The organism is Frigidibacter oleivorans, from assembly GCF_003993775.1.
Taxonomy (GTDB): domain Bacteria; phylum Pseudomonadota; class Alphaproteobacteria; order Rhodobacterales; family Rhodobacteraceae; genus Frigidibacter; species Frigidibacter oleivorans.
Genome location: NZ_RJRZ01000024.1, coordinates 1 through 45,766 on the forward strand (window position 1 = coordinate 1; position 45,766 = coordinate 45,766).

43 protein-coding genes are annotated in these 45,766 nt (G+C 71.2%); 29 read left to right on the forward strand and 14 right to left on the reverse strand.

The features are described from left to right. The coding region (locus tag EEY80_RS18830) for a TRAP transporter large permease subunit (protein ID WP_126979282.1) at nucleotides 1–853 on the forward strand (853 nt) is incomplete at its 5' end. Then, entirely contained in the window at nucleotides 850–1,227 is a 378-nt protein-coding gene (locus tag EEY80_RS18835) for a DUF1850 domain-containing protein (protein WP_126979284.1), read from the forward strand. The genes EEY80_RS18830 and EEY80_RS18835, both read left to right, overlap by 4 nt. Nucleotides 1,228–1,242: 15 nt before the next feature. Here the strand turns inward: EEY80_RS18835 and EEY80_RS18840 are convergent, their stop codons facing one another. The 3 genes from EEY80_RS18840 to pcaD (EEY80_RS18850) all read right to left on the reverse strand — a co-directional run bounded on the left by EEY80_RS18840 (nucleotide 1,243) and on the right by pcaD (EEY80_RS18850) (nucleotide 5,348). Continuing rightward, nucleotides 1,243–3,117, reverse strand: a complete 1,875-nt coding sequence (locus EEY80_RS18840) for an autotransporter outer membrane beta-barrel domain-containing protein (protein WP_126979286.1) — start codon at nucleotides 3,115–3,117, stop codon at nucleotides 1,243–1,245. A gap of 98 nt (nucleotides 3,118–3,215) precedes the next feature. Continuing rightward, on the reverse strand, nucleotides 3,216–4,529 hold the full coding sequence (locus EEY80_RS18845; RefSeq protein ID WP_126979288.1) for a lyase family protein: 1,314 nt from the start codon (nucleotides 4,527–4,529) through the stop codon (nucleotides 3,216–3,218). A gap of 39 nt (nucleotides 4,530–4,568) precedes the next feature. Beyond that, nucleotides 4,569–5,348: a 3-oxoadipate enol-lactonase gene (pcaD, locus tag EEY80_RS18850; protein ID WP_235829914.1), complete on the reverse strand. Its 780-nt coding sequence runs from the start codon at nucleotides 5,346–5,348 to the stop codon at nucleotides 4,569–4,571. Between the two features lie 64 nt (nucleotides 5,349–5,412). Between pcaD (EEY80_RS18850) and EEY80_RS18855 the strand changes: the two genes are divergently transcribed. Then, the gene (locus EEY80_RS18855; protein WP_164738323.1) at nucleotides 5,413–6,351 is read left to right on the forward strand and encodes a LysR substrate-binding domain-containing protein; all 939 of its coding nucleotides are present in this window, start codon (nucleotides 5,413–5,415) and stop codon (nucleotides 6,349–6,351) included. On the opposite strand, the gene EEY80_RS18860 is transcribed toward EEY80_RS18855, so the two are convergent. Together EEY80_RS18860 and EEY80_RS18865 are read right to left on the reverse strand one after the other, a co-directional pair. Further along, a complete protein-coding gene (locus EEY80_RS18860; RefSeq protein ID WP_126979294.1) occupies nucleotides 6,348–7,094 on the reverse strand; it encodes a FadR/GntR family transcriptional regulator in 747 nt (248 codons plus the stop codon). The genes EEY80_RS18855 and EEY80_RS18860 overlap by 4 nt on opposite strands. Nucleotides 7,095–7,169: 75 nt before the next feature. Beyond that, nucleotides 7,170–8,684: an aldehyde dehydrogenase (NADP(+)) gene (locus EEY80_RS18865; RefSeq protein ID WP_126979296.1), complete on the reverse strand. Its 1,515-nt coding sequence runs from the start codon at nucleotides 8,682–8,684 to the stop codon at nucleotides 7,170–7,172. 285 nt (nucleotides 8,685–8,969) lie between these two features. Between EEY80_RS18865 and kdgD the strand changes: the two genes are divergently transcribed. The 7 genes from kdgD to EEY80_RS18900 all read left to right on the forward strand — a co-directional run bounded on the left by kdgD (nucleotide 8,970) and on the right by EEY80_RS18900 (nucleotide 15,318). After that, nucleotides 8,970–9,887, forward strand: a complete 918-nt coding sequence (gene kdgD, locus EEY80_RS18870) for a 5-dehydro-4-deoxyglucarate dehydratase (RefSeq protein ID WP_126979298.1) — start codon at nucleotides 8,970–8,972, stop codon at nucleotides 9,885–9,887. Nucleotides 9,888–9,889: 2 nt separating this feature from the next. Then, nucleotides 9,890–11,026 carry a mandelate racemase/muconate lactonizing enzyme family protein gene (locus EEY80_RS18875; protein ID WP_126979300.1) on the forward strand — a complete coding sequence of 379 codons (1,137 nt, stop codon included), beginning with the start codon at nucleotides 9,890–9,892 and terminating at the stop codon, nucleotides 11,024–11,026. After that, nucleotides 11,023–11,892, forward strand: a complete 870-nt coding sequence (locus EEY80_RS18880; protein ID WP_126979302.1) for an amidohydrolase family protein — start codon at nucleotides 11,023–11,025, stop codon at nucleotides 11,890–11,892. Before EEY80_RS18875 ends, EEY80_RS18880 begins: the two co-directional genes overlap by 4 nt. A 44-nt stretch (nucleotides 11,893–11,936) precedes the next feature. Continuing rightward, nucleotides 11,937–12,911: a TRAP transporter substrate-binding protein gene (locus EEY80_RS18885; RefSeq protein WP_126979304.1), complete on the forward strand. Its 975-nt coding sequence runs from the start codon at nucleotides 11,937–11,939 to the stop codon at nucleotides 12,909–12,911. A gap of 72 nt (nucleotides 12,912–12,983) precedes the next feature. Next, nucleotides 12,984–13,502, forward strand: coding sequence for a TRAP transporter small permease (locus EEY80_RS18890; protein WP_126979306.1), 519 nt, complete (start codon nucleotides 12,984–12,986; stop codon nucleotides 13,500–13,502). 3 nt (nucleotides 13,503–13,505) lie between these two features. Then, a complete protein-coding gene (locus EEY80_RS18895; protein ID WP_126979308.1) occupies nucleotides 13,506–14,786 on the forward strand; it encodes a TRAP transporter large permease in 1,281 nt (426 codons plus the stop codon). A gap of 109 nt (nucleotides 14,787–14,895) precedes the next feature. Beyond that, nucleotides 14,896–15,318: a DUF1489 family protein gene (locus EEY80_RS18900; protein WP_126979310.1), complete on the forward strand. Its 423-nt coding sequence runs from the start codon at nucleotides 14,896–14,898 to the stop codon at nucleotides 15,316–15,318. 91 nt (nucleotides 15,319–15,409) lie between these two features. Here the strand turns inward: EEY80_RS18900 and hisG are convergent, their stop codons facing one another. From hisG to hisS, 3 genes are read right to left on the reverse strand one after another with little or no spacing between them, the layout of a single operon-like run. Next, the gene (gene hisG, locus EEY80_RS18905; RefSeq protein ID WP_126979312.1) at nucleotides 15,410–16,120 is read right to left on the reverse strand and encodes an ATP phosphoribosyltransferase; all 711 of its coding nucleotides are present in this window, start codon (nucleotides 16,118–16,120) and stop codon (nucleotides 15,410–15,412) included. Then, nucleotides 16,117–17,169: an ATP phosphoribosyltransferase regulatory subunit gene (locus tag EEY80_RS18910; protein ID WP_126979314.1), complete on the reverse strand. Its 1,053-nt coding sequence runs from the start codon at nucleotides 17,167–17,169 to the stop codon at nucleotides 16,117–16,119. The genes hisG and EEY80_RS18910 overlap by 4 nt, the downstream gene beginning before the upstream one ends. Then, nucleotides 17,169–18,659 carry a histidine--tRNA ligase gene (hisS, locus tag EEY80_RS18915; RefSeq protein ID WP_126979316.1) on the reverse strand — a complete coding sequence of 497 codons (1,491 nt, stop codon included), beginning with the start codon at nucleotides 18,657–18,659 and terminating at the stop codon, nucleotides 17,169–17,171. The genes EEY80_RS18910 and hisS overlap by 1 nt, the downstream gene beginning before the upstream one ends. An 81-nt stretch (nucleotides 18,660–18,740) precedes the next feature. On the opposite strand from hisS, the gene EEY80_RS18920 reads away from it, so the two are divergent. Beyond that, a complete protein-coding gene (locus EEY80_RS18920) occupies nucleotides 18,741–18,947 on the forward strand; it encodes a SlyX family protein (protein WP_126979318.1) in 207 nt (68 codons plus the stop codon). 3 nt (nucleotides 18,948–18,950) lie between these two features. Here EEY80_RS18920 and hrpB read toward each other — a convergent pair whose 3' ends face one another. Continuing rightward, nucleotides 18,951–21,416, reverse strand: coding sequence for an ATP-dependent helicase HrpB (gene hrpB, locus EEY80_RS18925; RefSeq protein WP_268885665.1), 2,466 nt, complete (start codon nucleotides 21,414–21,416; stop codon nucleotides 18,951–18,953). 8 nt (nucleotides 21,417–21,424) lie between these two features. After that, nucleotides 21,425–22,204, reverse strand: coding sequence for a DUF3108 domain-containing protein (locus EEY80_RS18930; RefSeq protein ID WP_126979320.1), 780 nt, complete (start codon nucleotides 22,202–22,204; stop codon nucleotides 21,425–21,427). 170 nt (nucleotides 22,205–22,374) lie between these two features. Here EEY80_RS18930 and meaB point away from each other — a divergent pair, with 170 nt between their 5' ends. Further along, nucleotides 22,375–23,394, forward strand: coding sequence for a methylmalonyl Co-A mutase-associated GTPase MeaB (gene meaB / locus EEY80_RS18935; RefSeq protein WP_235829915.1), 1,020 nt, complete (start codon nucleotides 22,375–22,377; stop codon nucleotides 23,392–23,394). A gap of 90 nt (nucleotides 23,395–23,484) precedes the next feature. On the opposite strand, the gene epmA is transcribed toward meaB, so the two are convergent. Then, a complete protein-coding gene (epmA, locus tag EEY80_RS18940) occupies nucleotides 23,485–24,567 on the reverse strand; it encodes an EF-P lysine aminoacylase EpmA (protein ID WP_407920747.1) in 1,083 nt (360 codons plus the stop codon). 102 nt (nucleotides 24,568–24,669) lie between these two features. Here epmA and efp point away from each other — a divergent pair, with 102 nt between their 5' ends. After that, entirely contained in the window at nucleotides 24,670–25,236 is a 567-nt protein-coding gene (efp, locus tag EEY80_RS18945; protein WP_126979324.1) for an elongation factor P, read from the forward strand. Nucleotides 25,237–25,241: 5 nt separating this feature from the next. Beyond that, complete coding sequence (locus EEY80_RS18950; protein ID WP_126979326.1) at nucleotides 25,242–25,697, forward strand: PaaI family thioesterase; 456 nt, start codon at nucleotides 25,242–25,244, stop codon at nucleotides 25,695–25,697. A 39-nt stretch (nucleotides 25,698–25,736) separates the two neighbouring features. On the opposite strand, the gene irrA is transcribed toward EEY80_RS18950, so the two are convergent. Further along, on the reverse strand, nucleotides 25,737–26,165 hold the full coding sequence (gene irrA / locus EEY80_RS18955; protein ID WP_126979328.1) for an iron response transcriptional regulator IrrA: 429 nt from the start codon (nucleotides 26,163–26,165) through the stop codon (nucleotides 25,737–25,739). A 238-nt stretch (nucleotides 26,166–26,403) separates the two neighbouring features. On the opposite strand from irrA, the gene fabA reads away from it, so the two are divergent. The 11 genes from fabA to EEY80_RS19010 all read left to right on the forward strand — a co-directional run bounded on the left by fabA (nucleotide 26,404) and on the right by EEY80_RS19010 (nucleotide 37,226). Beyond that, complete coding sequence (gene fabA, locus EEY80_RS18960) at nucleotides 26,404–26,916, forward strand: bifunctional 3-hydroxydecanoyl-ACP dehydratase/trans-2-decenoyl-ACP isomerase (RefSeq protein WP_126979366.1); 513 nt, start codon at nucleotides 26,404–26,406, stop codon at nucleotides 26,914–26,916. 22 nt (nucleotides 26,917–26,938) lie between these two features. After that, nucleotides 26,939–28,168 (forward strand): beta-ketoacyl-ACP synthase I, encoded by a 1,230-nt coding sequence (gene fabB / locus EEY80_RS18965; protein ID WP_126979330.1) that lies wholly within the window; start codon nucleotides 26,939–26,941, stop codon nucleotides 28,166–28,168. Between the two features lie 6 nt (nucleotides 28,169–28,174). Further along, nucleotides 28,175–28,963, forward strand: coding sequence for an enoyl-ACP reductase FabI (locus EEY80_RS18970; protein WP_126979332.1), 789 nt, complete (start codon nucleotides 28,175–28,177; stop codon nucleotides 28,961–28,963). Between the two features lie 216 nt (nucleotides 28,964–29,179). Beyond that, the gene (locus tag EEY80_RS18975; RefSeq protein WP_126979334.1) at nucleotides 29,180–30,184 is read left to right on the forward strand and encodes a serine hydrolase domain-containing protein; all 1,005 of its coding nucleotides are present in this window, start codon (nucleotides 29,180–29,182) and stop codon (nucleotides 30,182–30,184) included. Nucleotides 30,185–30,284: 100 nt separating this feature from the next. Further along, the gene (locus EEY80_RS18980; RefSeq protein WP_126979336.1) at nucleotides 30,285–31,148 is read left to right on the forward strand and encodes an alpha/beta fold hydrolase; all 864 of its coding nucleotides are present in this window, start codon (nucleotides 30,285–30,287) and stop codon (nucleotides 31,146–31,148) included. After that, on the forward strand, nucleotides 31,145–32,131 hold the full coding sequence (locus EEY80_RS18985) for a threonine ammonia-lyase (RefSeq protein ID WP_126979338.1): 987 nt from the start codon (nucleotides 31,145–31,147) through the stop codon (nucleotides 32,129–32,131). The genes EEY80_RS18980 and EEY80_RS18985 overlap by 4 nt, the downstream gene beginning before the upstream one ends. Nucleotides 32,132–32,133: 2 nt before the next feature. Next, nucleotides 32,134–32,922, forward strand: a complete 789-nt coding sequence (gene pcaD, locus EEY80_RS18990) for a 3-oxoadipate enol-lactonase (protein WP_126979340.1) — start codon at nucleotides 32,134–32,136, stop codon at nucleotides 32,920–32,922. After that, nucleotides 32,915–33,637, forward strand: coding sequence for an alpha/beta fold hydrolase (locus EEY80_RS18995; RefSeq protein WP_126979342.1), 723 nt, complete (start codon nucleotides 32,915–32,917; stop codon nucleotides 33,635–33,637). Before pcaD (EEY80_RS18990) ends, EEY80_RS18995 begins: the two co-directional genes overlap by 8 nt. Nucleotides 33,638–33,760: 123 nt before the next feature. After that, nucleotides 33,761–34,975 (forward strand): TCR/Tet family MFS transporter, encoded by a 1,215-nt coding sequence (locus EEY80_RS19000; protein ID WP_126979344.1) that lies wholly within the window; start codon nucleotides 33,761–33,763, stop codon nucleotides 34,973–34,975. Nucleotides 34,976–35,058: 83 nt separating this feature from the next. Continuing rightward, nucleotides 35,059–36,315: a mandelate racemase/muconate lactonizing enzyme family protein gene (locus tag EEY80_RS19005; RefSeq protein WP_126979346.1), complete on the forward strand. Its 1,257-nt coding sequence runs from the start codon at nucleotides 35,059–35,061 to the stop codon at nucleotides 36,313–36,315. Nucleotides 36,316–36,524: 209 nt separating this feature from the next. Beyond that, entirely contained in the window at nucleotides 36,525–37,226 is a 702-nt protein-coding gene (locus tag EEY80_RS19010) for an outer membrane protein (RefSeq protein ID WP_126979348.1), read from the forward strand. Between the two features lie 63 nt (nucleotides 37,227–37,289). On the opposite strand, the gene EEY80_RS19015 is transcribed toward EEY80_RS19010, so the two are convergent. Next, nucleotides 37,290–37,577, reverse strand: coding sequence for a hypothetical protein (locus EEY80_RS19015; RefSeq protein WP_126979350.1), 288 nt, complete (start codon nucleotides 37,575–37,577; stop codon nucleotides 37,290–37,292). A gap of 196 nt (nucleotides 37,578–37,773) precedes the next feature. Here EEY80_RS19015 and metH point away from each other — a divergent pair, with 196 nt between their 5' ends. Beyond that, nucleotides 37,774–41,556, forward strand: coding sequence for a methionine synthase (metH, locus tag EEY80_RS19020; protein WP_126979352.1), 3,783 nt, complete (start codon nucleotides 37,774–37,776; stop codon nucleotides 41,554–41,556). 55 nt (nucleotides 41,557–41,611) lie between these two features. On the opposite strand, the gene tal is transcribed toward metH, so the two are convergent. After that, nucleotides 41,612–42,556, reverse strand: coding sequence for a transaldolase (gene tal, locus EEY80_RS19025; RefSeq protein ID WP_126979354.1), 945 nt, complete (start codon nucleotides 42,554–42,556; stop codon nucleotides 41,612–41,614). Between the two features lie 258 nt (nucleotides 42,557–42,814). Between tal and EEY80_RS19030 the strand changes: the two genes are divergently transcribed. The 3 genes from EEY80_RS19030 to EEY80_RS19040 all read left to right on the forward strand — a co-directional run. Then, nucleotides 42,815–44,638, forward strand: coding sequence for a type VI secretion system Vgr family protein (locus EEY80_RS19030; protein WP_126979356.1), 1,824 nt, complete (start codon nucleotides 42,815–42,817; stop codon nucleotides 44,636–44,638). Nucleotide 44,639: 1 nt separating this feature from the next. Further along, the gene (locus tag EEY80_RS19035) at nucleotides 44,640–45,236 is read left to right on the forward strand and encodes a DUF6931 family protein (RefSeq protein ID WP_126979358.1); all 597 of its coding nucleotides are present in this window, start codon (nucleotides 44,640–44,642) and stop codon (nucleotides 45,234–45,236) included. A gap of 114 nt (nucleotides 45,237–45,350) precedes the next feature. Then, nucleotides 45,351–45,766, forward strand: a 416-nt coding sequence (locus EEY80_RS19040) for a type VI secretion system-associated FHA domain protein (protein ID WP_164738324.1), incomplete at its 3' end; no start/stop codon positions are given.

A 45,766-nucleotide genomic window follows, 5' to 3' on the forward strand; every position in this document is an offset into this window, starting at 1 on the left:
CGCCTCGGCGGCCTTCCTCGAATACGGTGTCAACCTGCTGGTGCTGGTGATCGGCCTGCTGGTGGCGGCCTGCGCGCTCCTGAAGGGCGCGCGCCCGACGCTGGGCATCCTGCGCGACGCGCTGGCGCAGGGCGCGCGCAACGCGCTGCCGGTGGGCATCGCCTGCGCCATCGTCGGCATCGTCATCGGCACGCTGACCCTGACCGGCATCGCCTCGACCTTCATCGGCGCGATCATCGCGGTGGGCGAGAACAACCTGTTCCTGTCGCTGGTGCTGACGATGCTGACCTGCCTCGTCCTCGGCATGGGCATCCCCACCATCCCCAACTACATCATCACCTCCTCGCTGGCCGGACCCGCGCTGCTAGAACTGGGCGTGCCGCTCCTCGTCAGCCACATGTTCGTCTTCTACTTCGGCATCATGGCCGACCTGACCCCGCCGGTGGCGCTGGCCTGCTTCGCCGCCGGGCCCATCGCCAAGGCTTCGGGGCTGAAGATCGCGCTGCAGGCGGTGCGGCTGGCGGTGGCGGGCTTCGTGATCCCGTTCATGGCGGTCTACACGCCGGCGCTGATGCTGCAGGATGGCGGGCCGCTCGCCGCGAGCCTCGGCTATCCGGTGGAGGTGGCCTATATCCTGCTGAAGGCGGTGCTGGGGGTCGGGCTCTGGGGCGTCGCCGTGGTGGGCCAGTTCCTGGGCCGCGCCACCCTGCCCGAACGGCTGGTCGCCTTTGCCGGCGGCGTGTCGCTGATCGTGGCGCTGCCGGTATCGGACGAGATCGGCTTCGCGCTCGCCGCGCTGTTCGGGGTCCTGCACTGGCTGCGGCTGCGCCGGCAGGGACAGGCCCCGGCATGAGCCTCTGCATCGCCGCCGGCGGCCTGCTGCTGGCGCTGGCGGCGGAGCGCTTCACGCTCGACTGGACCCATTCGGTGGAGAAGATCCGCTGGCACGAGGTCTGGACCGTTTCGGAGGCGGGCCTGCGCCCGGTCGAGGCGGTGATGACCGGCAGCGGCGCGGGGATGGAGCCGCCCGCCGGCGCGGTGTTCCGCGACGGCGGCTGGCACGCGACGCCCGACCTGCCGCCGCAACGCCTGGTCCGGCTCGCCGCCTCGGGCAAAACCGGCGCCGGATGGACCCTCTGCGCCGCCGGAACCTGCCACGAACTGGGCGCCGAACCCGGCCCCCCCGTCCTGCTCTGGAGCGCCGAGGACTGCGCCGACCCGCCCTGAGGCGTCAGGCAAGGGTCAGAGCGGCAGGCGCAGCCCGAACCCCGCCGTCAGCCCCGTCTCGTCCTCGTCGTCCACGCTGGCTTCCAGCCGGGCATCGAGGATCATCCCCGAGGCGAGCCGCGTGCTCCAGCTGCCGCCGAGGCTGAAGGCGGTGCGGTCGAGGTCGTCCTCGGCGTCGAAGCTGGCCGAGGCGCCGCCGAAGCTGGCGGTGATCGCGTCGGCATCGCCCTGCTGGCCGGTGACGGCGACGAAGCCGCGCAGGCGGGTGTCGGCGTCCAGCATCATCGGCACGCCCAGTTCCAGCCGCAGGTAGCTCGATTCCACGTCGCGCCCGTCGATGCGGGTCGCGAGCGTGTCGAGGTCGTAGCCGTCGATCTCGTGCCGGCTGAAGCCGCCTTCCAGCGCGAGGTCGAGCCCCGCCCCCGCCTCGGCCGGGCGCATGACCCAGTCGAGCCGGCCGGCCACGCCGGTCAGGGTGCCGTCGGCGCCGTCCGATCCGGCGATGTCGTCGCCCCCGGTCTCGCCGGTGAAGACGGTCGCGGCATAGCCGAAGACCGGCGTGCCGCCCGACAGGCGCAGGCCGACCAGCGTCGCCTCCAGATCGCCCGCGCCGGTCCGCGACAGGAAGCCGCCGACCTGCACGCCGCCCAGGGCGTGGTCATAGCCGATCGCGCCCGACAGCACGTCCTCGTCATCGGCGCTGCTGCCGATGCCGAAGCCCGAGGCCCAGACCCCCGCCCCCGCCGCCGCCACCAGCACCTGCCGCGACAGGCCGAAGGCGAGGTCCCGCCCCGCCCGGTCCTCGGCCGACAGCACCGCGTCATCGAGCAGCACCACCCCGGTCGCGGCCACCACCGCCGGGCCGGCCGTGGTCACCGTCTCGATCGCCGAACCGAAGGTCAGCACCTCCATGCCGGTATAGGCGATCTCCAGCGTGTCAGCGCCGTCGCCCATCTCGATCGCGCCCTCGACGACCGACCCCTGCTGCAGGACCAGCACGTCATCGCCCGCGCCCAGATTGACCGCAGTGCCCCCGAGGCCGATCAGGCTGCCCGAGTTCACCACCGTCTGCGCGCCGGTATCGGCGGGATCGGTGTTGATCGCGATGGTGCCGCGGATCGTGCCGCTGTTGGTGACGGTGGAGGCTTCGGTGCTGGGGTCGAAGTCGATGCCGTCCTCGGAGCCCAGCGATTCGATCAGGCCGGAATTGGTGACGGTGCCGAAGTCGAGGTCGACGCCGTCCTGATCGCCGGTCGAGGTGATGCGGCCGGTATTGGTGATGGTGGCGTTGGTGCCGGCGTTGATCGCGTCGTCCACCGCCTCGATGATCCCGTCATTGATGACCACGGCATCGGGCTGGTTGACGTTCACGCCCTCACCCGCGGCGGTGATCACGCCGGTCGCGGTATTGATGACGGTACCGCCGATTTCGGTCTGCACGCCGTCGTCGCCGCCGGTGATCGTGCCGCTGTTGATGATCGTGCCGTTGTCGTCGATGTTGACGCCGTCGCCATCGCCGCCGGTGATCGTGCCGGTATTGGTGACGGTCACGTCATTGTCGCCCTGCACCGCATGGTCGTCGGTCGAGGACAGGGTGCCCGCATTGGTGAAGGTCACGCCATCGTCGAATTCGAAGGCCTGGGTCGCGCCGCCGTCGATGACCGCCCCGGCCAGCACCTCGATCGTCGCGTCGTCGAGCCCGTCATCGACGATGCCGGTCCCGGTGCCGGAACAGACCACGGCATCGCCATCCGCCGGGGCGTCGGGCACGCAGGCGGATTGCGCGGCAGCCACGCCCGGCAGGGCGGCGACGGCAAACAGCGCCAGCAGCGAGGTGGTGGAGGCCAAGACGGCGGCGCGGGCGGCGGCGCGGGCAGGGAACAGGGTCAACGGATCGTCCTTCGCGAGAGTCTGGGATGGGACCCCGGTTAAGGACATCATGTCAACGAAATGTGACAAATCCCGGCCAAGTGCCGGATTTGCTGGTCTTATCCGGTTCGCGCAGCCGAGGCGAAGGCCCGCGCCTCGGCCGGTGCCGTGCCCGTCGACGCCGCCGGCAGCCGCAGCGACGGAAAGTCCCGCTGCACCAGCACCGGCAGGGGCTGCCCGACGGCCAGCGCCTCGGCACAGAGGGCCTTGATCCGCGCCTGCGCCTCGGGCCGCGGCATCTGGCGGGCCAGCGCGAAGCTCATCGCCTCGGCATGGATCAGCCCGCTGCCGTCATCCAGATTGCGCGCCATCGCCTCGGGCACCGGCGCGATCCGCCCGGCGAGGTCCACCGCCAGGGCCAGCGCCCGCCCGGTGGAGATGCAGAGCTGCGGCAGCACCAGCCATTCGGTGAACCAGGCCGCGCCGTCGCGTTGCTGCCGGTGCAGCCCCGCCCCCTGCATCGCGGCGGCCAGCGCCCCGACCTGCCGCGCCAGCGCCACCAGCGCCGAGGGGCCGACGGGGTTCTGCTTCTGCGGCATGGTCGAGGATCCCCCGGCCCCGGCGATCCGGATCTCGCCGATCCCGGATTGCGCCATCAGGATCAGGTCCTCGCCCAGCTTGCCCAGACTGGCGCAGAGCCCCGCCATCCAGCCGGCGAAGGCGCCGATCCGGTCGCGTTCGGCATGCCACGAGGCGCCGGGATCGGTCAGGTCCAGCGCCTCGGCCAGCGCGGCGCGGACGGCCGGCCCCTCGGGCCCCATCGCCGACAGCGTGCCGGCGGCCCCGCCCAGCGACACCACCGCCAGATCGGGCGACAGCGCCGCCAGCCGCGCCCGGTGCCGCAGGACCGGCGCTCCCCAGCCCGCCACGACCGCGCCGAAGCTGGTGGGCGTCGCCGCCTGCCCGTAGGTGCGCGCCGCCATCGGCAGGTCGGCATGGGCCTCGGCCAGATCCGCCAGCGCCGCCAGCAGCGCGGCCAGCCGCCCGTCCCACAGCATCGCCACCCGCCGCAGCCGCAGCGCCAGCGCCGTGTCGACGATGTCCTGGCTGGTCGCGCCCCAATGCAGGTATTGCGCATGGTCCGGCGCCTGCATCGCCGCGCGGAAGGCCGCGACCAGCCCCGGCACCGGCACGCCATCCGTGGCCGTGGCCCCGGCCAGCGCCGCGGGGTCGATCTGCACCTCGCGCGCGGCACGGTCGATGAAGGCCGCCGCCGTGTCGGGGATCAGCCCCAGCCGGCCCTGCACCCGCGCCAGCGCGCCCTCGACCAGCAGCATCGCCCGGATCTCGGCGCTGTCGGTGAACAGCGCCGCCGTCTCGTCATCGCCGAGAAGCCGGCGGTAAAGGGCGCTGTCGGCGGGGGCTGCGGGCATGTCGGTCCTGCGATGCGGAAGGAAGGTGGCGCGGGCCGGTCAGCCCGCATGGTCGGTCAGGAAGGGCCGCAGCAGCGCAGCCATGGCCTCGGGCGTCTCGACCGGCGGCAGATGGCCCGCGCCGGGGATGACGTGGAAGGACGCGCCCCCGATCAGCGCCGCCAGCGCCGCCACCTGATCCGGCGGCGCCGCGCCATCCTCGGCCCCGGCGATCACCATCACCGGCAGGTCGATGGCCCGCGCGGCCGCGGTCAGGTCGGCCCCGGCAATGGCCGCGCAGGCGGCGGCATAGCCCGCGGCCGGGGTGCGGGTCAGCATCGCCCGCCACAGCGGCAACTCCGGCCGGGCGCGGAAGCCGGGCGCGAACCAGCGATCCAGCACCGCATCGGCGATGCGGTCGATCCCCCCGGCCTCCACCGCCGCGATCCGGTCGCGCCAGCCCTCCGCCGTGCCCATCCGGGTGGCGGTGCAGGCCAGCACCAGCCCGCGCAGCAGATCGGGCCGCGCCGCCGCCAGCGCCTGCCCGATCATCCCGCCGATGGAGAGGCCGACGAAGACGACCGGCCCCGCGGCCACCGCTTCGATCAGGCGGGCGGCGTCGCGGGCCAGATCCTCGATGGCGAAGGGGGCTGCGCAATCCGACAGCCCGTGCCCGCGCAGGTCGAAGCGGATGGCACGGTGACCCGGCAGCAGCGGCAGCACCGCGTCCCACAGGCGCAGGTCGGTTCCCAGCGAATTGGCGAAGACGATGGCGGGCGCGGCCTCCGGCCCGTCGACCCGGACATGCATCGCCCCCCAGTCCAGCGTCAGAACTTGCACGGTGATCCTCCCGCCCATAATCTGGCACATCGAAAACCGCGGAGACAATGCCGAATGCTGCAGGATGGATAACCGCCCGATCATGCATCCGGCGGTGAAGCTGCGCCATATCCGTGCCTTCCTCGACATCGCGGCCGAGGGCGGGCTGACTGCCGTCGCCCGGCGGCAGGGGATCAGCCAGCCCGCCCTGTCGCGCACGCTGGCGGAACTGGAGGATCTGCTGGGCCAGCCGCTGTTCCTGCGGCAGGGCCGCCGGCTGGTCCTGACCGAGGCGGGGCAGCTGTTCCGCCGCCATGCCGCCGCCGCGATCGGCACGCTGGAGGCCGGGGCCGCCGCGCTGCAACCCGGGCAGGCGGGCAGCCTGCGCATGGGCGTGCTGCCGACCGTGGCGACGCGGTTCTTTCCACAGGTGATGCTGCGCTTTCGCGACCTGCGGCCGCAGGTCGTGCTCGCGGTCGAGACGGGGCCGCATTTCCACCTGATGCAGATGCTGCGCGACGGCGCCATCGACCTGATGGTGGGCCGCCTTCCCGGCGCACAGGAAATGGCGGGCCTGACCTTCGACCATCTCTACGAGGAAGACGTGGTGCTGGCGGCGCGGGCCGGGCATCCGCTGGCCCATCGCCCGCTGGCCGAGGCGCTGGCCCGCGTGCCGCTGATCCTGCCGCCCGCCACCGCGCTGATCCGCCCCGCGGTCGATGCCTGCCTCGCCTCGCTGGGCCTTGCCGGGCAGCGGCCCGCGGTCGAGACGGTGTCGCTGGCGCTCGGCCGCGGGCTGTGCCTCGGCTCGGACATGCTGTGGTTCATCTCGCGCGGGGTGATCGTCGACGAACTCGACCGCGGCCTGCTGGTGGAGCTGCCGCTGGGGGCGCGGTCGCTGGCCGGTGCGGTCGGGCTGACGATGCGGCAGACGGCGACCGGCCCCGACCTGGCGACGCTGGCCGATGTCGCCCGGGCCGTCGCGCGCGAACGGGCGGGCGCGCCGGGTCCGCCGGCCCCCTAGCCCCGCCGCGCCCGCAGCACGGCGCGATAGCGGGCCTGGCTGTTCTTCAGATGCCGGCGCATCGCGTCCCGCGCCCGGTCCTCGTCGCCATCCAGGATCGCCGCCACGATGGCCTCGTGTTCGTCGTTCAGCAGCGCGTGGTAATCGGCGGGCACCGGGCTGTCATCGCCCTCGACCACGGCCCGGCGCGGGATCACGTTCGACCCCATGAAGGCCAGAAAGTCGCGGAAGCGGGGATTGTTGCTGGCATCGGCGATGGCGAGGTGCAGCGCGAAATCGGCATCCGCGGTGGGTTCGCCGGCCCGCGCCCGGCGCATCAGGTCGCGGTGGCATTCCACGATCCGTTCCTCCTGCGCGGGCGAGCGGCGCAGCGCCGCCAGCCCCGCCGCATCGCCCTCGACGGCGGTGCGCAGTTCCAGCATCTCGACCAGTGAGGAGACGCGGTCCAGATCGAGGTTGCGGAACGGCGCCTCGGCGGCGGGCGGCGGGTCGAGCACGAAGACCCCCGCGCCCTGCCGCGCCTCGACCAGCCCTTCGGAACGCAACGCCGCCACCGCCTCGCGGACGACGGTGCGGCTGACGCCGAACTCCTGCGTCATCTGCGCCTCGCTCGGCAGGCGGTCGCCGGGGCGGTAGCGGCCCTTCTCGATCTCGCCGCGGATGGCGTCGCGCAGGCGGATCACCAGCGTTCCGCCGGCCGGGGCCGGGCCGCGATGTAGGTCGGTGGGTGCCGTGCGCGCCATGCCTGCCTCTTGAACACGTCTTCGCTAGGTATCTCTGCCCCGCCCGGGCCGCAATGGGCCGGGCGGGCGGGCGCATCAGCGCAGGTCTTCGGGAAGCAGCGCCGCGGGCAGGTTCTGATAGCAGACCGGGCGCAGGAAGCGGCGGATCGAAAGCGTGCCGACGCTGGTGGCGCCAAAATTGGTCGAGGCGGGATAGGGCCCGCCATGGACCATCGCATCGGCGACCTCGACCCCGGTGGGAAAGCCGTTGGCCAGCACCCGCCCGGCCCTGGTCTCCAGGATCGGCAGCAGCGCCCGCGCCAGCGGCAGGTCGGCATCTTCCATCTGCAGCGTCGCGGTCAGCTGGCCCTGCAGCCCCTGCGCGAGGCCGATCATGTCGGCCTCGGACCCGGTGCGCACCACCAGGCCCAGCGGGCCGAAGACCTCTTCCCCCAGCGTGTGATCGGCGAGGAAGGCCTCGGCCCCGATCTCGTAAAGATTGGGGCTGGCCGTGCGCCCGGCGCTGTCGGTGACATGGACGGGGCGCACCGCATTGCGGCTGTCGAAACGGTCCTTGCCCGCGCGATAGGCTTGGGCGATGCCGTCGGTCAGCATGGTCTGCGCCGGCACCGCCCGCAGCGCCGCGGCGGTTGCCTCGACGAAGGCGTCGCCATCGGCCCCTGCCGGCACCGCGGCGATGCCGGGATTGGTGCAGAACTGGCCCGCGCCCATGGTCAGCGACCCGGCCCAGCCCTGCCCCAGCGCCGCCGGCCGCGCCGCCAGCGCCCCCGGCAGCACGAACATCGGGTTGACCGAGCCCAGCTCGCCGAAGAAGGGGATCGGTTCCGGCCGTGCGGCGCAGAGGTCGAAGAGCGCCCGCCCCCCGGCCAGCGACCCGGTGAAGCCCACCGCCCTGATGCGGGGGTCGGTCACCAGCGCCTCGCCCACCCGGCGGTCGCCGCCCTGGATCAGGCCGAAGACGCCGGCGGGCATCCCCGTGCGGCCGACGGCGGCGCGGATCGCCTCGGCCACGATCTTGCCGGTCCCGGGATGGGCGGAATGCCCCTTCACCACCACCGGGCAGCCCGCGGCCAGCGCCGCCGCGGTGTCGCCCCCCGCGGTGGAGAAGGCGAGCGGGAAGTTCGAGGCGCCGAATACCGCCACCGGCCCGATCGGGCGCTGCATCATCCGCAAGTCCGGCCGGGGCAGCGGCTGGCGGTCCGGCAGCGCCGGATCGTGGCGACGGTCGAGATAGGCGCCGTCGCGGATGTGGCTCGCGAACAGCCGCAGCTGCCCGATGGTGCGGCCGCGCTCGCCCTCCAGCCGTGCGGCGGGCAGGCCGGTCTCCTGCGTTCCGATCCCGGTGATGGCCTCGGCGCGGGCCTCGATCTCCTCGGCGATGGCGTCGAGGAACGCCGCGCGCGCGGCCCGGCTGGTGGCGGCGAAGGCGGGAAAGGCCGCCTCGGCCGCCGCGCAGGCCCGGGCAACGAGCGCGGGTGTGCCTGCGGAAAACGCGTGCGACGGCCCTTCGGCGGGGGAGGAGTCGAAGGTCGCCTCGCCCGCGATCCAGCCGCCGGCGATCAGGTGCCGGCCATGGGGGGTGAAGGTCATCTCTGCTGCTCCTTCGCTGGGGTCGGGACCGCGCCGCCCGGCACCTCGACAGCCCCCGGACGCAGGGTCAGTCTGAAACACATCATGCAAGTTACGTCAACCTTGTGCGGCGGCAATGGCCACTAATATCTCATATTTTTCTTGTAAGTACGGAGTATCTACAGCAGACCACGAGAGTCTCGACCGACATATGATGCGCGATTCCGATCCACTTGTACTATGACTTGTTGACAGACTCTCGGGCGGCCGTTAGCACCTCTGCAACACGACCCGGAAAGGCGCCCCATGACCCCCGACCAGCTGAAGACGACGCTCGGCTCCGGCCTCCTGTCCTTCCCCGTGACCCATTTCGACGCCGAGGGCCGCTTTGCCGCCGACAGCTACCGCGCGCATGTGGAGTGGCTGGCGGGCTTTCCCGCGCCGGTGCTGTTCGCCGCCGGCGGCACGGGCGAGTTCTTCTCGCTCGCGCCCGAGGAAATCCCGGCCATCGTTGCGGCGGCCAAGGACGTGGCCGGCGATACCGCCATCGTCTCGGGCTGCGGCTATGGCACCGAAATGGCGGTCGAGATCGCCCGCTCGGCCGAGAAGGCCGGGGCCGACGGCATCCTGCTGCTGCCGCACTACCTGATCGACGCGCCGCAAGAAGGGCTTTATGCCCATGTGAAGGCGGTGTGCCGCTCGGTGGGCTTCGGCGTCATGGTCTACAACCGCGACAATGCGGTGCTGCAGCCCGACACGCTGGCCCGGCTGTGCGACGACTGCCCGAACCTCGTCGGCTTCAAGGACGGCACAGGGGATATCGGGCTGGTGCGGCAGGTGACGGCGAAGATGGGCGACCGGCTGACCTATCTGGGCGGCATGCCCACCGCGGAACTGTTCGCCGAGGCCTATCTCGGCGCGGGCTTCACCACCTATTCCTCGGCCGTGTTCAACTTCGTCCCGGCGCTGGCGGTGGATTTCTACCGGGCCTTGCGGGCCGGCGAGCGCGCCACCTGCGAGCGGATCCTGAACGAGTTCTTCTATCCGTTCATGGCGATCCGCAACCGGGCCAAGGGCTATGCCGTCTCGGCCATCAAGGCGGGCGTGCGGCTGCAGGGCTTCGCCGCCGGCGCCGTCCGCCCGCCGCTGACCGACCTGACCGGGGAAGAGACGGAGATGCTGGCGGCGCTGATCGCGCCGTGGCAGCGCAAGGCGGCCGCCTGATCATGAAGATCGCCGCCATCCGCACCCATCTGCTGGAACACCGGCTGGACGTGCCCTTCGAAAGCGCCTCGATGCGCTTCGACCGCCGGGCGCATGTGCTGGTCGAGGTGGAATGCGACGACGGCACCGTCGGCTGGGGCGAATGCCTCGGCCCCGCACGGCCCAACGCGGCCGTGGTCGCGGCCTATGCGCCTTGGCTGATCGGGCAGGACCCGCTCGCGACGGAACGGCTGTGGGCCGTGCTCTACAACGCGCTGCGCGATCAGGGGCAGCGCGGGCTGGCCGTCACCGCGCTGTCGGGCATCGACATTGCGCTGTGGGACATCAAGGGCCGGCATCTGGGGCAGCCCGTCTCGGTCCTGCTGGGCGGGCGCTGGCGCGACAGCCTGCGCGCCTATGCCACCGGCAGCTTCCGGCGCGACGGGGTGGACCGCGTCGCCGACAATGCGGCCGAGATGGCCGAACGGCGGGCCGAGGGCTTCCATGCCTGCAAGATCAAGATCGGCTTCGGCCTGACCGAGGACCTCGCCGTGATCCGCGCCGTGCGCGAGGCGATCGGCCCGGACATGCGGCTGATGATCGACGCGAACCACGGCTATACGGTGGCCGAGGCGATCCGTCTGGGCCGCGCCGCCGCGGAGTTCGACATCGACTGGTTCGAGGAGCCCGTGGTCCCCGAACAGCTGTCCGCCTATGCCGAGGTGCGGGCGGGTCAGCCGATCCCCGTCGCGGGCGGCGAGACATGGCACGGACGCTGGGGCCACTGGCAGGCGCTGCAGGCGCGGGCGGTGGACATCCTGCAACCCGACATCGCCGGCTGCGGCGGCCTGTCGGAGGCCGCGAAGATCGCCACGCTGGCCAGCCTGCAGGGCATCCGCGTCGTGCCGCATGTCTGGGGAACGGGCGTGCATATCGCCGCGGCGCTGCAGTTCATGGCGGCAATGGTGCCCGACCCGGTGCGGGTAAACCCGGTGGAGCCGATCCTCGAATTCGACCGCACCCACAACCCGTTCCGGCAGGCGGTGCTGACCCGCCCGATCGAGCCGGCGGGCGGGGTCGTCGCCATCCCCGACGGCCCCGGCCTGGGGATCGAGATCGACCGCGACGCGCTGGCCGAATTCAGGATGCCGGAGGCATGACGATGATCGAGCGCAGGCTGACCGGCCGCCCGCCGGCCCCGCCCCTGCCCCGCGGCACGGTGGACACGCAGATGCACATGTATCTGCCGGGCTTCCCGGCGCAGCCCGGCGGGCCGGGCCTGCCGCCCGATCCCTTGCCCGGCGCGGACGCCTACCGGCAGGTGATGGGCTGGCTCGGCATCGACCGGGTGGTCATCACCCAGGGCAATGCGCATCAGCGCGACAACGGCAACCTGCTGGCCTGCCTGGCCGAGATGGGCGAGCGCGCCCGCGGCGTCGCGGCCATCGGCGCCAAAACGACCGAGGCCGAGATGGCGCGGCTGGAGGCGGCGGGGGTGGTCGGCGCCCGGATCATGGATCTGCCGGGCGGCGCGGTGGGCCTGGCCGAGCTGGAGGCGGTGGACGACCGCGCCCATGCCGCAGGCTGGATGCTGGCGGTGCAGTTCGACGGCAGCGACCTGCTGGCCCATCTGCCCCGGCTGGAACGGCTGCGCAGCCGCTGGGTGCTGGACCATCACGGCAAGTTCCTGCGCGGCGCCGCCGCCGATGCGCCGGAAATCGACGCGCTGCTGCGGCTGATCGACCGGGGCAATGTCTGGTTCAAGTTCGCGGGCGTCTACGAATCCAGCCGCGACGGCGCCCCCTACGAGGATGTCGCCGGCTTCTCGCGCCGGATCGCCGCCCATGCGCCCGACCGGATCGTCTGGGGCACGAACTGGCCGCACAACATGGCGCGGACGACAACGGACTATCCCGACGATGCCGATCTGGCCGACCGGGTGCTGGGCTGGCTGCCCGAGGGCGCGCGCGACCGGGTGCTGGTGAGCAATCCCGAAGAGCTGTTCCGTTTCCCGCCCCTCCGCTGAGAGGGGCTGCATGGGCTGGGGAGGCCCGAAGAGTGGAGGACAAGATGAAACTGACCAAGACCTTCCTGATCTGCGGCACGATCCTCGCCGGATCGGCGGCGGGGGCCTGCGAGATCACGCTGCGGTCGGCCGATACCCATCCCGACGGCTATCCGACCGTCGAGGCGGTGAAGCGGATGGGCGAGATGGTGTCCGAACGCTCGGGCGGGCGGCTCTGCATCGAGGTGTTCCCGGCCTCGACCCTCGGCGAGGAGAAGGACGCGATCGAACAGACCCAGTTCGGCGTCATCGACATGGTCCGCGCCTCCTTCGGCCCGTTCAACAACCTCGTGCCGGAAACGCAGATCGTGTCGCTGCCCTACATCTTCCGGTCCAGCGAGCACATGCGCAAGGTGATGGACGGCCCCATCGGCGAAGAGATCGCCAAGGGCTTCGAGGCGCATGACCTGAAGGTGCTGGCCTTCTACGACGGCGGGGCGCGGTCCTTCTACAACTCGCAAAAGCCGATCCAGTCCATCGACGACCTCGAAGGCATGAAGTTCCGCGTCATGCAGTCCGACGTCTTCGTGGACATGATGGCCGCGCTCGGCGCCAACGCGACGCCCATGCCCTATGGCGAGGTCTATTCCTCGATCCAGACCGGCGTCATCGACGGGGCCGAGAACAACCCGCCCTCCTATGACACCTCGGGCCATTTCGAGGTGGCGAAATACTACACGCTCGACGAACACCTGATCATGCCCGAGGCGCTGGCGATCTCGACCATGAGCTGGGACAAGCTGAGCCCCGAGGATCAGGAGATCGTGGCGCAGGCGGCGAAGGACTCGGTTCCGGTGATGCGCGAGCTGTGGGATGCCAAGGTGACGGAATCCGAGGCGAAGGTCGAAGAGGCCGGTGTCGAGATCGTCCGCGACATCGACAAGACCCCGTTCATCGAGGCCATGGGTCCGGTCTACGACAAGTATGTGACGACGCCGGAACTGAAGGACCTCGTCGCCCGCATTCAGGCGACGGAATAACCGGCCCCGGCCGATATTGCCGCCGCGGCGCCCGATGGTGCCGCGGCCCGATCCGCCCATACGGAGTCCGCCATGCGCGACCTGATGCTCGCCGTGGAACGCGCCACCAGCCTTCTGGCACGCGCCGCCCTCTATACCGCCGGGGCCGGTCTGGTCCTGATGACGGCCTTCGTCTTCGCGCAGGTCTTCGTGCGCTACCTGCTGAACGACAGCCTCTACTGGGCGGAACCCGCCGCGATCCTGGTGATGGGCTGGTTCATCTTCCTCGGCGCCGCCGTCGGCATCCGCGAAGGCTCGCACCTGTCCTTCGACGTGCTGCTCTACATCGTACCCGACTGGCTGAAGCCGGTCTTCCACACGATCTCCGACCTCGCCATCGCCGCCTTCGGCATCGGCATGGTCTGGTATGGCTGGGCGCTGGCCGCCAAGGCCGCAAGCAACGTGATCCCCGGCCTCGGCCTGTCGCGCGCCTTCGACTTCGCGCCGGTCATCGGCGGCGGCCTGCTGCTGGTGATCTTCACCGCCGAACGGATCGCCCGGCGGATGGCGGGGCTGCGCACCCTGCGCTTCGGCGATGTGGTGGAGGACTAGGCCATGGAACTGCTGATCCTGTTCGGAACCTTCGTAGGCCTGCTGCTGATCGGCACCCCGGTCGCCTTCTGCCTCGGCATCGCCAGCTTCGCCACGGTGCTCTATCTCGGGCTGCCGCCGGTGGTCGTGTTCCAGCGGCTGAATTCCGGCGTCTCGGTCTTCGCGCTGATGGCGATCCCCTTCTTCATCTACGCGGGCGACCTGATGGTGCGGGGCGACATCGCCCGGCGGCTGGTGGCGCTGGCGGGCGGGCTGGTCGGGCATCTGCGCGGGGGGCTGGGGCAGGTCAACATCCTGACCTCGGTGATGTTCGGCGGCGTCTCGGGCTCGGCCACCGCCGATGCCTCGGCGGTGGGCGGGCTGATGGTCCCGCAGATGAAGGCGCGCGGCTATGACGTGGACTATGCGGTGAACATCACCGTCGTCGGCTCGATCATCGCGCTGATGATCCCGCCCTCGCACAACATGATCATCTATTCGATCTCGGCCGGCGGGCGGCTGTCCATCGCCGACCTGTTCACCGCCGGGATCGTCCCGGGCCTGCTGCTGGCGCTGTCGCTGATGGTGGCGGCCTGGACCGTCGCCCGCCGCCGCGGCTATCCGACCGAGCCCTTCCCCGGCTTCGCGGTGCTGGGCCAGCTCTTCGTCAGCGCGGTGCCGGGGCTTCTGCTGGTGGCGCTGATCTTCGGCGGCGTCCGGTCGGGGATCTTCACCGCCTCGGAAAGCTCCAACATCGCGGTGGTCTATGCGCTGTTCGTGACGCTGTTCGTCTTCCGCACCCTGACCTGGCCGGAATTCGTCGAGGCGACCTTCGGCGCCGTCCGCACCACGGCGATGGTGCTGCTGGTCATCGGCTCGGCCGCCTGCTTCGGCTGGCTTCTCGCCTATCTGCGGGTGCCGGCCGCGATGATCGCCTTCCTGCAGGACATCTCGCAGAACCCGCTGGTGATCCTGCTGCTGATCAACGTCACGCTGCTGATCCTCGGCACCTTCATGGACATGTCGCCGCTGATCGTGATCACCACCCCGATCTTCCTGCCGGTGGCCGAGGCCTTCGGCGTGGACCCGATTCATTTCGGCGTGATCCTGATCCTGAACCTCGGCATCGGCCTCTGCACCCCGCCGGTGGGCTCGGTGCTGTTCGTCGGCTGCGCGGTGGGCCGCATCGGCATCGGCCAGGCGATGCGGACGATCTGGCCCTTCTACCTCGCCGCCTTCTCGACGCTGATGCTGGTCACCTACATCCCGGCGCTGTCGCTGTGGCTGCCTGCAATGTTCCGCTGACAGCGGGCGACAGGCAGATGGCGGTGAGGCGCCGGCGCGGTTGCCTCGCCGCCCGCCCGCGCCTAGATAGGGCGGACCCGTTCCACCCTTCCGTCGGACCGCATCGCCCTTGGCCGGACATGTCAACCTCATCAAGCTCTGCGTCGGCGCCGACGGGGTCGAGGATCTGGCCCGCTGGCAGGCGCAGCGGTTCAGCGACGAGCCGCCCTTCCACATCACCCGGATGTGGCCGAAGCGCGCGCCCGAGGTGCTGGCCGGCGGCTCGCTCTACTGGGTGTTCCGCGGCGTGGTGCTGGCCCGGCAGCGGATCCTCGACCTGCGCGAGGTGACGGGCGTCGACGGCATCCCCCGCTGCGCCATCGTCATGGACCCGGCCCTGGTCCGGACCGAGCCGCTGCCCCGCCGCCCCTTCCAGGGCTGGCGCTACCTGACCCCGGCCGACAGCCCCCGCGACCTTCCGGCCGGGCGCGAGCGCGAGGAGCCGCTGCCCGAGGCGCTGATGCAGGAACTGGCGCGGATGGGGCTGCGCTAGGCGGCCCCATCTTCTGTTCGAAAATATCCTCGGGGGTGAATTGCCGCGTCCGCGGCAAGAGGGGGCAGAAGGCCCCCTCCCTCCTTCCGCCTCAGATCCCCGCCGGCCGCGCGGCGCCCAGCATCGGCAGCAGCCGCTCCAGCACCTCGCCCGTCTCTGGCGACCAGTCTGCGGCCCGGGCAGCGAAAAGCGTCGCCTGGCTCTGGTGGATCAGCCCGTCGGACAGGATCTTCAGGTGGTTGGCGCGCAGGGTCTCGCCCGACGAGGTGATGTCGGCGATGGCCTCGGCGGTCAGGTTCTTCACCGTTCCCTCGGTCGCGCCCTGGCTGTCGACCAGCTGGTAATCGGCCACGCCATTGTCGCGCAGGAAGTCGCGCACCAGCCGGTGATACTTCGTCGCGATCCGCAGGCGGAAGCCGTGGCGGCGGCGGAAGGCGGCGGCGGCGGCGTCGAGGTCGTCCAGCGTCTCGACATCCGTCCAGCAGGCGGGCACCGCGACGATCAGGTCGGCATGGCCAAAGCCCATCGCCGCCAGTTCCGCCACCTGATCCTGCCAGTCGGCCAGCCGGTCGCGGACGAGGTCCGACCCCGTCACACCCAGATGGATGCGCCCGGCGGACAGTTCGCGCGGGATCTCGCCCGCCGACAGCAGCACCAGCTCGATCCCCGCGCACCCCTCGACGGCGCCCGCATATTCCCGGTCCGACCCGGTGCGCGCCAGCGTCAGCCCGCGCGCCGCGAACCAGTCGAAGCACTGGTCCATCAGCCGGCCCTTCGAGGGCACGCCCAGTTTCAGCGTCATGGCCGCCCCCCGAGGTCGAAGACCACGCCCGGCCGGATCACCCCGCCCACAGCCGGGATCGAGCGGCCGGCGCCCAGCATCGCCGTCATCGCGTCATAGCGCCCGCCCGAGGCTACGGGCGGCAGGCCCGGGTCGCGGCTGGCGAAGCTGAAGACGAAGCCGTCGTAATATTCCAGCGTGGTGCGGCCGTGGCTCGCCTCGAACCGGATCGCGTCCAGATCGACGCCCCGCGCCGCCATCGCCTGCATCCGTCGCGTCAGCCGGTCCACCGCACCGGCGATGGCGGGCATCTGTTCGGCGAGGTCCCCCAGCCGGGCCAGTGCCTCGGGCGCAGGTCCGGCAAGGTCGAACAGGTCGTCGAGCAGCGCCACCTCGGCCTCGGCGATGGGCGGGGCGGCGGCATCCTCGGCCAGCGCCGCCAGCCGGGCCGCGATCTCGTCCTCGCCCCTGAGGCCGATCCAGGGCGCGGCGACGGGCGAGGGCGCGCGCGGCACCCCGGCTGCGCCGAAGCGCGACAGCAGTGCATGGAACCGCCGGGGCCGCCAGATATGCCGCAGCAGCGCCGCCTTGCGCGCGGGCAGCGTGTCGAGCCCCTTCACCGCGTCGATCAGGATGCCGATGTCGCCCATGGTCGCGGTCAGGTCCAGCGGCGCCAGCACCTGCGCGAACAGGGCGAAGACCTCGGCATCCGCGGTCTCGGGCGCCTCGCGGGCGAAGATCTCGAACCCCGCCTGGAAATATTCGGCGCTGCGGGGGCCGCGATGCTCCTGCTTGCGGAACACCTCGCCCAGATAGCAATAGCGCGCCGGATCGGCGCCCCCGGCCATGTGCATCTGCACCACCGGCACGGTGAAATCCGGGCGCAGCATCATCTCGCCCTGCAGCGGGTCCTGCGTCACATAGGCCCGCGCCCGGATATCCTCGCCATAAAGGTCAAGGAGCGTACCGGCCGGCAGCAGCACCGGCGCCTCCACCTCGGCGGCGCCCGCGGCGCGGAACCCGGCCAGCAGCGCCTGCCCGGTCGCGCGGGCCTCGGCCTTGGTCGCCATCAGCCCTGCCCCAGCATCTTCCGGACCTCGGCCACCAAATCGGCGCGCGGCACCTCGACCTGCGCGGGCCGCTGCGCCCATTCCTCGCGGCTGGCATCCTCGGCAATGGCCGCGCCCAGCACCAGATCCTTCAGCACCACCGCGCCCCGCGCCGCCTCGTCGCCGCCCTGGATCACCGCGACGGGGGCGGCGCGCTTGTCGGCGTATTTCAGCTGGTTGCCGAAGTTCTTCGGGTTGCCCAGATAGACCTCGGCCCGGATGCCGGCGCGGCGCAGGTCGGCCGCCATCGCCAGATAGTCGGCCATCCGATCGCGATCCATCACCGTCACGACCACCGGGCCGGGGGCGGTGGCGCCCATCCGGCCCTTGGCGCGCAGCGCGGCCAGCAGCCGGTCCACGCCGATGGAGACGCCCGTGGCCGGCACCGCCTGCCCGGTGAAGCGCTTGACCAGATCGTCATAGCGCCCGCCCCCGGCGACCGAGCCGAAATTGCGCGGACGGCCCTTTTCGTCGGTGATCTGGAAGGTCAGTTCCGCCTCGAAGACCGGGCCGGTGTAGTAGCCGAGGCCACGCACCACCGAGGGGTCGATCTCGATCCGGTCCGGGCCATAGCCCTGCGCGTCGAGCAGCGCCGCGATGGTTTCGAGTTCGTCCGCACCCTCGGCGCCGGTGGCGGACCCCGCCACCAGGTCCCGAAGCCGCGCGACCGTGGCCGCGCCGTCGCCGCGCTTGGCGGACATGAAACCCATCACCGTATCCGCCTGTGCGTCCGACAGCCCTGCGCCCTTCGTGAAGTCGCCGCTCTCGTCCTTGCGGCCCTCGCCCATCAGCGCGCGCACCCCGGCCTCGCCGAACTTGTCGAACTTGTCGATGGCGCGCAGCACGATGCCGCGTTCCTCGGCGAAGCGGCCGGGGTCGGCGGGGTCGAGCACGCCCGCCACCTCCATCACCCCGTTCAGCACCTTGCGGTTGTTGACCCGGATCAGATAGTCGCCGCGCGGGATGCCCACTGCCTCCAGCGTGTCGGCCAGCATGGCGCAGATTTCCGCATCCGCCGCGACGGAGGGCGCGCCCACCGTATCGGCATCGCATTGGTAGAACTGGCGAAACCGCCCCGGCCCCGGCTTTTCGTTGCGCCAGACCGGCCCCATCGCATAGCGGCGGTAGGGCGCGGGCAGGTCGTTGCGATATTGCGCGGCGACGCGGGCCAGCGGCGCCGTCAGGTCATAGCGCAGCGCCAGCCAGTCGCTGTCCTCCTCCTGCCAGGCGAAGACGCCCTCGTTCGGGCGATCCACATCGGGCAGGAACTTGCCCAGCGCCTCCACCGTCTCGACGGCCGAGGTTTCCAGCGGGTCGAAGCCATGGCGATGATAGACCTCGGCGATGGTGTCGAGCATCGCCTTGCGTTCCGTCACTTCCGTCCCGAAATAGTCGCGAAAGCCCTTGGGCGTTTCCGCGCGCGGCCTGCGGGGGGCTTTGTCCTTGGCCATGTCTCGCCTCGACTGCTGTCGGGCGCGGGTGTAGCGGAAGGCTCGCGCGGGAACAAGCGCGGCAGGACGGAGGATCGGACGATGGAAGAGCGGCTGCATCAGGCCGAAGAGGCGCTGGCCCATCTGGCCCGCACGGTGGAGGACCTGTCCGAGGTCGTGACCCGGCAGGCGCGCGAGATCGACCTGCTCACCCGCCGCGTCGCGCTGCTGCTGGAACGCGAGGCGGAACGCGAGGCCGATGCCGGCGGCACGGTGCCGCTGGCCGACCAGCGCCCGCCCCACTGGTGACGGTCAGGTCCCGCGCGGCTTGGCCCGCAGCGTCGGCTCCGCCACCGTCGGGTCCTCGGGCCAGGGGTGGCGCGGATAGCGGCCGCGCATGTCGCGCCGCACATCGGCATAGCTGCTGGCCCAGAAGCCCGGCAGGTCCATCGTCACCTGCACGGGCTTGCCCCCGGGCGACAGCAGCGTGATCCGCAGCGGCCGCCGCTTCGGCCCCACGGTCGGATGGACGGTGACGCCGAACATCTCCTGCAGGCGGACCTCGATGCCGGGCGCCTCGCCGTCATAGTCGATGGGCACCCGCCGCCCCAGCGGCGTCTCGAACTGCTCCGGCGCGAGCCGGTCGACCAGTTGCTGCTGGTCCCATGTCAGCGCCGATTTCAGCGGCTCGGTCAGGTCCATGCCGCGCAGGTCGGCCTCCGTCCGCCGGCCCGCGAGATGGGGCAGCAACCAGTCTTCGGCGCTGTCCAGCAGCGCCGCCTCGCCCATGTCCGGCAGGTCCGCGCCTTCCTCGCGCAGCAGCGCGATCCGGGCGCGCAGCCGGGCGGCGCGAGGGGTGAAGGTCAGGCCGACCTGCCGCATCCCGTCCAGCGCCGCCCGGGCCAGCGCCTCGGTCGGCGCGTCGGGCCAGGTCCGGTCGTCCAGAACCAGCGGCCCCAGCCGTTCCTGCCGCCGCGCCACCACCCGCCCGTCGCGTCGGGACCATTCGCACTGGTCGTGCCAGCCGATCCGGTCCGCGAACAGCCGCCGCAACTGTGCCTCGGCGATCTCCACCGCCTGCCGGATGCCCGCCTCGCGCGCATCGCCGTCGAGGTCCGTCGCCACGATCAGCCGCGCCTTCGCCAGCGGGTCCGTTTCGGCCAGCGCGGCCCCCTTGCCGCCCGACAGCAGCCAGCGCGGCGCCTCGCCCTTGCGGCGCAGCCCGATCCGGTCGGGATAGGCCAGCGCCGCCATCTCGGGCAGGGCGAAGGTCCCGGCCACCGGCTTCACCAGCCGCGCCAGCCGCTTCGCCTCGGCCCGCACCCGCTCCACCGTGCCGCGATGCACCGGCCAGACGTGATCCGCCTCGAAGCCGCGCGGGTCGCGGATCGCGGCCAGCCGCAGCGACAGATCGGCGGGCGCGCCCTTCAGCGGGTCGCGCTCGGCCAGCAGCGCCGCCAGCGGCGCCGCGTCCGGCCCCGCCACCGCCAGCATGTGCCCCAGCCGCGGATGCAGCGGCAGCGCCGCCAGCGCCCGACCATGCGCGGTGATCCGCCCCTGCCCGTCCAATGCCCCCAGCCCCGCCAGCAGCGCCCGCGCCTCGGCCAGCGCCGGGGCGGGGGGCGGGGTCAGGAAGGCCAGATCGCCCGCATCCGCCCCCCAGACCGCCAGTTCCAGCGCCAGGCCCGACAGGTCCGCCGTCTCGATCTCGGCCGGGGGAAAGGCGGCCAGCGCCCCCTCCTCGCCCCTGGTCCACAGCCGGTAGCAGATGCCCGGCGCCACCCGGCCCGCCCGGCCGCGCCGCTGTTCCGCCTCGGCCCGCGTCACCCGTTCCGTCACCAGCCGCGACATGCCCGACCCGGGATCGAAGCGCGCCCGCCGCGCCCGCCCGGCATCGACCACCACGCGCACATCCTCGATGGTCAGCGAGGTTTCGGCGATCGAGGTCGCCAGCACCAGCTTGCGCCCGGTCGCCGCCGGCCGGATCGCCGCGCGCTGTGCGGCGAATTCCATCGCGCCGAACAGCGGATGCACCGCGCATTCCGCCGGCAGCCGCCCCTTCAGCGCCGCCTCCACCCGCCGGATCTCGCCCTCGCCCGGCAGGAAGACCAGCACGCCCCCCACCGTCTCGGCCACCGCCTGTTCGACCAGCCCCGCCACCGCCGCCTCGAAGCGCAAGGACCGGTCCGGCGCCCGCGCCAGCCAGCGCGTCTCGACCGGGAAGGCGCGGCCCTCGGAGGCCACGACCGGCGCGTCGTCCAGCAGCGCGGCCACGGGCGCCGCATCCAGCGTGGCCGACATCACCACGACCAGCAGGTCGGGCCGCAGCGCGCCGCGCACCTCCCATGTCAGGGCAAGGCCCAGATCGGCATTCAGGCTGCGTTCGTGGAATTCGTCGAAGATCACCGCGCCGATGCCGGGCAGGTCCGGGTCGGATTGCAGCATCCGGGTCAGGATACCTTCGGTCACCACCTCGATCCGGGTCGCGGCCGAGGTCTTCGCCTCGCCCCGGATCCGATAGCCGACCGTGCCCCCGACCTCTTGGCCAAGCGTCGCGGCCATCCGTTCCGCCGCCGCCCGCGCCGCCAGGCGCCGCGGTTCCAGCATCACGATGCGGCCGACGGTCAGCCCCGCCTGCAGCAGCGCCAGGGGCACCCGCGTGGTCTTGCCCGCCCCCGGCGGCGCCATCAGCACCGCGCGCCCCTGCATCCGCAGCGCATCCAGCAGCGCCGGAAGGGCCGCGTCGATGGGCAGCGGGGAAAGGTCGGTCTGGCTCACGCCCCGGCTTATCGCCGTTTCAGCGCGCCTTTGCCATAGATCGTGTCCATCGTGACCTGCGTCACCCGCAGCATCCCCTCGCCCGCCGGGGCCAGATGCAGGGTGAAGGGAAAGCGGGTCTTCTCGGCCATGTCGTCTGCGGAAAAGCCCGCGACCCGGCGATATTCGCCCGCGCAGGTGACACCGCCGCCCGGCGCGGCCTTCGGGGTCGCCAGCGACACGGCGGTGCGGCGCTGGCCGTCGAACAGCGCGAGGCTGCGGTTGCAGGCCTGATCCGCCGGCACGTCGCGCAGCACCGCGAAGGCCGCCGTCATCGGATCGACGGTGCCGGCCTGTGTCGCCGGGTCCAGCGCCTTGTCGTCGGGCTTGCGCGGGGGCTGGTATTCCTTCACCTGCGGCACGCCGCGGACATAGTCCATCACCGCGTTGGACTGGCGCCTGCCGGTATCCGCCGCCTCGACATAGCGGGAGGGCACCAGCCGCCCGCCCGCGACCTGCCCGCGCACCTCGGCGTCGTAGCGGATCTTGCGCAGCATTGCCAGCAGCCCGCTGCTTTGCAGCCGGCCCGTCGCCTGATAGCGCCCCCCGGCGGTGCGGCCGTCGATGGTCAGGGTGCCGGCGGTGATGCCCCGCAACTGCAGGTCGTAGACCGCGCTGTCGCGCTGCTCCTGCGCGGCCAGCGGAAGGGCCAGCGGCAGGGCCGACACCGCGAGGACCGCGCCCGCCAGCAGCAGGCGGCGCAGGGACGGGCCTTTCGCGCCCGAGGCAGGAAGGATCGGCAGGGTCATGGCCATCGGTCTTTCGCTGTTTCGTTCCCTCGGCCCCGACATAGCCCGGCCGGCGCGGACAGGACATCCCCCGGATCGTCACCGCCGATGACAACTCCGCCAGCGGCGGCAAAGATTGCATGGCCCTGCCTGCCATGGTCAGGTGTCGTCGCGATGACAGGAGAGCATGGATGACCGCGCCCGAGCCCCGACCGCTGCGCCCCACCGACGAGGGAACGGCGCCCATGGCCGACCGCATCGCCGCGGGCGACCGGCGCGCGCTGGCCCGGGCGATCACCCTGATCGAAAGCGGGCGCGAGGATCACCGCGCGCAGGCGGTGGCGCTGCTGGACCGGCTGGCGCCGCTGGGGCGGCAGGCGCTGCGCATCGGCCTGTCGGGCACGCCCGGCGTCGGGAAATCCACCTTCATCGAAAGCTTCGGCCTGATGCTGACCGGGCGGGGGCTGAAGGTGGCGGTGCTGGCCGTCGACCCGTCCTCGACCCGCTCGGGCGGGTCGATCCTCGGCGACAAGACAAGGATGGAGCGGCTGAGCCGCGACCCCCTCGCCTTCATCCGGCCTTCGCCCAGCCAGGCCCGGCTGGGCGGCGTCGCCCGCCGCACGCGCGAGGCGGTGGCGCTGTGCGAGGCGGCGGGCTTCGACGTGGTATTGATCGAGACGGTGGGCGTCGGCCAGTCGGAAACCTTGGTGGCGGGGATGGCCGACCTCTTCGTGCTGCTGCTCGCACCGGCGGGCGGGGACGAGCTGCAGGGCGTCAAGCGCGGGATCATGGAGATCGCGGACCTGATCCTGGTGAACAAGGCGGATGGCGAGCTGAAACCGGCGGCGACCCGCACCGTCGCGGATTACGCGGGCGCGCTGCGGCTGCTGCGCCGCCGGCCGCAGGACCCCGAGGGCTTTCCCAAGGCGCTGCCCGTCTCGGCGCTGGACGAAACCGGGCTTGCGGCAGCCTGGGACGAGATGCAGGCGCTGGCCGGTTGGCGGCGTGATCGCGGCCATCTCGCCGCCCGCCGCGCCGAACAGGCCCGCGAATGGTTCGAGGACGAGGTGCGGCAGGGCCTGCTGGCCCGGATCGACCGCGATCCCGCGATCCGCGCCGGGATGCAGGATCTCGGGCGGGCGGTGACGCGGGGCGAGATGGCCCCCGCCGCCGCCGCCGCCGACCTGCTCGGCCGCATCGGCCGGGACTGACGCCGCCCGGACCCGCGCGCGCCCCTTGTCTTCTTGTCGGCGCAAATATCCCGGGGGAGTCGCGGCCTGCCGCGACGGGGGTAGCGCCCCCTAGTCCGCGACCGGCGTCCAGATCACCGCGTCGATATTGGGGGCCGCCGTCGCCAGCATCGCCAGCCGGTCGAAGCCCATCGCGATCCCGCTCGCCGCCGGCATCCGCGCCAGCGCCGCGAGGAAATCCTCGTCCAGCGGATAGCGTTCGCCATAGACGCGCGCCTTCTCGTCCATCTCCAGCCCGAAGCGGCGGCGCTGTTCGGCGGCATCGGTCAGCTCGCCGAAGCCGTTGGCCAGTTCCACCCCGCAGGCATAGAGTTCGAACCGTTCCGCCACCCGCGCGTCGCCCGGCACCCGCCGCGCCAGCGCCGCCTCGGCTGCCGGATAGCGGTCGAGCACGACGGGATGGCCGATCCCCAGATGCGGCTCCACCTTCTCGACCAGCACGCGCGACAGCATGTCGGACCATGTGTCGTCGGCGGCGCGACGGACGCCTGCCCCGTCCAGCGCCCGGGCCAGCGCCGCGGCATCGGGCGCCCCGTCGGGGCCGATGGTCGCCAGAAGGTCGATGCCGGCATGGCGGGCGAAGGCCTCGGCCACCGACAGCCGCTCCACCGGTGCGAAGGGATCGCAGGCCCGGTCGCGGAACCGCAGGGCGCGGGTGCCCGCCGCCTCGGCCGCCAGCCGCAGGAAGGCCGCGCAATCCGCGATCAGCCGGTCATAGGGCTCGCCCGCGCGATACCATTCCAGCATGGTGAATTCCGGGCTGTGCAGCACGCCGCGCTCGCGGTTGCGCCAGACATGGGCAAAGGCCGCGATCCGCGTCTCGCCCGCCGCCAGCAGCTTCTTCATCGCGAATTCCGGCGAGGTGTGCAGATACATCGGCCGCGCCTGCCCGTCATTGCCGAGGGCGCGCGTCTCGAAGGCATGCAAATGCGCCTCGTTGCCCGGGCTGACCTGCAGGGCGACCGGATCCACCTCGACGAAACCCTCGGCCGCGAACCAGCCGCGCAGCGCCTGCTGGATGCGGTTGCGCGCCATCAGCGCGGGCCGGCGGTCGGCATGGCGGGCCGGGTCCCACCAAGGCGTGTCGGGGACGGGCCGCGCGGGGCGGGAAAGCGGATCGGTCATCGGCGGCATGCGGCTTTCGGCTGGAAATCCGGGGCAGGATGCGCTACGCGCGGCGGCAATGCCGCGCCCTGCCTCTAGCCGCTCGGCCGGCCAGCCACAAGGAAGACACCTGTGAAAGTCATCGCCTCCTCGGTCCGCAAGGGCAACGTGATCGAACTCGACGGCCGGCTCTATGTCGTGCTGACCGCCCAGAACATCCACCCCGGCAAGGGCACGCCGGTGACGCAGGTGGACATGCGCCGCATCGGCGACGGGGTGAAGGTGTCGGAACGCTGGCGCACCACCGAACAGGTGGAACGCGCCCATGTCGAGGAGCAGGAATTCGACTTCCTCTACGAGGATGGCGAGGGCTTCCACTTCATGAACCCGTCGAGCTACGAACAGGTCGTGGTCAGCGAGGATGTGGTGGGCGACGCCAAGGTCCACCTGCGCGACGGGCTGCGGGTCTGGCTGCTGATGTTCCAGGAACAGGCGATCTCGATCGAACTGCCGCAGAAGGTGACGGTGACCGTCGAGGAGACGGAGCCGGTGGTGAAGGGGCAGACGGCCTCCTCCTCCTACAAGCCTGCCACCTGCACCGGCGGCATCCGGGTGATGGTGCCGCCGCATATCGACGTGGGCACGCGGATCATCATCAATACCGAAGACAATGCCTATGTCGAACGGTCGAAGGAGTGACCGGAATGCCGGTCACTGACGGGCCTGCGCCCGAGCCGACCGGGACGGGCGCAGGCGCGGCCACGGACCCGGCAGGGGTCCTGCCGCCCTTTGCCCGGACGATGGGCCTGCGCCTTACCCTCGCCCGGCCGGACCGGGTCGAGGGCGAGGTGACGGTTCCGCCCGGCCATGCCAACCGCAACGGCGTGCTGCACGGGGGCGCGGTGATGGCGATCATCGACTGCCTCGCCGGCACCGCGGCGCATCTGAACATCCGCCCCGACCAGATGACCACCACCGTCGAGAGCAAAACGAACTTCTTCCGCTCGGTCCGCATTGGCGAGGTCCTGCGCGGCGAGGTGACGCCCCTGCATGTCGGCGGTCGCACCCATGTCTGGCAGACGCGGCTGATCCGCGCGGATGGCAAGGTGGCGGCGCTGTGCATCCAGACGCAGATGACGATCGAGAGGCCGGCCGACTGACCCCGCCCCGACTGACCCCGCCCCCGCCGGGGCGCCGCCTCAGCCCTTGCTGCGGCGCAGGCGGATGACCACGTCGACCCGCGCCACCTCGGCGCCGTCGGGGGCCTTGGGAAGGCGCGTGATCTCCAGATCCTCGGCCGGGGCGTCGGTCAGTTCGGCGCTGTCTTCCCAGTAGAAATGCGGATGGTCGTCCATGCGGGTGTCGAAATAGGACCGCGACCCGTCCACCGTGACTTCCTGCATCAGCCCCGCATCGCAAAAGGCCTTCAGCGTGTTGTAGACGGTGGCAAGCGACACGCCCTCGCCCGCGTCGCGGGCCGCGGCATGAAGGCTTTCGGCGGTCACGTGCCGGTCCTCGCCATCGCCCACCAGCAGCGCGGCCAGCGCCAGCCGCTGGCGCGTCGGGCGCAGCCCCGCCCGGGCCAGCCAGTCGGCGCCCCGCCCGGCCCCGCTCGGACCGGGGACCATGTCTTCTGCATCCTGTCGCATCATGGGATGATTATAAAGTTCTCTGCCCCCCGATTTCAAACGGAGATTTTCCCGCGCCGCCCCCCGGCGCCCCCCGCACGGCGCCTCCGCCCCGCCTTCGCCGCAAGCCGCGGCCGCGGTCCCGGCTATTGCGCGCGGGCGGAGCCGGGTGCTAGACGGAGGCCGATCATTGCCGCAGAACCGCGCGGCCCATGACGATGCGGAGGACAACGACCACATGGCGGACTATCCGACGAGCTTCGACAGGGAGGCGCTGCTGAAATGCGCGCGGGGCGAACTGTTCGGCCCCGGCAATGCGCAGCTGCCCGAACCGCCGATGCTGATGATGGACCGCATCACCGACATCTCGTCCGACCGGGGCGAGCACGGCAAGGGCCATGTGGTGGCCGAATTCGACATCACCCCCGACCTGTGGTTCTTCGCCTGCCACTTCCCCGGCAACCCGGTGATGCCGGGCTGCCTCGGCCTCGACGGGCTGTGGCAGCTGACCGGCTTCAACCTCGGCTGGCGCGGCTGGCAGGGGCAGGGCTTCGCGCTCGGTGTGGGCGAGGTGCAACTGAAGGGCATGGTGCGGCCGGACCGCACGATGATCCGCTATTTCGTCGACTTCACCCGCGTCATCGACCGCAAGCTGAAGATGGGCGTGGCCGATGGACGGGTCGAGGCCGATGGCGAGGTGATCTACCTCGTCAAGGACATGAAGGTCGGCCTTGCGGCCGCCGCCAGCTAACAGCGCGCGAGGAGGATCGCCCATGCGCCGCGTCGTCATCACCGGGATCGGCATCGTCTCTCCCATCGGCAACACCGCAGCCGAGGTCGAGGCCTCGCTGCGCGCCGGCCGGTCCGGCATCGTCTTCGCCCCCGACTACGCCGAACACGGCTTCCGCAGCCAGGTGAAGGGCCAGCCGCAGATCGTGCTGGAGGACCATATCGACAAGCGCGACCTGCGCTTCATGGGTCCGGGCGCGGCCTACAACTTCATCGCCATGCAGCAGGCCATCGCGGACTCCGGTCTGACCGAGGCAGAGGTATCCAATCCGCGCGCCGGCCTGATCATGGGATCTGGCGGGCCCTCGACCTCGAACTTCTTCCAGGCCCACCAGACGGTGATCGAGAAGGGCGCGCCCAAGCGGATGGGGCCGTTCATGGTCACGCGCTGCATGTCCTCGACCAATTCGGCGACTCTGGCCACGCCGTTCCGGATCAAGGGCGTGAACTATTCGATCACCTCGGCCTGTTCCACCAGTGCCCATTGCATCGGCAACGGCACCGAACTGATCCAGCTGGGCAAGCAGGACGTGGTCTTTGCCGGCGGCGGCGAGGAACTGGACTGGACGCTGTCCTGCCTCTTCGATGCCATGGGCGCCATGTCCTCGAAATACAACGACACGCCCGAAACCGCCTCGCGTCCCTATGACGCCACCCGCGACGGCTTCGTCATCGCGGGCGGCGGCGGCGTCGTGGTACTGGAGGAGCTGGAACACGCCAAGGCCCGCGGCGCGAAGATCTATGCCGAGGTCACGGGCTATGGCGCCACCTCGGACGGCTATGACATGGTCGCCCCCTCGGGCGAGGGCGGCGAACGGTCGATGCGGCTGGCGCTGGCCACGCTGCCCGAGGACCGCCATGTGGATTACATCAACTCGCACGGCACCTCGACCAGCGTCGGCGACGTGACCGAGATCGAGGCAATCCGCCGCGTCTTCGGCAACGGCGCGACCCCGCCCGTCGCCTCGACGAAATCGCTGACCGGGCACAGCCTCGGCGCGACCGGCGTGCACGAGGCAATCTATTCGCTGCTGATGATGCAGGGCGGCTTCATCGCCGCCTCGGCCAATGTCGCGACGCTGGACCCGGCGCTCGACCCGTCCGAGATCGTGACCGAACTGCGCGAGGGGGTCGAGCTCGACACCGTCCTGTCGAACAGCTTCGGCTTCGGCGGCACCAACGCGACGCTCGTGATGTCGAAATACCAGGGATAAGCAGACATGGCCGAGCTGATGAAGGGGAAGCGCGGGCTGGTGATGGGCGTCGCGAACGACCGGTCCATCGCCTGGGGCATCGCGCAGGCCCTGCACGCCGAGGGGGCGGAACTGGCCTTCACCTATCAGGGCGAGGCCTTCGGCAAGCGGGTGGAACCGCTCGCGGCGACGCTGGGCGCCACGCTGATGGTCGATGCGGACGTGATGAACGACGACAGCCTCGACGCGGCCTTCGACCGGCTGAAGACGGAATGGGGCGGCATCGACTTCCTGATCCACGCCATCGCCTATTCCGACAAGACCGAACTGACGGGCCGCTTCATCAACACCACGCGCGGCAATTTCAGCAACTCGCTCTGCATCTCGTGCTTTTCCTTCATCGACGTGGCGCGGCGCGCCTCGGCGCTGATGCCCGAGGGCGGCAGCCTCGTCACCCTGACCTATCAGGGGTCGAACCGGGTCACCCCCTTCTACAACGTGATGGGCGTGGCGAAGGCGGCGCTGGAAAGCTCCGTCCGCTATCTGGCCAATGACCTCGGACCCGAGAAGATCCGCGTCAACGCGATCAGCCCCGGCCCGATGAAGACGCTGGCCGGCGCGGCCATCGGCGGCGCGCGCCGCACCTTCCGCCATACCGAGGCGAACGCCCCGATGCGCGCCAATGCCACGCTGGAGGCGATCGGCGGCACCGCCGTCTATCTGTGCTCCGACTATGGCGCCTGCACCACGGGCGAGATCATCATCGTGGACAACGGCTTCCACGTGCTCGGCATGCCGCAGCCGGACCACCTGTAAGGGGACGGGAGGGGCACCGCCCCTCCGTGTCCGGTGCAAGGGAGGGGCGCTGCCCCTCGTCCTTGAAAAATGAAAGGGGCGCTGCCCCTCTGGGCGCGTGCCGCGCCCATTCACCCCGGGATATTTCCGTCAGCTGCAGGGGGCGTCGGATCACGCCTGCGTCAGCCGCGCGCGAGGCCCTTTTGCGCGCCGCTGCGCCGCGTCATCTTGCCGGCCATGACCCAGACCCGCCGCTCCCTGATCCGCGCCGGCCTCGCCGCCGGCCTCGCCCTTGCCTCGCCCGCCGTCCTGCGGGCGCAGGACCGCTTCGCCGCCGCCCGCGACCGCGCGCGCGGCATGACGCAGCTGCACAGCCTGTGCATCGCCGCAGGCGGCGAGACGGTGCTGGCCGAGGCCTTCCGCGGCCCGGCGCCCGACCGGGCGGTGAATGTGAAATCGGTGTCGAAGACGCTCGTCGCCTCGCTGACCGGGGCAGTGATCGGGGCGGGCGCGCTGCCGGGCGTAGGCGCGACGCTGGGCGAGGTGGCGCCCGGGCTGATCCCGCGGGACGCCGACCCGCGCGTGGCCGGGATCACGGTGGCCGACCTTCTGACCATGCAGGCGGGGCTGGAACGGACCTCGGGCGCGAATTACGGCGCCTGGGTCAGCAGCCGGGACTGGGTGGCCGATGCGCTGTCGCGGCCGATGCTGCGCGATCCGGGGACCGGGATGCTCTATTCCACCGGCAGCTATCACGTCCTCGGCGCGGTTCTGGCCGAGGCGACCGGGGACAGCCTGCTGACGCTGGCCCGCCGTCATCTGGGCGAACCGCTGGGGCTCCGCATCGACGGCTGGACCCGCGATCCGCAGGGCCGCTACATGGGCGGCAACAACATGGCGCTGTCGCCCCTGGGGATGCTGGCCTTCGGCGAGGCCTGGCGGCGGGGCGGGACCGCGCCCGAGGGGCGGCTGGTGCCCGAGGACTGGGTGACGGCCGCCTGGACCCCGCGCACGCGGTCGGTCTTTTCCGGCGACGACTATGGCTATGGCTGGTTCCTGTTCGACGCGGGCGGCGCGCGCGTCGCCTATGCGCGCGGCTATGGCGGCCAGATGATCTATGTGGTGCCGGAGCGGGGGCTGACCGTGGCCGTCACCTCGGATGACAGCCTGCCCGCCCGCTCCGAGGGTCATGCCGGCGACCTGAAGCGGCTGCTGACCGAAACGATCCTGACGGCCGTCTGACCCTTGCAGCCCGGGGCGATCCGACGCCGGCCTTCCCCCGGCCGCGCCGCTGTGACAGTCTGCCCGGCGACGGCGGCCCGCCGCCCTTCCGGGATGACCCATGACCCTTGCCCGTTTCACGGCCTCCGACGGCGTGACCCTCGCCTATGACGATCGGGGCGATGGCCCGCCGCTGGTCTGCCTTGCCGGGCTGACCCGCAACATGGGCGATTTCGAATCCGTGCTCGGTCCGCTGGGCGCGCGCTGCCGGCTGATCCGGCCCGACTATCGCGGGCGCGGCCTGTCGGACCGGGCGGACTGGTCCGGCTATACGCTGGCGCGCGAGGGGCAGGACCTGCTGGAGCTGCTGGACCATCTGGACCTGCCCCGCGCGGCGATCCTCGGCACCTCGCGCGGGGGGATGGTCGCGCTGGACCTGGCGCCCCGGCATCGCCACCGGCTGACCGGAGTGATCCTGAACGACATCGGCCCGGTGATCGAGGATGCGGGGCTGGGGCCGATCTTCGACTATCTGGGCCGCGCGCCGGTCTGGCCGACGCTGGAGGCGGCGGGCGAAGGGCTGGCGCAGGTCATGGCCGGCGCCTTTCCCGGGGTGACGGCGGCAGAGTGGCGGGCGCGGGCCGCGCATTGGTATGACGAGGGGCCGCAGGGACTGTCGCTGCGCTATGACCCTTCGCTGCGCGAGGCGTTCCTCGCCATGGCCGAGGGCGGCCGCCTGCCACCGATGTGGGAGGGGTTCGCGGCCCTGGCGGGCCTGCCGGTGGGCGTGATCCGGGGGGCCAATTCCGGCCTTCTGTCGCGCGAGACGGTGGCCGAGATGGCGCGCCGCCACCCGGGGCTGGTGGCGGCCGAGGTGCCGGATCGCGGCCATGTCCCCTTCCTCGACGAACCCGAGGCGCTGGCCGCGATCCATGCGGTGCTCGACCTCATCGACCGGCAGCAGACAGAAGGACGGACCGCATGACCGACATCGCCGCCATCGAGGCCGCCGCCACGCGCCTGACGGGCCATATCCGCCGCACGCCGCTGCTGTCCTCGCCCTTCCTCGACGCGCTGGCGGGGCGGCGGGTGCTGGTGAAGGCCGAATGCCTGCAGCACACCGGCAGCTTCAAGGCCCGCGGCGGCTGGTCGGCCGTCTCGGCCCTGCCGGCGGCGGACCGCGCGCGGGGGGTGATCGCCTTCTCGTCCGGCAATCATGCGCAGGGGGTGGCGGCGGCGGCGCGGGCCTTCGGCTGCCCGGCGGTGATCGTGATGCCCGCCGATGCGCCGAAGCTGAAGATCGACAATACCCGCGCGCTCGGGGCCGAGGTGGTGCTGTACGACCGGGCGGGGGGCGAGAACCGCGAGGACATCGGCGCCGCGCTGGCCGAGGCGCGCGGCCTGACCCTGATCCGCCCCTATGACGAGCCGCTGGTGATCGCGGGGCAAGGCACCTGCGGGCTGGAACTGGCCGAACAGGCGGCAGAGGCAGGGGTGGCACAGGCCGATGTGCTGGTCTGCTGCGGCGGCGGCGGGCTGAGCGCGGGCGTGGCGCTGGCGCTGGAGTCGCGGGCGCCGGGCCTGCGGGTGCGCCCGGTGGAGCCGGCGGGCTTCGACGATGTGGCCCGGTCGCTGGCGGCCGGGGAACGGCTGTCCAACACCGCGCCCTCGGGTTCGATCTGCGATGCCATCGTCACCCCCAGCCCGGGCGAGATCACCTTTCCGATCCTGCGGCGCCTGTGCGGCCCGGGTCTGGTGGTCACGGATGACGAGGCGCTGCGGGCCATGGCCGCGGCCTTTGCCCGGCTGAAGATCGTGCTGGAACCGGGCGGCGCGGTGTCGCTGGCCGCGGCGCTGTTCCGGCCGGACGAGATCGCGGGCGATACCGTGATCTGCGTGGCCTCGGGCGGGAACGCGGATGGCGCGACCTTCGCCGGCGCGCTGACCCGGTTCGGCACCGGGGATTGACCATGCCCTTCCTGCCGCTCGGCGATGTGGTTCTGCACTGGCAGCAGTCGGGTCCGGCGGACGGGCCGCCGGTCCTGCTGATCCATGCGCTCGGCAGCGACCTGCGGCTGTTCGATGCGGTGGTGCCGCTGCTGCCGGCGGGCGCACGCATCGTCCGCTTCGACCTGCGCGGGCACGGCGCCAGCAGCCTGCCGCCCGGCCCCGCGGCGATGGGGGCGCTGATCCGCGATGCCGAACGGCTGATGGAGGGTCTGGGCCTGACCGGCGCGGTGGTGGCAGGCGTCTCGGTCGGCGGGATGATCGCGCAGGGGCTGGCGGTGAAGCGGCTGGATCTGGTGCGGGGGCTGGTGCTGTCGAACACGGCGGTGAAGATCGCCACCCCCGCGATCTGGGACGAGCGCATCGCCGCCGTCCGCGCCGGCGGCATGGCGGCGATCGCGGCGGCCACCATCGACCGCTGGTTCGCCCGCGCCCGCCGCGCGGGACCCGAGGCGCAGCTGTGGCAGGACCGGCTGGAGGCCTGCACGGTCGAGGGATATGCCGCTGTCGCCGCCGCCATCGCGGGCACCGATTTCCTGACGCCGACCTCGGGCCTGCGGCTGCCGGCGCTGGTGATCGCGGGCGGGCATGACGGATCGACTCCGCCCGATCTGGTGCGGGAACTGGCCGATTTGATCCCCGGCGCGCGCTTCGCCCTGATCCGCGGCGCCGGCCATGTGCCGCCGGTGGACGAGCCCGGTGCCTGGGCCGCCGAGGTGACGGGCTTCCTGCGGGCCATCGGCCATGTCTGAGCGGCGGCCGGTCGTCCTGGTCCACGGGGCCTGGTGCACCGCGGCGGCCTGGGGCGAGGTGCCGGTCCTGCTGCGCGCGCTCGGCCACCCGGTCGAGGTGCCGGACCTGCCCGGGCGCGGCGGCGATGCCACACCCCTGGCCGAGGTGACGCTGGACCTTGCGGCCGGGCGGGTGGCGGCGCTGCTGCGGCAGGGGCCGCCCGCGCTGCTGGTCGGGCATTCGCTGGGCGGCATGGTCATCGCCGCGGCGGCGGAACGGGCGCCCGAGCATGTGCACCGTCTGGCCTTCCTCTGCGCCTTCCTGCCCCGCGACGGCGACAGCGTCGCCAGCCTGATGGTCCGGCAGCCCGACACGATCCGCCCCGCGATCCGCCGCGATGCCCCGGGCAGCACCCGGCTCGACCCAGGGCAGGCGCTGCCGCTGCTGGCGCAGGACGCGGACGCGGCGGCGCAGCGGGTGCTGGCGGCCGGGCTGGTGGCGGAATCGAACCGGCTGCAGACGGACCCGGCCCGGCTGACGCCCGCGGGGTTCGGCCGGCTGCCGCGCGCCTATCTGCTGTGCGAGGCGGACCGCACCATCACCCCGGACCTGCAGCGCGACATGCTGGCGGCCAGCCCCTGCGACCCGGTGCTGACGCTGCCGGCAGACCATTTCCCGCAGCTGTCGATGCCCGACCGGCTGGCCCGGCATCTGGCCGATCTCGCCACGCTCTGATCCCGGCATTTCGCCGCGCCGCGCCGGCAGAACGCCGCGCGGGCTTTGACCTTTGGCGCATCTGCGGGTTCAACGGGCCGTCCGCCCCGGGACCGCCCCCGGGACCGCCCGCAGGATCGCCAGATGCAGAACCGCCTCGCCCTGACCTTCATCCTCGGCACCGTCGCCATCGACAGCATCGGCATCGGCCTGATCTTTCCGGTGATGCCCGACCTTCTGGCCGAGGTGACGGGCGGCACGCTCGCCACCGCCGCGATCTGGAGCGGCGTGCTCGCCACCGCCTATGCGGCGATGCAGTTCCTGTTCGGCCCTCTGGTCGGCAGCCTGTCCGACCGCTTCGGCCGCCGCCCGATCCTGCTGTCGGCGCTGGCGGTGATGACGGTGGATTACCTGCTGATGGCGGTGGCGCCGACGGTCTGGCTGCTGCTGCTCGGCCGCACGGTCGCGGGCGTCACCGCGGCCACCCATGCCGCCGCCTCTGCCGCGCTGGCCGACATTTCCGAAGGCGACGAGCGGGCGCGCTATTTCGGCTGGATCGGCGCGGCCTTCGGCGTGGGTTTCGTTGCCGGGCCGCTGATCGGCGGGCTGCTCGCCACCATCGACAGCCGCGCGCCCTTCTGGGCGGCGGCGGGGCTGGCGGCGCTGAACCTCTGCCTCGGCTGGGCGGTGCTGCCGGAAACCGTCACCGACGCGATCCGCCGGCCCTTCCGCTGGGCCAATGCCAATCCGCTGGCCGCCTTCCGCACCATGGGGTCGCTGCCCGGGATCGGGCGGCTGCTGGCGGTGCTGTTCGCCTATTCGGTGGCCTTCCACGTCTATCCGGTGATCTGGTCCTTCTACGGCAAGGCCCGCTTCGGCTGGGATGCCTGGATGGTGGGCCTGTCGCTGGCCGCCTTCGGGCTGTGCATCGCCGGGGTGCAGGCCGGGCTGGTGGGGCCGGCGCTGCGCCGGCTCGGCGGGCGGGGCGCGATCTTCTGGGGGATGGTCGCCGAGTTCCTGACCTTCCTCTTCTACGGGTTCGTCACCTCGGGAACACTGGCGCTGGCCTTCACCCCGCTCGCGGCGCTTGGCGGCATCGTCATGCCGGCGCTGCAGGGCGAGATGTCGAAGGCCACCCCCGCCGATCGGCAGGGGCAGTTGCAGGGGGTGCTGGCCAGCCTCAACGCCGCGGCGATGATCGTCTCGCCGCTGCTGATGACCCCGGTCTTCGGCCTGTTCACCCGGCCCGGCGCCGCGATCCATGCGCCGGGGGCGCCCTTCCTAGTCGCGGCGCTGTTGTCCGGGTTGTGCCTGATCCTGCTGGCGGCAGGTCGCGAACGGGCCGTTCCTGCCGCCTGAGCGGTTGGCCTTCGTCCCGCGCGCCCCTATCGTCGGGGCCATGCGGGGGGCAGCCGGCCCGCCGCGGCCAGCCGGAGACGCCCATGATCCTGAAGGACCTCGAGATCTTCATCGTCGAACCGCCCGCGCCGGGCTGGGGCGGCCGCTACTGGATCTTTCCGAAGATCACCACCGCCGACGGCATCGTCGGCTATGGCGAATGCTATGCCTCGACCGTGGGTCCGCAGGCGATGGCCGCGGTGATCGAGGACGTGTTCCTGCGCCACATGCAGGGCGAGGCGGCGGAGAATGTCGAGCTGATGTTCCGCCGCGCCTATTCCTCGGGCTTCACCCAGCGGCCCGATCCCACGGTGATGGGCGCCTTCTCGGGGCTGGAGATCGCCTGCTGGGACATCCTCGGCAAGATCCGCAACCGGCCGGTCTGGGCGCTGCTCGGCGGGCTGATGAACCCGAGGCTGCGCAGCTATACCTATCTCTATCCGCGGCCCGAGGATGACCCGGTCCGCTTCTGGGTCGATCCCGACATGACGGCGGCGGCGGCGGCCCGGGCGGTGGACCAAGGCTTCACCGCGGTGAAGTTCGACCCCGCCGGACCCTACACGATCCGCGGCGGCCATGACCCGGCGCAAAGCGACATCACCCGCTCGGTCGCGTTCTGCGACCGCATCCGGCAGGCGGTGGGCGACCGGGCGGACCTGCTGTTCGGCACCCACGGGCAGTTTACCGTCGCGGGCGCGATCCGGATGGGCCAAGCTCTCGAACCCTTCGGGCCGCTCTGGTACGAAGAGCCGATTCCGCCCGATGCGACGCTCGATCTGGCCGAGGTGGCGCGCGCGGTGCGCATTCCCGTCGCCACCGGCGAACGGCTGACGACGAAGATGGAATTCGCGGCCGTGCTGCGGGCGGGCGCGGCGCGGATCCTGCAGCCGGCGCTCGGGCGGGCGGGCGGCATCCTCGAGGGCCGCAAGATCGCCGCCATCGCCGAGGCCTTCACCGCCCAGGTGGCGCCGCATCTGTATGCCGGGCCGGTGGAATGGGCGGCGAACCTGCATCTGGCCGCCTCGATCCCCAACCTGCTGATGGTGGAGACGATCGAGACGGGCGGTGCCTTCCACATGGCGCTGACCGGCCACCGGCTGCGATGGGAGGCGGGCTATGTCGAGGCACCCCAGGGGCCGGGACTGGGCATCGACTTCGACGAGGCGCTGGCGCGCGCGCATCCCTATTCCGGCCGGCGCCTGCATCTGGAGATGCAGGAAGCGCCCTGCGACTATGGCCGCCCGAATGTGTTCGAAGGGGGCGCTCCCCGAGATGTGAACGACGGAAGCCCTTCTCCGTGATCGGAATTCCGGCGCGACGCGGCGTCACGTTACAGTCCTGAAACCGGCCGCGAGGCCGGGGGCGCGGCAATCCGCACAGGCGGGGGGATTGCCGCGCCCGGGCCATTCCGCCGGGGAACGGCCGCACCTAGGTCTTCGTTCGCAACCCGCACCGCGACCGACCGGAACCGCGGCCCGGCAGGTGCACCACGGAACGAAGGACAAAAGACATGAGCAGCTTCCCCAAGACCATTCTCGCCGCCCTCGCCGGCAGCGCCGCCCTTGCCGGTGCCGCCACCGCCGGCGGCTATGTCGAGCCGGTGATGGAGCCCGCGCCCGTCGTCGTGGCCGAACCGGTCGCCCTGCCGGGCAACTGGGCCGGCGGCTATACCGGGGTGTTCCTCGGCTATGGCATGGACAGCGCCGAATTCGGCGATGACGCGGGGCAGGATTTCGACGATGACGCCGAACTCGACGGCGTGATCGGCGGCCTGACCGGCGGCTGGAACTTCCAGTCGGGCAACTGGGTCTACGGTGTCGAGGCGGACATCGCCGCGATGGACCAGTCGGACAGCATCGAGGACAGCCTGACCGGCGACGAGTACAGCGCCGACCTCAACTGGATGGCCACCCTGCGCGGCCGCGTCGGCTATGACATGGGCAACTGGATGCCCTATGCCACCGCCGGTGTTGCCGCCGTGGGCGCCGAATACGACGTCGACACCGCTGCGGGCAGCGAGGACGACGACAACACCATGACCGGCTACACGGTCGGCCTGGGCGCCGAATACGCGCTGTCGGAGCAGTGGTCGATGAAGGGCGAATACCTCTACACCGAACTCGAGGGCCGCTTCCAGCGCGATGCCGCGCCGTCGAGCGACGTGGACCACGAGATGCATCAGGTCCGCGTCGGGCTCAACTATCGCTTCTGACCCGCATCCCCCAAGGACGTCAGAGGCGGAACGGCGGCAGCGCAGGCTGCCGCCGTTCACATGTCACGGCCCGGCGAAGGGACCGTCGGGATAATGCGCCACCGCCGTGCGCCGGTTGCGCATCGACCAGTAGCAATCCTCCAGCGTGTCGCGGCGGCAGGCGACGGTCACGTCGTCCACCCGGACGCGCCAGCCATAGGGCGTCGCGAAGACGGGATAGGTCTCGCCCGCGAATTCCACCTCGCCGATCTGCGGATCGGGGGGCGCCGGAGCGGTCGCGACACAGGCGGCGAGGGTCAGGCAGGCGGGCAGCAGGACCGCGGCGATGTGGCGGGCGGGAAAGGCGGGCATCACGGGCCTCACGGTCGGGATCGGGGGGACCAGTGTCGCGCGCCCCGGCCCCCGGCGCAAGGCACCCGGCGGCGGCGCCCCGGCCTGACATTCGGCGCCCGACATGAGGCGACTGCATGTTCATCTTGCCGAACATGAGTTTGCCTTGAGGACGCACGGGCGTTATCTAACGGTCTCGCGCGCCCCAGGAGATGTCATGACCCGTGCCCCCCATTCGGCCGCCCGCGGCCCCCTGCCCCGTTCCGCCGCCTTCGCCCGGCTGGAGGCCGCGGCCCGCGATCGCATCCTGATCCTCGACGGCGCGATGGGCACGCAGATCCAGGGCCTCGGCCTCGGCGAGGAGGACTATACAGGGCATGGCGCGGGCTGCGCCTGCCACATCCATTCCGACCATCCGCAGAAGGGCAACAACGACCTTCTGAACCTGACCCGGCCCGAGGCGATCGAGGCGATCCACTATCGCTATGCGATGGCCGGGGCGGATATCGTCGAGACCAACACCTTCTCTTCCACCTCGATCGCGCAGGCCGATTACGGGCTCGAGGACCGCGTCTATGACCTGAACCGCGAGGGCGCGCGGCTGGCGCGGGCGGCGCTGGACCGGGCGACGGCCGAGGACGGGCGCGAACGTTTCGTCGCCGGGGCGCTCGGGCCGACCAACCGCACCGCCTCGATCAGCCCCGACGTAAACGATCCGGGTTATCGCGCCGTCACCTTCGACCAGCTGCGCGCCGCCTATGCGGAACAGATCCGCGGCCTGATCGACGCGGGCGCCGACATCCTGCTGATCGAGACGATCTTCGACACGCTGAACGCCAAGGCCGCCATCTTCGCCTGCGAGGAAGCCTTCGTCCTGCGCGGCGAACGGCTGCCGGTGATGATCTCTGGCACGATCACCGACCTGTCCGGTCGCACCCTGTCGGGCCAGACGCCCACCGCCTTCTGGAACTCGGTCCGTCATGCGCGGCCGTGGTCGGTGGGCCTCAACTGCGCCCTGGGCGCGGCGGCGATGCGCCCGCATCTGGCCGAGCTGTCCGGCGCGGCCGAAACCTTCATCTGCGCCTATCCGAACGCGGGCCTGCCGAACGAGATGGGCCAGTATGACGAGACGCCCGCGCAGATGGCGGCGCAGGTCGAGGACTTCGCCCGCGAAGGGCTGGTGAACGTCGTCGGCGGCTGCTGCGGGTCCACCCCCGACCATATCCGCGCCATCGCGGCGGCGGTGGCGAAGTTCCCGCCCCGCGCCCTGCCCGAGGTGCCGCGCCTGATGCGGCTGTCGGGGCTGGAGCCCTTTACCCTGTCGCCCGACATCCCCTTCGTCAACGTGGGCGAACGCACGAACGTCACCGGCTCGGCCCGGTTCCGCAAGCTGGTCACCAACCGCGACTATGCGGCGGCGCTGGACGTGGCGCGGGACCAGGTGGAAAACGGCGCGCAGATCATCGACGTCAACATGGACGAGGGCCTGATCGACTCGAAACAGGCGATGATCGACTTCCTGAACCTCATCGCCTCGGAACCCGATATCGCCCGGGTGCCGGTGATGATCGATTCCTCGAAATGGGAGGTGATCGAGGCCGGCCTGCAATGCGTGCAGGGCAAGCCGGTGGTGAACTCGATCAGCCTGAAAGAGGGCGAGGACGCCTTCCTGCATCAGGCACGGCTGTGCCGGGCCTATGGCGCGGCGATGGTGGTCATGGCCTTCGACGAGCAGGGGCAGGCCGATACCGAGGATCGCAAGGTCGAGATCTGCGCCCGCGCCTATCGCCTGCTGACCGAGGTGGCCGAGGTGCCGCCCGAGGACATCATCTTCGACCCGAACATCTTCGCCGTGGCGACGGGGATCGAGGAACATGCCCGCTATGGCGTCGATTTCATCGAGGCCACCCGCCGCATCCGCCGCGACTGCCCGCATGTGCATATCTCGGGCGGGGTGTCGAACCTGTCGTTCAGCTTCCGCGGCAACGAGCCGGTGCGCGAGGCGATGCATGCGGTGTTCCTGTATCACGCCATCGCCGCCGGCATGGACATGGGCATCGTCAACGCGGGGCAGCTGGCCGTCTACGACTCGATCGAGCCCGACCTGCGCGAGGCCTGCGAGGACGTGGTGCTGAACCGGCGCGACGACGCGACGGAACGGCTGCTGGACATTGCCGAGCGGTTCCGCGGCACCGGCGCGCGCGAGGCGCGGGAACGCGACCTCGGCTGGCGCGACTGGCCGGTGGGCAAGCGGCTGGAACATGCGCTGGTCAACGGCATCACCGAATTCATCGAGGCCGATACCGAGGCGGCGCGGGTCGAGGCCGCGCGCCCGCTCGACGTGATCGAGGGCCCGCTGATGGCGGGGATGAACGTGGTGGGCGACCTCTTCGGCGCGGGCAAGATGTTCCTGCCGCAGGTGGTGAAATCCGCCCGCGTGATGAAGCAGGCGGTGGCGGTGTTGCTGCCCTATATGGAGGCCGAAAAGGCCGCGGCGGGCGGCAGCGGCCGGTCCTCGGCCGGCAAGGTGCTGATGGCCACGGTGAAGGGCGATGTGCATGACATCGGCAAGAACATCGTGGGCGTCGTCCTCGCCTGCAACAATTACGAGATCATCGACCTGGGCGTGATGGTCCCGGCGCAGAAGATCCTGCAGGTGGCGCGCGAGGAACAGGTGGACGTGATCGGCCTGTCGGGCCTCATCACCCCCTCGCTGGACGAGATGGTGCATGTCGCGGCCGAGATGGAGCGCGAGGGCTTCGACCTGCCTTTGCTGATCGGCGGGGCGACCACCTCCAAGGTGCATACGGCGGTGAAGATCTCGCCCGCCTACCGCCGCCACCAGGCGGTCTATGTCACCGATGCCAGCCGGGCGGTGGGCGTCGTCTCGGCGCTGCTGTCGCCGCAGCAGAGCCGGAATTATGTCGATCAGGTCCGCGCCGAATATGCCGAGGTGGCCGACCGCCATGCCCGGGCCGAGGCGGCGAAGTCGCGCCTGCCGCTGGCCGCCGCCCGCGCCAATGCGCTGAAACTCGACTGGGCGGGCTATGACGTGCCCGCGCCGGCCTTCACCGGAACGCGGGTCTATGACGACTGGGATCTGGCGGAACTGGCGCGCTATATCGACTGGACGCCCTTCTTCCAGACATGGGAGCTGAAGGGCGTCTTCCCGAAGATCCTCGAGGACGAGAAGCAGGGCGAGGCGGCGCGCGCGCTCTATGCCGATGCGCAGGCGATGCTGCAGCGGATCGTGGGCGAGAAGTGGTTCCGCCCGCGGGCGGTGGTGGGTTTCTGGCCCGCCAATGCGGTGGGCGACGACATCCGGCTTTACGCCGGGCCGGACCGGACCGAGGCGCTGGCGACGCTGCACACCCTGCGCCAGCAGGTGCCGAAACGCGACGGGCGGCCGAACGTGGCGCTGTCGGATTTCGTGGCGCCCGAGGGCGCGGCAGCCGACTGGGTGGGCGGCTTCGTCGTCACCGCCGGGCCGGAGGAGGCCGGGATCGCGGAGCGGTTCGAGGCCGAGAATGACGACTATTCCGCCATCCTCGTGAAGGCGCTGGCCGACCGCATCGCCGAGGCCTTCGCCGAACGGATGCACGAAAAGGTGCGGCGCGAGCTGTGGGGCTATGGCGCGGACGAGCGCTTCACCCCGGCCGAACTGATCGGCGAACCCTATCGCGGCATCCGTCCCGCGCCGGGCTATCCGGCCCAGCCCGACCATACCGAGAAGGATACGCTGTTCCGCCTGCTGGATGCCGAGGCGGCGACGGGCGTGCGCCTGACCGAAAGCATGGCGATGTGGCCGGGCTCTTCGGTCTCGGGCCTCTATATCGGCCATCCCGACGCCTATTACTTCGGCGTGGCCAAGGTCGAACGCGACCAGGCCGAGGACTATGCCGCGCGCAAGGGCATGACCCTGGCCGAGGTCGAACGCTGGCTGGCGCCGGTGCTGAACTACACGCCCGCGGGGACGGCGGCGGCGGTGGCGGCGGAATAGCCCGCCCCGCTGCGTTGGCGCGCCCGCGCGAGGAGGGGGGCAGCGCCCCCTTCCCTTACCCCGCCAGCCGCGCCGCGATCAGGTCCAAGAGCTTGCGGTGATCGGCGTCGAAGTTGCGGATGCCTTCCGCCAGCTTCTCGGTCGCCATCGCATCGCCGTTCATCGCCCAGCGGAAGGCCGCCTCGCCCATCGGGATCGGCGCCACGCCGGTCGCCGCATCGGGGGACAGGGCAGCGGTCAGCTCCGTCTCGTCCCCGGCCAGTTCGGTCAGCAACGCGGGCGAGATCGTCAGCCGGTCGCAGCCCGCCAGCGCCTTGATCTGGCCAGTGGTGCGGAACGAGGCGCCCATCACCACCGTCTCGATGCCGTTCGACTTGTAGTAGTCATAGATCCGCCGCACCGACAGGACGCCCGGGTCTTCGTCTGGCGCGAAGCTGCGACCCTCGGCCTTGGCATACCAGTCGGTGATCCGCCCCACGAAGGGGGAAATCAGGAAGACGCCGGCATCGGCACAGGCGATGGCCTGCGCCAGCGAGAAGATCAGCGTCAGGTTGCAGTCGATGCCTTCGGCCTGCAACCGTTCCGCGGCGCGGATGCCCTCCCAAGTGGCGGCGAGCTTGATGAGGATCCGGTCGCGGAGGATGCCCTTCGCCTCGTAGGCGGCGATCAGGGCGCGGGCCTTGGCGACCGAAGCCTCGCTGTCGAAGGAAAGGTTGGCGTCGACCTCGGTCGAGACGCGGCCGGGCACCAGCCCGGCGAGTTCCGCCCCCACGCCCACGGTCAGCGCATCGGCCACGGCGAGCGGATCGCGGCCCGTGGCGCGGCCATCGGCGATCTCGGCATCGACCAGTGCCGCGAAGGCCGGGCTTTGCAGCGCCTTGAGGATGATCGAGGGGTTGGTGGTGCAGTCCACCGGCCGCAGGCTGCGCACAGCCTCGACATCGCCGGTATCGGCGACCACGGTGGTCATGTCGCGAAGCTGTTCGAGTGCGCTTGCCATGGTCGTTCCCTTTCCAAGCCGGACTCCCCGGGACCGCGGTCGCGCGCGGCCCTCCTCCGGGCTGCCTAGTCGCGGCGGCCGAAGCCGTCAACCGCCGCCACGCCCGCGGGCAGGCGTTGCGGCGCCGGCGGTTCAGGCCAGCAAGCGACCTGATCCGTGGCTTGCCTCGGTGAAAATCGCCATGTAACGCTTGCGATGTCCATTTGATTTCGACTTCCGCGCCGATCCATTTCGCAACGCCGCTTGCAGGTTCCCCCGATGGAAGAAACCACGAATTCCCAGAAAGGCCGCCTCGGGCACCTGCATTCGCAGATGGGTGACAAGCTCGTCCTGCTGGAGTTTGCCGGGACCGAGGGGCTGAACAGCCCGTTCGAGTTCCGGGTGACCTGCCTGAAGGAAGGCGTGCCGCTGAAGGGCGACAAGGTGCTGGGCCAGCCGGCCGCGGTGGAACTGGTCACCATCGACGGCAGCAGCCGCTGGTTCAACGGGCTCGTCACCTCGATGCTGGAACTGGGGCCGGAACAGGGCGGCATCGCCTATCAGCTGGAACTGCGGCCCTGGCTGTGGATGCTGCGCAACCGGCAGAACTGCCGGATCTTCCACAACCAGTCCGTCACCGGCATCCTGCAGGCCATCTTCGCCGACCATGCCGGCCTGATCCGCGAACAGCCGGATTTTTCAAAGGTGCGGGACCGCACGCCGCATGAATACATCGTGCAGTATCGGGAAAGCGACTTCGCCTTCGTCAGCCGCCTGATGGAGAGGGCGGGCATCTCCTATCATTTCGAGATGTCGAAGTCGGGCCACAAGATGGTGCTGACCGACCAGTCCGACAGCTATCGCCACGGCACCGTCCATTCCGTGGCCTTCCTGCAGCATCAGGGCCGCCACAACGCGGATGTCGAGCATTTCACAAGCTGGACCGAAGAGCGTGTCCCCACCTCGGGCAATGCCCGGATGATCGACTACGACTTCAAGGCCCCCAACACCCGCCACGAATACACCGCCTCGGCATCCGGGAAATACACCGGCGACGCGATGGAAAGCTTCGAGTGGCCGGGCGCGTTCAACTGGAAGGGTTCGGCGCATCGCGATGTGGTGCAGCGCCGGCTCGACATGCTGACCGGACCCGGCCAGCGCTTTGCCGCGGTCGGCGACGCGCTGTCGGTCGCGCCGGGAACGATGATGACCCTCACCGAACATCCGGTGGCCAAGGGCGATTACGTCGTGCTGTCCTGCACCCATCGCTTTACCGCGCAATCCTACCGGTCCGGCGCCGGGGGTGGCACCGACTATTCCGGGCGCTACCTCTTCGCCAGATCCGGCACGCCGATGGCACCGGCGCAGGTGACGCCCCGCGCCCGCGTCTATGGCCCGCAGACGGGCGTCGTCATCGGCTCGGGCGAGATCGACTGCGACGAGTACGGGCGCATCCTCGTGCAGTTCCACTGGGACGGCGCGGCGGCCGGGTCGATGCGCTGCCGTGTGTCGCAGTCCTGGGCGTCGAACTCCTGGGGCACGATCTTCATCCCCCGCATCGGCATGGAGGTGGTGGTCGAATTCCTCGAGGGCGACCCCGATCATCCGCTGGTCACCGGATGCGTCTACAACGGCACCAACATGCCGCCCTTCGGCCTGCCGGGGGAACAGAACAAGGCGGGCTGGAAAAGCACCAGCGTCGGCGGGTCGGGCTACAACTCGCTGACCTTCGACGACACGGCCGGGGCCGAGCTGATCGACATGCATGCCCAGTTCGACCATGCCGTGATGGTCGAGCATGACCAGCGCGAGACCGTCGGCAAGAAGATGACGCTTAAGGTCGGCGCCAGCCGCACATCGACGATCGCCCATGACGACACGCTGAACGTGGGTCAGGTGCTGACCATCGAGGCCGGGCAGAAGATCGTGCTGAAGGTCGGCACCAGCAGCATCGAGATCGACGGCACCTCGATCACCGTCAAGGCGATGAACGTCAAGGTCGAGGCGCAGGCGCAGCTGAAGACCGCCGGGGGGATCACCGCCGAACACAGCGGCGGCGCGTTCCTCGACGTGAAGGCGGCCATGGTGAAGATCAATTCCTGACATGGCGACCGCGACCGACATGCCCCGCCCCGAGGACGCCTCTGCCGCGGCGAACATGCGCTGCGTGATCGCGGCCGACCTGTTCCGCGACATCCCGCAGATCGCCGAGGACATGGCAGGCCAGCCGTTGCCCGGCCAGACCGCCCCTGCCTTCCTGCGCCAGCTGCTGGCCGGCGCCATCCCCGAAGAGGCGGTGACCCTCGCCGCCTATGCGCTGCGCCCGCGCCATTCGGTCTGGTGGGCGCATGAATGCCTGCAGTCGGTGACGGAGGTCCTGGCGGACGAGGACCGGCGGATGCTGGAGCTCTGCGCGCAATGGGCCGCCGACCCGTCGGAACCGAACCGCCGCCGGGTGATCGACGCCGGCATGGCCGCGACGGCGCGCGGGCCGGGGGTGTGGATCGGGCTCGGCGCCGGCTGGTCGGGTGGGTCCATGGCGCCCAGCGGTCTGCCCGACGTGGCGCCGCCCCCCTTCCTGACCGGCCGGGCGGTGAATGCGGGCGTGCTGTCGGCGCTGGCGCGGGTCGCGCGCGAGGACCGGCGGCGGCGGCTGGCGCATTTCGTCGGCATGGCCGAGGTTCTGGCGCGGGCAGAGTAGCTTTCGCGCCTGCGGGCTTGCGCGCGGGTGCCGGCGCTGTAGCTTGCGGACTCGACCGTCCCGAGGGAAGCCGCCGCGGACGGTCCCACCCGGCCACCGGCCGTCGGAGCGATGATGAAACTGACCCTGCGTCTCGAGAACGTCGATTTCCTGCCGGATGGCGGGCCCCTAGAACACAGCGTCAGCGGGCGCGGCTTCGAGGTGGGGCGCGACACGGCGATGGACTGGACGCTGCCCGATCCGAACCGCCACATCTCGAGCCGGCATTTCGAGATCCAGTGGCGGCAGGGGGCCTACTGGCTGCTCGACACCTCGACCAACGGCACGTTCCTTTACGGCCAGCAGATGCGGCTGCCCGGCCCCTACGAGCTGTCGCATAACGACCGGCTGCAGGTGGGCCACTACATCATCCGCGTGCTGATCGAGGCCGACCGCGCCGAGGCGGCGGGCTGGCCGGCGGCGCCCGCGCCGGTCGCGGCGCCGCCCCCCGGCGCGGCGCATTTCCCGGCCTACGATCCCGCCCCGGCCCC

What these genes read in the sequence shown, in the direction of transcription:
- metH (WP_126979352.1), top strand. Translation starts at nt 37,774, where the DNA reads ATGACCCGTGCCCCCCATTCGGCCGCCCGCGGCCCCCTGCCCCGTTCC.
- EEY80_RS18980 (WP_126979336.1), top strand. Translation starts at nt 30,285, where the DNA reads ATGACCCTTGCCCGTTTCACGGCCTCCGACGGCGTGACCCTCGCCTAT.
- irrA (WP_126979328.1), bottom strand. Translation starts at nt 26,165, where the DNA reads ATGGTCCCCGGTCCGAGCGGGGCCGGGCGGGGCGCCGACTGGCTGGCC.
- fabB (WP_126979330.1), top strand. Translation starts at nt 26,939, where the DNA reads ATGCGCCGCGTCGTCATCACCGGGATCGGCATCGTCTCTCCCATCGGC.
- EEY80_RS18860 (WP_126979294.1), bottom strand. Translation starts at nt 7,094, where the DNA reads ATGGCGCGCACGGCACCCACCGACCTACATCGCGGCCCGGCCCCGGCC.
- EEY80_RS18930 (WP_126979320.1), bottom strand. Translation starts at nt 22,204, where the DNA reads ATGACCCTGCCGATCCTTCCTGCCTCGGGCGCGAAAGGCCCGTCCCTG.
- EEY80_RS18890 (WP_126979306.1), top strand. Translation starts at nt 12,984, where the DNA reads ATGCGCGACCTGATGCTCGCCGTGGAACGCGCCACCAGCCTTCTGGCA.
- EEY80_RS18910 (WP_126979314.1), bottom strand. Translation starts at nt 17,169, where the DNA reads ATGGCGACCAAGGCCGAGGCCCGCGCGACCGGGCAGGCGCTGCTGGCC.
- EEY80_RS19015 (WP_126979350.1), bottom strand. Translation starts at nt 37,577, where the DNA reads ATGCCCGCCTTTCCCGCCCGCCACATCGCCGCGGTCCTGCTGCCCGCC.
- EEY80_RS19030 (WP_126979356.1), top strand. Translation starts at nt 42,815, where the DNA reads ATGGAAGAAACCACGAATTCCCAGAAAGGCCGCCTCGGGCACCTGCAT.
- EEY80_RS18970 (WP_126979332.1), top strand. Translation starts at nt 28,175, where the DNA reads ATGGCCGAGCTGATGAAGGGGAAGCGCGGGCTGGTGATGGGCGTCGCG.
- EEY80_RS18855 (WP_164738323.1), top strand. Translation starts at nt 5,413, where the DNA reads ATGGATAACCGCCCGATCATGCATCCGGCGGTGAAGCTGCGCCATATC.
- tal (WP_126979354.1), bottom strand. Translation starts at nt 42,556, where the DNA reads ATGGCAAGCGCACTCGAACAGCTTCGCGACATGACCACCGTGGTCGCC.
- EEY80_RS18920 (WP_126979318.1), top strand. Translation starts at nt 18,741, where the DNA reads ATGGAAGAGCGGCTGCATCAGGCCGAAGAGGCGCTGGCCCATCTGGCC.
- EEY80_RS19010 (WP_126979348.1), top strand. Translation starts at nt 36,525, where the DNA reads ATGAGCAGCTTCCCCAAGACCATTCTCGCCGCCCTCGCCGGCAGCGCC.
- EEY80_RS18835 (WP_126979284.1), top strand. Translation starts at nt 850, where the DNA reads ATGAGCCTCTGCATCGCCGCCGGCGGCCTGCTGCTGGCGCTGGCGGCG.
- EEY80_RS18995 (WP_126979342.1), top strand. Translation starts at nt 32,915, where the DNA reads ATGTCTGAGCGGCGGCCGGTCGTCCTGGTCCACGGGGCCTGGTGCACC.
- fabA (WP_126979366.1), top strand. Translation starts at nt 26,404, where the DNA reads ATGGCGGACTATCCGACGAGCTTCGACAGGGAGGCGCTGCTGAAATGC.
- EEY80_RS18880 (WP_126979302.1), top strand. Translation starts at nt 11,023, where the DNA reads ATGACGATGATCGAGCGCAGGCTGACCGGCCGCCCGCCGGCCCCGCCC.
- EEY80_RS18950 (WP_126979326.1), top strand. Translation starts at nt 25,242, where the DNA reads ATGCCGGTCACTGACGGGCCTGCGCCCGAGCCGACCGGGACGGGCGCA.
- meaB (WP_235829915.1), top strand. Translation starts at nt 22,375, where the DNA reads ATGACCGCGCCCGAGCCCCGACCGCTGCGCCCCACCGACGAGGGAACG.
- hisG (WP_126979312.1), bottom strand. Translation starts at nt 16,120, where the DNA reads ATGACGCTGAAACTGGGCGTGCCCTCGAAGGGCCGGCTGATGGACCAG.
- EEY80_RS19000 (WP_126979344.1), top strand. Translation starts at nt 33,761, where the DNA reads ATGCAGAACCGCCTCGCCCTGACCTTCATCCTCGGCACCGTCGCCATC.
- kdgD (WP_126979298.1), top strand. Translation starts at nt 8,970, where the DNA reads ATGACCCCCGACCAGCTGAAGACGACGCTCGGCTCCGGCCTCCTGTCC.
- EEY80_RS18975 (WP_126979334.1), top strand. Translation starts at nt 29,180, where the DNA reads ATGACCCAGACCCGCCGCTCCCTGATCCGCGCCGGCCTCGCCGCCGGC.
- EEY80_RS18985 (WP_126979338.1), top strand. Translation starts at nt 31,145, where the DNA reads ATGACCGACATCGCCGCCATCGAGGCCGCCGCCACGCGCCTGACGGGC.
- EEY80_RS18865 (WP_126979296.1), bottom strand. Translation starts at nt 8,684, where the DNA reads ATGACCTTCACCCCCCATGGCCGGCACCTGATCGCCGGCGGCTGGATC.
- pcaD (WP_126979340.1), top strand. Translation starts at nt 32,134, where the DNA reads ATGCCCTTCCTGCCGCTCGGCGATGTGGTTCTGCACTGGCAGCAGTCG.
- hisS (WP_126979316.1), bottom strand. Translation starts at nt 18,659, where the DNA reads ATGGCCAAGGACAAAGCCCCCCGCAGGCCGCGCGCGGAAACGCCCAAG.
- EEY80_RS19035 (WP_126979358.1), top strand. Translation starts at nt 44,640, where the DNA reads ATGGCGACCGCGACCGACATGCCCCGCCCCGAGGACGCCTCTGCCGCG.
- EEY80_RS19005 (WP_126979346.1), top strand. Translation starts at nt 35,059, where the DNA reads ATGATCCTGAAGGACCTCGAGATCTTCATCGTCGAACCGCCCGCGCCG.
- EEY80_RS18895 (WP_126979308.1), top strand. Translation starts at nt 13,506, where the DNA reads ATGGAACTGCTGATCCTGTTCGGAACCTTCGTAGGCCTGCTGCTGATC.
- EEY80_RS18845 (WP_126979288.1), bottom strand. Translation starts at nt 4,529, where the DNA reads ATGCCCGCAGCCCCCGCCGACAGCGCCCTTTACCGCCGGCTTCTCGGC.
- EEY80_RS18885 (WP_126979304.1), top strand. Translation starts at nt 11,937, where the DNA reads ATGAAACTGACCAAGACCTTCCTGATCTGCGGCACGATCCTCGCCGGA.
- epmA (WP_407920747.1), bottom strand. Translation starts at nt 24,567, where the DNA reads ATGCCGCCGATGACCGATCCGCTTTCCCGCCCCGCGCGGCCCGTCCCC.
- EEY80_RS18875 (WP_126979300.1), top strand. Translation starts at nt 9,890, where the DNA reads ATGAAGATCGCCGCCATCCGCACCCATCTGCTGGAACACCGGCTGGAC.